The organism is Agromyces bracchium (genome assembly GCF_009709675.1).
GTDB classification, from domain to species: Bacteria; Actinomycetota; Actinomycetes; order Actinomycetales; family Microbacteriaceae; genus Agromyces; species Agromyces bracchium.
In genome coordinates, this window is record NZ_WMLB01000023.1 from 339,383 (window position 1) to 383,585 (window position 44,203).

Below are 44,203 nucleotides of genomic sequence, written 5' to 3' on the forward strand. Positions count from 1 at the left end.
ATCCGCTCCAGTTCCTCGATCACCGTGGGCGGCGTCTCGGCGTCGGCGACCACGACCAGCTCGACGTTCTCGTACGTCGATCCCTCGATCACGCCGCGCGCCGCCTCGACCACCAGGACGCGGTCGACGCCGCCGATCTCGGCCGCGCTCCCGCGCGTCGGGATCACGACGGACACGAGCGGATCGCCGACGACCTCGAAGCGGACGCGGCGCAGGAACGGCTCGACGTCCTCGACGCGCGCCTCGATCCCGCGCTCCCGGAGCTCGTGCTCGACGACACCGCGTTGAGCGTCGGAGGTGCCCGCGAAGTCGTCGTGGTGCAGGTCCTCGATCGCGAGCATCGCGGGCAGCAGGGAGATCTCCGCGCCGATGCGATCGAGGCGGAGGACCACGTCGAGGACCTGGCTGCGCCGGGCGTCGGGGCGGAAGCCGCCGATCCGGCGGAGCGCGTCGGCCCGCACGGCGACGACGGGGCCGAGGTAGTCGTTGCCGAGCAGGCGGACGGGCGAGGCCATCGGGCGCAGCAGCGGCGCCCCGGTCTCGGTGGTCGAGTCGCCGTACACGGCGGACAGTCGCGGGTACCGGTCGAAGTAGGCGGCGAGGTGCGCGAAGGCATCCGGCAGGACTCGACCGGCGCGGACGAACACGATGAACTCGGCATCCGTGTTCGCGAGGCGTTCGGACAGCGACACGGGGTCGGCGTCGATGACCTCGACCCCGGCGCCGCGGGCCTCGGAGGCCGGCTGCTCCGCGGACTCGGCCTCTGCCGCGCGCACGACCAGCCGCACCTGCGACGGTGCGACGCCGGCCGCGAGGACGGCATCGATCGCGCGGCGCGGCTCGTCCGGGGCGAGGCCCGCCCCGTCGATCCAGGCCTCGAATCGGCCGCGGCCGGGATCGTCGGGCGTGCTCATCCGAGGATCCGCCGCTTCACGACCTTGGCCGCACGGATCGGCAGCGTGACCAGTCGGCCGGCCCGCCAGGTCATCGAGGACCGCATCGCCGCGAGGTTGCGCTCGACGGCGATCGTCTCGGACGGGCCGAGGACGTTCGCCGACTTCAGTTCGGTGACCTGCTGCTCGAGGCCGATCACGCGGTCCAGCAGCTCGAGGTGCTGCTCGATCGCCCGCTCCTCGGGGGTGAGTCCGATTCCGGGCCTCCCCTCGGACCAATTGACTCCACGGACCTCGCTCACGCTCGATGACTTCCTTTCGACGGCGGGACGTAAGCTAGCCTAATGCCCCGTTCGCGACCACCCCGAGCGCCGCTGGCGACGACCATCGCTCCGTCCGCCACCATCCCAGCACCTCGCGTGATCGCCGTCGTCCCGACCTACCACCCCGACGACGAGGTCGTCCGGAACATGCGTTCGCTCTCCTCGCAGGTCGATGAGCTCGTGGTCGTCGACGACGGCACCGGGCCCGGCGCCGACCGTGTCCTCGGGCTCCTCTCGACGGAGCTCGAGAACACCCGGATCATCCGGCTCGAGCGCAACTCGGGCATCGCCCGGGCCCTGAACGCCGGCGTCCGCGCGGCACTCGAGGACGGCGCGGACTTCATCGTCAACACCGACCAGGACACCGACCTGCCGGCGGGATACGTCGCATCGTGCCTCGAGACGTTCGCGCGCGCGAACCGCGTGACCCGGGTCGGCATCGTCTGCACGGATCGCGTGAACGGCCAGCCCTCGATCCCGACGTGGTACTCGCCGGAGGGCCTCGGCCTCGTCCCGGAGGCGATCCAGTCGGGCTTCGTCATCTCGCGCGAGTGCCTGGAGACGTCGGGCCTGTTCGACGAGCGCCTCGTGATCGACTGCGTCGACACCGAGTTCTGCCTGCGCGTCCGCGATCACGGATTCCGCATCGCCGTCGCCGAGGACACCGACATCGCCCACGCGCTCGGCGAGATGGTTCCGTTCCGTCCGTTCGGCCTGACGCTGCCGCACCGCGACGGCGGGCACCTGTACCAGTACCACTCGCCGTTCCGGCAGTACTACATCATCCGGAACAACATCGACCTCGTCTTCCGGAACGTCATCCGCCGCCGGCGATGGACCCTCGCGGTGGTCAAGCGCCAGATCGGCCCGACGTTCGACGCGATCGTGAGCGGCCCGAAGCGGACGAAGCACCTCGTGGCGACGGTCGTCGGCGGGGTCCACGGCCTGCTGCGCATCCGCGGACCGATTCCCCCGGGACTGCTCCGGTACCTCCGGAGCTGAGCACGCGCCGCCTGTGGGCGGTCACGGCGACGTCCGAGCGGAGCACGGCTAGTCTTGGCCCGTCGCACGCCGGTTCCCCCGGCGAGATCCCGAACATCGCGAAGGAGAGACCGACGTGGCCACGACCCTCCGGCTGATCGTCGACCAGATCGTCGCACCGGTGCCCGGCGCCGTGGGGCGGTACACGCGCGACCTCGGCCGTGCGCTCATCGACGCGACCCCGCCCGGCTGCGAGGTCGAGGGCATCGTCTCGTCGTCGCTGCCCGACGACTACGCGCGCATCGACGCCGAACTGCCGGGCCTGTCGGGCCTGTACAAGTCCTCGCTCGCGCGGCGCGAGCTCGCAGCGGCGTGGCAGTTCGGCCTGACCACGTCTCCCGGCGGCGGCATGATCCACGGGACGAGCCTCTTCGCGCCCTTGCGCAAGCACGACGCGGATGCCGGCGACCAGACCGTCGTCACCGTCCACGACGTGCTCGCCTGGACCCATCCGGAGGCGCTGAGTTCCGCGTCCGTCGCCTGGCAGAAGGGGATGCTGAAGCGCGCTCGCAAGCACGCCGACGCCGTCGTCGTCACGACCCACGCCCTCGCGGACCGCCTCTCGATGATCGCCGACTTCGGCGATCGGGTGCGCGTGGTCGGCACCGCCCCCCGCGCCGGGCTCGCCGTCGGGTCCGACGCCGAGGAGCGCGCCGCGAGGCTCGGCCTCCCCGACGCCTACCTCGCCGTCGCCGGCACGCTCGAGCCGCGCAAGGGCCTCGTCGACGTCCTCACCGCACTGGGGCGCCGCGGCGTGCCCGAGATCCCGATCGTCGTGATCGGACCCGAGAGCTGGGGCGACCAGCACCTCGCGCAGACCGCCGACGAGCTCGGCGTCGACGTGCGACGCATCCACCGCCTCGACGACCTCTCGCCCGAAGACCTCGCGGTGGTCATCGCCGGCGCGACCGCGTACCTCGCCCCGGCGCACGACGACGACTCGGGCACCGAGCTCATCGAGGCGTTCTCGCTCGGCGCCCCGGTCATCCACTCCGACACGCCGGCGTACCTCGAGGTGTCGGCCGGGGCCGGCCTCGTCGTGCCGGTCGGGGTCGGCGACGGCTTCGCCGACCGCCTCGCCTCCGCGATCACCCGCGTCGTCGAGGACCGCGATTCGGCGTACCGGCTCGCGGTGTCCGGGCACGACCGATCCCGCGCGTACGACTGGCGCGACGCGGCCGAGCGGGTCTGGCACCTCCACGCCGACCTCTGAGGCGGTGGGTCGCGCCGGGGCCGCCGGTCGGCGGCGGCCTCAGCCCTCCTCGGGCTCCGTGGTCGGCGGGACGAGGGCCGACTGGATCATCTGCCGGATCATCTCGTAGTCGGGATCGAGCGGATCCACGCCGTTGTCCGGGATGAGCGGGACATCCACGATCGGGAGCTCCCTGGTCTTGCCCGCCAGGTCGACGAAGTACCCGAGCATCGACTGCGGGACGTCCGTCTTGACGACCTGGGAACCCGCCGCGGCGACCTCCTGGAACTTCGAGAGCACGTTCGCGGCGTTGAACTGCGCGAGCACGGCCTCCTGGATCTGCAGTTGCCTCGCCATCCGGTCGTAGTCGCTCGTGCCGTGCCGCGAGCGGGCGTACCACAGCGCATGGTAGCCGTCGAGGTGCTGCTCGCCCGCCGGGATCCACTCGGCGACCGTCGTGAAGGTCTCGTCCGCGTGGATCGGCACGTCGTGCGGGACGTTCACCGTGACGCCGCCGAGCGCGTCGATGAGCTGCTGGAAGCCGGCCATGTCGATGAGCACGTAGTACTGGATCGTGAGGCCCGTGATGCCCTCGGCGGCATCGCGCATCGCCTCGATGCCCGGTTCGCTGCCCTCGGCGACGGCATTCGGATAGAGCTCGGGGCTCTTCAGCTCGACCTCGGTGTAGATCGAGTTGAGCTGGCACACGTCGACGTCGCAGACGCCGTTCGCCCCGTACCCGTCCGGGTAGGTGGCTCGCAGCGGCGAGGACTCGTCGAACGGCACGTTCGCGAGGTCGCGCGGGAGCCCGATCGTCACCGCCTGGCCGGTCTCGGCGTCCACGCTCACGACGCGGATGCTGTCGGGCCGCAGGCCCTCACGGTCGGGCCCGGCGTCGCCGCCGAGCAGGAGGATGTTGTACCGGCCGTCGACGGGCGGCTCGCTCGGTCCGGCCACGAAGACCGACGACAGGAAGCCGCTCGCGGTGGTGGCCACGTACGCGCCGTAGGCGGCGCCGCCGGAGACCAGCACCATCGCCGCGATCGCGAGCGCCGCGATCCCGCCGCGCGCAGCCGGGACGGTCTTCACCAGGCGGACGAGGCGGAGCGTGTCGAACGTGAGCACGACCCAGAGCACGGCGTAGAAGACGGCCGCGATCGCGACGATCCACAGGACGATGCTGTTCGACGCGAGCGTGTAGAGGACGGCGGGCGCGACGAGCCACGTGACGAACGCGGCGACCACGAGCAGCCACAGCGTCAGCGTCGCCCCCAGGCCGATGCGGGCGAGCCGGTGGTTGCCGGCGAGCGACTGCGCCGACCCCGGGATCAGGATGTTGAGTCCGACGAGCCACCACCCGCGCCGCGTCATGATCGGGCGCGAGCCGGTGTCCGGGTATCGGATCGGGCTGTCGGCGAGGGTCATCGGCTCGACTTCAACCGTTCGTTCTTCTCCTCGACGAGCGCCGCGAGCGAGGCGGCGTACCCGGCGAGCGCGTCGCGCAGCGCGTCGTCGGCGGTCGCGAGGATCTTGACCGCGATGAGGCCCGCATTCTTCGCGCCGCCGATCGAGACGGTGGCGACGGGCACGCCCGCGGGCATCTGCACGATCGACAGCAGGGAGTCGAGCCCGTCGAGGCGTGCGAGGGGAACCGGAACGCCGACCACGGGCAGCGTGGTCACCGAGGCGAGCATGCCCGGCAGGTGCGCGGCGCCGCCTGCGCCCGCGATGATGACGCGGATGCCGCGGCCGGCGGCCTCCTTGCCGTACGCGATCATCTTCTCGGGCGTACGGTGCGCCGAGACCACCTCGACCTCGTGCGGGACGCCGAACTCGTCGAGCAGCTCCGACGCGTCCTTCATCACGGACCAGTCGGAGTCGGAGCCCATGACGACGCCGACGAGCGGGGTGGAGGGGTTGCCTGCGATCACCCGATCGATATTAGGGCCGCCGGCTGCGAGTTCCCCGCAGCGGCGCTCCGCCGGACGCGACCCGGCGCGACTCAGTCCTGCAGCGCCGCGGCCGCCGCGCGAGCCTCGTAGACCGCGTCGTCGAGGTCGTCGCCGATCGCGGTGACGTGCCCGACCTTGCGGCCGGGTCGCGGGTCCTTGCCGTAGTTGTGGATCTTCACGGTCGGATGCGACGCGAGCGCCTCGGCGTAGCGGTCGGCGAGCGTGCCCTCGGCGGGCCCGCCGAGGAGGTTCACCATGACGGCCCACTCCGCGTGGCATCCGGTGCCGCCGAGCGGCAGGTCGAGCACGGCGCGAAGGTGCTGCTCGAACTGGCCGGTGGTCGCGCCGTCCATGCTCCAGTGGCCCGAGTTGTGGGGGCGCATGGCGAGCTCGTTGACGAGCACGCGGTCGTCGGTGGTCTCGAACATCTCCACGGCGAGGACGCCGGTGACGCCGAGGCCCTCGGCGATCGCGACGGCGACGTCGGCCGCGACGTCGGCCAGCCGGCCGGCGGAGTGCGGCGCGGGTGCGATGACCTCGCTGCAGACGCCGCCGACCTGGACGGTCTCGACGAGCGGCCAGGCGACGACCTCGCCCGACGGGCGGCGGGCGACGAGCTGGGCCAACTCCCGGCGGAAGTCGACGAGTTCCTCGACGAGGAGTGCGCCGGCGCGGCCGTCCTCCGCGATCGCAGCGAACCACTCGGCGACCTCGGCGGCGCTGCGCACGACGCGCACGCCCTTGCCGTCGTAGCCGCCGCGCGGGGTCTTCACGACCGCCGAGCCGCCGTGCTCGGCGATGAAGCCGTCGAGCTCCTCGGGCGTCGACACGCGCGCCCAGTCGGGTACGGGCAGGCCCAGTTCGGAGAGGCGCTCGCGCATCAGCAGCTTGTCCTGCGCGTAACGCAGCGCGTCGGGTCCGGGGTGCACCGGGATCCCCGCGTCGACGAGCGCGCGGAGCACGTCCTGGGGGACGTGCTCGTGGTCGAACGTGACGACGTCGACCTCGCGGGCGAACGGGAGCACCGCGTCGACGTCGGTGTAGTCGCCGACGCGATCGGCCGCGAGCCCGGCGGCCATGCCCTCGGCCTCCGCGAGCACCCGCAGCTCGACGCCGAGCTCGATCGCCGCGGGGATCATCATCCGGGCCAGCTGCCCTGCGCCGATCACTCCGACTCGCACGTGACGCACCATCCGTTCCCGCGGCGCCGATCGCCGCGACATCCCAGTCTAGGGCGAGGCGGTCGGTAGGATCGGGGGATGTCCGAGACCCTGCGCACCCTTGCATCGCGGGCGTGGCACGGGTTCCTGGCCTACCTCCTGAAGTTCGGCGTCGTCGGGCTCATCGGCCTCGTGATCGACGTCGCGCTCTTCAACGCACTGCGGGTGGGGCTGCTCGGCACCGACACGTGGGCGCAGTCGGCGATCGGCGCCAAGACGATCTCGACGAGCGTCGCCATCGTGTTCAACTGGCTCGGCAACCGCTACTGGACCTTCCGGCGGCACCGCCGGCGGCACGTGCTGCGCGAGTTCGCGGAGTACCTCGTCGTCTCCCTCGGCGGCATGGCGATCTCGCTCATCTGCCTGTGGATCAGCCACCACCTGCTCGGCTTCACGAGCCTGCTCGCCGACAACATCTCGTCGAACGTGATCGGGCTCGGGCTCGGCACGGCGTTCCGGTTCGTGCTCTACCGCTACTGGGTCTACGGGCACCACCGGAGCGACGGGCTGTCGAACCTCGCCCGCGTCGAGGAGGCTCAGCGGGCGCTCTTCGAGCAGCCGCCCCTCGAGGAGGCGCCGCTCGAGCGATCGGAGCCGCCGACGACGACGACCACGGGTCGCGACTCGGCCGCGGCGACGACGGATGCCCCCGGCGCGAGCGCCGCCGAGCCGGTTCAGTCGGCGGAGCCGAGGAACCACGGCGGGTAGACCGCCACCCGCGTCTTCGCGCCGACCGCGTTGAGGGCGGCGCGCACGCGGTCGCGCACGCGGTCGTTGGAGACCGCGATGAGCGCGATCCGCTCGAGCGGCACGCTGCCGCGGACGAGCACCTCGCCCGTGCGGAGCCCCTCGCCGTCGTCGGCGAGGGTGAGCCGCACGATCGCGCGGGAGACCGCCGGCCAGTCGGCCGCGAGCTCGGCGCCGCCGACGGCGGCATCGGTCGCGCTGACCACGACCTCGCCGTCGGTGTCACGTCGGGCACCGGCCGCCGCCGCGACGGACGAGACCAGGATGACGTGGTCGGCCGCCGCCCGATCGACGGCCCCCGCGGCGAGCCGCGGATCGGGGGTGCCCGTGCGGATCGCATCCCACACGTGCGCGTCGGTGCTGAGGAGGAAGGGCACGTACTCGGCCACGGTGGCGTCGGCGCCGGGCACGCTCGCGCTGCGTCGGTACTGGCGTGCGGCGGGGGCGGCGAGGTCGACCGCAGGCGTCGCCGGCGGATCGCCCGCATCCGCGAGGAGCGCGCCGGCGCCGAGGATCCGGCCGAGGTTCTCGACGTGGGTCACGTGGTAGATGCGCGTACCGCCCACGTCGATCGGCGCAGACGAGGCGGTGCTCGACGATCGCGACGAGCGGGCGGATGCCCCGGGCGCGGCGCCGCCGGCGACGGAGCGCTCAGGTGCGGCGCTCCGACCGGTGGTCGTGCGCGTCGCACGCGCCGGCTTGGGCTTCGCCGCGGGCTCGGGCGGGGGCGAGCAGATCGCGCAGAGACCCTCGTCGAATCCGTGGATGCATTCCTCGCCCAAGTGGTCTCGCCCTTCCGTGCCCGACGGCCCGACCGACGTGCGCGGGCCGCGGACTAGAGTACGCGCTCCACCATCGTTCGGGGTCCACGGGGAGGGCTCGGTCAGGTCGGCGGAGCGCTCAGCGACCGCCCCACGGGAGCGAGTCGGCCGTTGCGAACGCCGCCGGCCGGGCCGCGGGCCCGACCGCGGGACCGCCGAGCGCGTGCGCCTCGGCCATGAGCTCGTGCAGCGCGGCCTGCACGGCGAGCGGCGCCGGGACGTCGCGGAGCACCACGGCCACTTCGTGTCCGGTCTCGAGCCGCACGTCGCCCGAGCCCGCCATCCGCTGCATCCACGACCGTGCGACCTGGACGTCGTAGCCGGTGCGGTGCCAGAGCTCGCGGCGGACCCGGACGAACAGACCGCGCCGCACGATGACGCGACGCGTCGTGATCGTCGTGCGCGAGCTCAGCCATCCGAGGTACGGCAGCAGGCTGCCGAGCACCACGATGAGCGCACCGCCGACGATCGCCGCGAGGCGGGGCCATCCGTCCTCGAGCCACGGCACCGCGTAGGCCGTCACCCCCGCGACGGCGATGAGCAGCAGCGCGGGGAGCACGAGGATGCGGCCGTGTCGCCGCACCCGCGCCACCACGTGCTCCGCGCCGTCGGGCGCGGGGACCTCGGCCGTCTGCCCCATAGGCCCATTAATACCTCAGGTGCGTGACGTCCCCCGCGGCGACAGCCTGCTCGTCGCCGTTCTCGTCATCGCGGACCACGAGCCGGCCGTCGGGGTCGATGCGCTCGGCGTGGCCCACCAGTTCGCTCCCGCCGGGGAGTTCGACCCGCACGTGCTGCCCGAGCGTGCCGCACAGCGCGGTCACGCGATCGGCGACACCGCTCGAGACCGGGTCGCCGCCGGCGTCGGCGAAGTCGGCGGTGAGCCCGAGCAGCCGCTCGAGGTAGTCGGCGAGCACGGCGTCGGCGTCGGGCCGGACGCCCGTGGCCAGCTGGAGCGACGTCGACGTCAGCGTCGGGAGATCGTGCTCGTCGAGCGTGAGGTTGAGCCCCGCGCCGATGACCACGGCATCGTCGGCGACGAGCTCCGAGAGGATGCCGCACACCTTGAACCCCGACACGAGCACGTCGTTCGGCCACTTCAGCCAGGCCTCGACGCCGCCGGTGCCGTCCTCCTCGCCGCCGCGGTCGACGGATGCCGCCGCGAGCGCGCCGCGGACCGCCTCGGTCATCGCCGCACCCGCGATCAGCGGGAGCCAGCCGAGCGCGTCGGGCGGGAGCGGCGCCCCGCGGAGCTCGCTCTGACGGATGAGGACGGAGATCGCGAGGGTCTTCCCCGTGGGCGCGAGCCAGGTCCGCCCGAGCCGCCCGCGGCCGTGCGTCTGGTCGTCGGTCACGACGGTCGCGCCGTGGCGCCAGCCCGCGGCATCCGCACCGGTGACGCCCTCGCGGACGACGTCGTTCGTCGAGCCGGTCGAATCGAGCCATTCGAATCGCGGCACCGCGCGTCGCGACCGCTCCCAGTCCATGCGACCTCCCCTGCCCTCGAGGTTCAGGGTAGTGTCCGAGGGCGCCGCGTCGGTGGCGATCACCACCACGCACCGACGGCTTTTTGTGGGAATCCCTCAACGAACCGGCCCGGATGGGCGCCGGTAGAGTGAACGGCGTGACCGAATCGACGAACGACGGCCCCGACCTCTCCACCACCGCGGGCAAGCTCGCCGACCTCAAGCAGCGCTATCACGAGGCCGTGACGGCCTCGGGCGAGGCGGCCATCGAGAAGCAGCACGCCAAGGGCAAGATGACCGCGCGCGAGCGCATCGACGAGCTCCTCGACCCGGGCTCGTTCGTCGAGCTCGACGAGTTCGTGCGGCACCGCACGCACGCGTTCGGCATGGAGGCCAAGCGCCCCTACGGCGACGCCGTCGTCACCGGCCTCGGCACGATCCACGGTCGCCCGGTCGCCGTGTACTCGCAGGACTTCACGATCTTCGGCGGCTCGCTCGGCGAAGTCGCCGGCGAGAAGATCATCAAGGTCATGGAGCACGCGCTGAAGACGGGCGTGCCGATCATCGGCATCCTCGACTCCGGCGGCGCCCGCATCCAGGAGGGCGTCGTCGCCCTCGGCAAGTACGGCGAGATCTTCCGCCGCAACACCGCCGCCTCCGGCGTCATCCCGCAGATCTCCATCGTGTGCGGACCGGCCGCGGGCGGTGCCGTGTACTCCCCCGCCCTCACCGACTTCGTCATCATGGTCGACAAGACCAGCCAGATGTTCGTCACCGGCCCCGACGTCATCAAGACGGTCACCGGCGAGGACGTCGGGATGGAGGAGCTCGGCGGCGCACTGACGCACAACACGATCTCGGGCGTCGCGCACTACCTCGCGAGCGACGAGTCCGACGCGCTCGACTACGCCCGCACGCTCGTGTCGTTCCTGCCCGACAACAACATGTCGGAGGCGCCGGTCTACGAGTCCGAGGTCGAGCTCGAGATCACCGACGACGACCGGAAGCTCAACGCGATCATCCCCGACTCGCCGAACCAGCCGTACGACATGCACTCGATCATCGAGGGCATCGTCGACCACGGAGACTTCCTCGAGGTGCAGCCGCTGTTCGCGCCGAACATCGTCGTCGGCTTCGCCCGCGTCGAGGGCCGCTCGGTCGGCATCATCGCGAACCAGCCGAGCCAGATGGCGGGCACGCTGAACATCGCCGCCGGCGAGAAGGCGTCGCGGTTCGTGCGCTTCTGCGACGCGTTCTCCATCCCGATCCTGACGCTCGTCGACGTGCCCGGCTACCTGCCCGGCACCGACCAGGAGTGGACGGGCGTCATCCGGCGCGGCGCGAAGCTGCTCTACGCCTACGCCGAGGCGACCGTCCCCCTCGTCACGGTCATCACCCGCAAGGCCTACGGCGGCGCGTACATCGTCATGGGCTCCAAGCAGCTCGGCGCCGACATCAACCTCGCCTGGCCGACCGCCGAGATCGCGGTCATGGGCGGACAGGGCGCCGTGAACATCCTGTACCGCGGCGAGATCAAGCGTGCGGAAGAGGCCGGCGAGGACGTCGCGGCCGTGCGCACCAAGCTCGCCAACGAGTACACCTACAACGTGGCCTCCCCCTTCCTCGCCGCGGAGCGCGGCGAGCTCGACGGCGTGATCGAGCCCGCTGCGACTCGCGTGTCGGTCACGAAGGCGCTGCGCGCGCTCCGCACCAAGCGGGCGAGCCTGCCGCCGAAGAAGCACGGCAACATCCCGCTCTAGGAGGCACGATGACCAGCGCATCCCCCGAGGGCGACGCCGATTCCCTCGATCTCCGGTTCCTCACGCGCGAGGTGACGGCCGAGGAGTCCGCCGCCGTGACCGCGGTGCTCGCCGCGACCGTCCGCGACGCGCAGGGCGACCACGAGCCGACCCCGCGCAACGACTGGTCGCATCCGCGCAACGCGCTGCGGCCGCGCATCGAGGTCGGTCCGGGCCGCTGGGCGGCGTCGGCACGCTGACCGCCGTCCGCTTCGAGCGCCTTCCGACGTCCCCCACATGCGCGTGCGGATGCCTCCGGCACCCGCGAGTCCCGTCCCCTCGTGTCCCCCATGTCCCCCGAAATGCTGACTTCGCACGGCGCGCCGGATCCGTACGATGGGGGGTACGCACTCCATCGGAGTCGTATCCGTCACCGGCTGGGTAACCGGTGGCGCTCTGGGGGCGAGTCAGGGCGATATTCGGGTTGTCGCCGTGACTCGGGCTTGCTGGGGGGTCGGTAGGGGCCGACCCCCCGCTTCCATGTCCGGAGCCCTCCGCTCGCCGCGACGGCGGGCCGGTCCCGTCATCGCGGGGTGCGGCCCGATGACTCAGCCGGCACGCGGGATCTCCAGCCACAGCTCGACTTCGGCGTCCTCGGACTCGACCGTCTCGCCGTTCCCACCGCTCAGCCCGACGACCGTGACGGCTACCGGCGAACCCTCCGCTGCCGTGCGGGCGATGATCCGCTCGGCCCGGGTCCGCTCGACCACGTCGGCCAACTGCGACAGGATCCGGTCGCGCTCGGCCTCGTCGAGCTCGTCGATCCCGCCCTCGTCGAGGAGCGTCACGGTGGCGCCTCGATCACGCGCGTGCCGCACCGCCGCACGAACGGCGTCGGTCAGCAGCATCCGCCCGCGGATCTCGTCGCGGATCGCCGCCTCGAGCGTTCGGCACTCCGCGCGTTCGACATCGCTCAGCGCGTGGCCCCCGTCGGCGATGCGGCGGAGCATGGGCGAGGCGAGGCGCTGCGTCTGCGCGAGTCGCATGCGACCCTCGAAGAGGTGTGCGTCCTGTGCCGCCTGCCAGGCGGCCGCCTCGCGTTCGGCCTGCGCGTAGCGCCTCGTCGCACGGGCGGCGCTGGCGAGCGCGGCGGAGAGCATGTGGGCGATGCCGACCCAGACGAGGCTGCCGATCACGCCGAGCTGCCCGAGCGCGAGGGGACCGGCCCACAGCACGGTCTGCACCGCGAGCACGATGACGCCCGCCCACGCGACCACCAGTTGGCGCCGTGCCGCCGCGATCGTCATCAGGGTCCCGACCGCCGCGACGTACCAGGTCGCGTAGCCGTTGTCGCGCGACGGATCGAGCTGGCTGGTGACGAGGACGGGGAGCACGATGCCGACCGCGAGGTCGAGCGCGGCGAGCCAGTCCGGCATCCGCGCCCGCCGCGCGGGCCACAGGCTGAGGACGGTGGCGACCGCATAGAGCACGAGCGCCACGATGATCGGCCACGGCGAGGCCGCGACCTCCGTCGACAGGGACGAGACGCCCAACACGATGTGATAGCCCGAGAACATCGCCGCGAGCGCCATGAGCAGCCACCGGGGCACGGAGATCATGCGCCGCTCCCCTGCACGCCCGCGGGCCAGGCGAGCGTCACCGTCGTCCCCTCACCCGGCACGGAGTCGATCCTCGCCGACCCGCCCTCGTTCGCCATCCGCTCCTCGATCGAGACCCGGAGCCCGAGCCGGCTGGGCGGCACCGCGGCCGGGTCGAAGCCCGAGCCGTTGTCGATGACGCGGATGACGCATCCGCCCGCCCCGACCCCGCGGACCTCGAGCTCCCGACGAACCCTCCCGATCGGGCCGTCGGCGTGCTGCACGCTGTTCACCATCGCCTGCATCGCGGCCGACGAGAGCGCGTCGATCGCCTCGACCGGCAGCTCGACGCCGTCGGCGCCGTCGACGCGCACGATGAACGGGGCGGAGAAGCCGGCGACGCCGGATCGGAGGCGGCGGGTGAGCACCGTGAGGGCGACGCGGTCGTCCACGCCGGGGACCTCGACCGCGGCCTCGTCGAGCCGGCGCACGGCGTCTCCGGCCATGCGCGCCGCGAGGGCGCGCTCGGCCGGCGAGCGGGCGGCCGCCGCGGAGAGCAGCGTCGTCAGCACGCTGTCGTGCACGAGGGCGTCGACCTTCACGCGCTCGATCTCCGTCGCGTGCCGTCGTGCCACCGCGTCGTAGCGTTCCAGCGCGGCCTCCTGCGCGGCGTCCACCGCGATCGCGGCCTGCCGGAGCATGGTGATGATCACGAGCACCACGATGCCGAGGATCACGGCGTACATGGTGTCCAGCACCGCGAGCAGCGCACCGGCGCCGCCGCCGGACGGGCTCAGCCGCACGACGCCGTAGATCGCGGGAACCGCGCTCGTGTACGCGGCGGCCGGCGCGACCGGGAGCGCGATCACGGCCGCGGTCGTCGCGACCGTGCACAGGTAGTACAGCCACGGCGTCTGCCCGGCCATACCGGCCGTGTCGACCACGAGGAACGGCCACGCCAGGAGCGCGATGACGTAGATCGCCGCGAACGCGAGCGCGGCCGCCCGTACCGCGACCCGCGTGAACGTCGCCGCCGCGAGCGCGGCGATCGCGCCGTACACGACCGCCATCATCGCGACGCCCCCGCCGTCCGCCATGAGCGTCGCCTGGTCGATGGCCGTCGGCACGGTCTGCGCGCCGAACACGAGCCCGAACGCCCCCAGCGCGCGACCCGCGACGGTCTCGACCTGGGCGCGGCTCACCGCCGCACGGCGCGGGACGAGCCGGCTCGCCCGCCAGTCAGCGGCGGGCTTCCCCGGCCTCGGCATCGAGCCCGGGCAGGATGCCGTCCTCGACCGCGCGGCGCAGCAGGTCGACCTTCGTCGGAGCGGGCCGGCCGACCTCGACGTACTTCGCACGGATGCGGTCGAGGTACTCGCGGGCCGTCGAGTGCGCGATGCCGAGCTGCTGGGCGACGAGCTTCAGCGGCAGTCCGGAGGCGTACAGGTGCAGCACGTCGCGCTCCCGGCGCCCGAGCTGCGCCTTCGCGAAGTCGCGGTCGGCCTCGATCGCGCTCGCCCACTCGACGTTGTTGAGCGCGTCGCCGCGCGCGACCGTCGCGATCGCCGCGATCACCGAGGCCGTCGGCGAGGACTTCGGGATGACCCCGGCCGCGCCCGCCGCGAGCGCCTCGCGCACGGCTGCGACCCGGTCGGCGATGCTGTGCACGAGCACCTGGCTCCCCGTCGCGAGCACCGCCCGCACGTTGTCGGTCACGTTCGAGCCGTCGCCCAGCGAGAGATCGAGCAGCACGACCCGCGGCGGATCCACGGCGGGGTCGGCGAACGCGGCGAGCAGCGTCGGGACATCGGCGGTGTCGGCGACGACCTCGTAGCCCGCCTCCCGGCACGCCGCACGGAGCCCGAGCCGGACCGCCTCGTGGTCGTCGACGATCGCCACCGTCGTCGTGGCCGTCGCCTCCGCCTCGCCCGTCTCCGTCGTCACGCGCACTCCCCCGTCACGCCGTCCTCCTGTCGTGCCGGCCCCGCGCGGAGCCCGGCCACGCGATTCCCGCCGTCCTCACACGATAGCGGCGAACCGGGCGACCGCCTCGACGTGATGGGTGTTCGGGAACAGGTCGAACGCCTCGAGGGTCTCGAGCTCGTACCCGTGCGCCCGGAAGGTCGCGACGTCGCGCGCCAGCGCGACGGGGTCGCACGCGACGTAGACGACCTGCGCCGGCCGCAGCTCGGCGAGCCGGTCGACGACCGTCCGCCCCGCGCCGGCGCGCGGCGGGTCGAGCACCACGGTGGCGCCGCGGAGACCTCGCGTCGCGCCATCCGTCGCCCCGGCGAGCCGGTCGAGGTACCGGTCGACGCGCTCGGGGACGGCGCGCGCGCCGACCCAGTCGGCGAGGTTCGCACCCGCGTGCTCGGTCGCGCGCGCGTCGGCCTCGACGGTCGTGATGCGCGTCGACGGGCCGAACCGGTCGCCGACCGCGGCGGCGAGCAGGCCCACGCCGCCGTAGAGGTCCTGGTTCTCGGCGTCGGGGTCGAAGCGATCGGCGTCGATCGCCGCCTGCACGGCGAGCGTGAGAGTCGATGCCGCGCCGCGGTGCACCTGCCAGAACCCGCCGCGGTCGAGGGTGAAGCTGCGGTCGCCGACGCGCTCGACGACGGTGGGCGGATGCTCCGGGCGGCGGTCACGCGCGGCGTGCACCACGAGTTCGGCTCGCCCGCCGGACGGTGCGACGAGGTCGATCGAGGACGCCTCGGCCGCCGCTCCCGCGCGGCGGGCGCCTCCGGCCAGCGGGGCGATCTCCTCGAGCTCCGCGACGGCGAGCGGCAGCGACGCGACCGGGACGACCCGGTGGCTGCGTGCCGCATACGGACCGACGACGCCCTCGGCGTCGACGTGCAGGCGCACGCGCGTGCGCCATCCGGTCCCCTCCTCGACGTCGACGCCGGGCGCCAGCGCGGGATCGACCGCACGCACCTCGACGTCCCGTTCGACACCTCCCATGCGGGCGAGGGCGTCGCGGAGCACCTCGGCCTTCAGCTCGCGCTGGCGCCGCATGGCGATGTGGCCGAACTCGGCCCCGCCGGCGCGATCCTCCGGAGCCCGGTCGACCGACGCCTCGGCCCAGACGTGCTCGCGGCGGTCGGGCGAGGCGCCCAGCACCTCGAGCGTCTCGGCGCGCCAGAATCGGTCGCGCGCGGCATCCGTCACCTGCGCCCGCACGCGTTCGCCCGGGATCGCGTCGGCGACGAAGACCACGCGGCCGTCGTGGCGGGCCACCGCGACGCCGCCGTGGGCGATGCGCTCGACGTCGAGCTCGAGCACGGGACCGGGCTCGGCCGGACGCTGCGGCGCGGGACGCCGCCGACCCTCGGGAGCCGGGCGGCGCGACGGACGACGACGGGAGGTGGCCATCATCCGAGCATCCCACACCGAGCCGAATGCGGGCCGGGAGCGGCACCGCACCGGCAGGATGGACGCATGCGCCTCTACCTCGCGTCGACCTCGCCCGCCCGCCGTCAGCTGCTGCGCCAGGCCGGCATCGAGCCGCTGCTCGTGGCGCCGGGAGTGGACGAGGAGGCGGCGGTCGCCGAGCACGAGGCGGCGCACGGCCCGCTCGACCCGGAGCGGCTCGTGCAGCTGCTCGCGCAGCGCAAGGCCGAGGCTATCGTCGGGCGCGACGTCGACGGTGCGCCGATCGACGGCCTGATCCTCGGCGGCGACTCGGCGTTCCTCGTCGACGGCGTGCTGCATGGCAAGCCGCACCGCCCGGAGGTCGCCCGCGAGCGGTGGACGGGCCAGAACGGGCGCTCCGGCGTGCTCTGGTCGGGTCACTGGGTCATCGACCACCGCGGCGGTTCGGTGCAGGCGGCCGTCGGGCGAGCCGCCTCGGCCGTCGTGGAGTTCGCCGAGCTCGACGACGACGAGATCGACGCGTACATCGCGACCGGCGAGCCGCTGGCCGTCGCCGGCGCCTTCACCGTCGACAGCCTCGGCGGGCCGTTCATCCGCTCCGTCTCCGGCGACCCGTCGACCGTGGTGGGGCTCTCACTGTCGACGATGCGCGACCTCGTGCGCGAACTCGGCGTGGCCTGGATCGACCTCTGGGACCTCGGCGGGTGACCCGTCGGCGCCTGGGCCGGCCGGCCTCACATCCCACCGCGCCATCCGTTCGTTGTCGGTCACCGAAACACCTGCAGGGCTTTTTTGTGTGCACCGCCCAAAGGCGGCTGGGAATCCGCCAATAGGCTTGGTCATCATGCGTCGCATCACCAAGGTCCTCATCGCCAACCGCGGCGAGATCGCCGTCCGCGTCATCCGCGCCGCCCGCGACTCCGGGCTCGCCTCAGTCGCCGTCTACGCCGACCAGGACCGCGACGCGCGCCACGTCAAGCTCGCCGACGAGGCCTACGCCCTCGACGGTTCGACGAGCGCCGAGACGTACCTGGTGATCGACAAGCTGCTCTCGGTCGCCCGCCGCTCGGGCGCCGACGCCGTGCACCCCGGCTACGGCTTCCTCGCCGAGAACCCCGACTTCGCGCGCGCCGTCATCGACGCCGGACTCATCTGGATCGGACCCTCGCCCGAGGCCATCGAGCGCCTCGGCGACAAGGTCTCGGCCCGCCACGTGGCCGAGAAGGTCGGCGCGCCGCTCGCGCCCGGCACCCTGAACCCCGTGGCGGATGCCGCGGAGGTGCTCGAGTTCGTCGACGAGCACGGCCTGCCCGTGGCCATCAAGGCCGCGTTCGGCGGCGGCGGGCGCGGACTCAAGGTCGCGCGCGAGCGCGACGAGGTGGCGGAGCTCTTCGAGTCGGCGACCCGCGAGGCCGTCGCCGCGTTCGGCCGCGGCGAGTGCTTCGTCGAGAAGTACCTCGACAAGCCGCGCCACGTCGAGACGCAGTGCCTCGCCGACGAGCACGGCAACGTCGTCGTCGTCTCGACGCGCGACTGCTCGCTGCAGCGCCGCCACCAGAAGCTCGTGGAGGAGGCGCCGGCGCCGTTCCTGACCGAGGAGCAGAACCGCCTGCTCTACGAGTCGTCGAAGGCGATCCTGCGCGAGGTCGGCTACGTCGGTGCGGGCACGTGCGAGTTCCTCATCGGCCAGGACGGCACCGTCTCGTTCCTCGAGGTGAACACGCGCCTCCAGGTCGAGCACCCCGTGTCCGAGGAGGTCACGGGCCTCGACCTCGTGCGCGAGCAGTTCCGGCTCGCCGAGGGCGGCACCCTCGACTACCCCGACCCCGTCACGACCGGTCACTCGTTCGAGTTCCGCATCAACGGCGAGGACCCGGGCCGGAACTTCCTCCCCGCGCCGGGCCCGATCCACCAGCTCCGCTTCCCCGGCGGCCCCGGGGTGCGCGTCGACTCCGGCGTGACCAGCGGCGACGAGATCTCGGGCGCGTTCGACTCGCTGCTCGCCAAGCTCATCGTCACGGGCGCGACCCGCACGGACGCGCTCGAGCGGGCCCGCCGCGCGCTCGACGAGTTCGACGTGGCCGGCCTGCCGACCGTGCTGCCCTTCCACCGCGACATCGTCCGCAACACGGCCTTCGCGCCCGACGGCGACGAGCCGTTCTCGGTGTACACGCGCTGGATCGAGACGGAGTACGACAACCGGCTCGAGCCGTGGACCGGCGAGCTCGCCGAGACCAAGGGCCCCGGCGCCCGCACGGCGCTCGTGGTCGAGGTCGACGGGCGACGCATCGAGGTGTCCCTCCCGAAGCGCCTCGCGGGCGCACCGTCGACGAACGGAACCCGCGGGCCGGCTCCGCGCCGACGGGCCGCCCACCACTCGGTCGACACGTCGACCGGCGACGCCGTGACCGCCCCGATGCAGGCCACGGTCGTCAAGGTCGCCGTCGCCGAGGGCGACAAGGTCGTCAAGGGCGACCTCGTGCTCGTGCTCGAGGCGATGAAGATGGAGCAGCCCATCGTCGCGCACAAGGACGGCATCGTCGGCCTCGTGAACGCCGAGCCGGGCTCCACCGTCTCGAGCGGCCACCTGCTCCTGTCGATCGCCGACGTGTAGGGACCGCTGCTTTTCTCAGGAGTTCTTCGGCGAGGCGCCTGATTCATCGGCGTTTCTTCCTGAGAACCGCGCAATTGCGCCCCATCGGTCCTGAGAACGGTGCCGTGCCGGGCAGATGCGGATGCCGCGCGCGCACGCCATGTGACCGTGGGCCGCGGGTCATCCCAGCGCAGCGAGCGCCCGCACGACCCGCATCGCGGCGGCCTTCGGGTCCGCGAGCACGTCGCTCGCGGCCAGCCGCAGGGTCGGGATGCCGCGACGCAGCAGCTCCTCATCGCGCCGACGGTCGCGGATGAACGCTTCGCGATCGCCGTGATACGCGAAGCCGTCGGTCTCGACGGCGAGCCGCCCAGCGACCAGGAAGTCGATGAAGCCGACGCCGTCGAACGGCACCTGCTGGAGGAAAGGCACCCCGAGCTCGCGCAGCTCGATCGCGAGCAGCGTCTCGACACCTGATCCGTCGCGGCCCCCGATCACGATCGGACCGACTCGATCCGGTGCGGCGTCCTCGAGGAATCGCCGGGCTGCCTCCACCCCGAGGAACCCGAGCGTCACGGCCGATTCGAAGGCGGCGGCGACCTCGGGCCGTGGCCGACAGTGGGCGAGGTCGGCGAGAGCTCGCTCGACCGGAACCCGCCAGGCGTCCTCGCCGTCCCGAGCACCGACCGCGATGTCGGTCCAGTGGAGGCGAACCTCGCTGAGGTGGCGATCCGAGGTGAGCGGCTCCTCGCTCGGCACCAGGGCCCGGTTCGTGCGGAGCCGGGCCGCGTTGACCGGCAGCGCCACATGCACCTCCGGTGTCGAAGCGGCCCAGATCCCGTAGCTGGCTGCGGCGCTCACGCACCCCAGCCGGCCGCCGACTCGCACCGCGGTGACGGCGGCAGCGGATGCCTCGGGGCCTGCGTAGTGCGCCCGACGTACGCGCGCGAGCTCACCGGCACGTACGGCCCGGGAGACGTCGACGCCGCGGACACCCGCCCCGAGAATCGCCGCGCGCGTGGCGATACCTCCGAAGGATGAGACCACTGCTGCCGGGGAGGGAGTCACGGAGATCGAGTGTGGCGTCGCCGGGCCGCGTCGGCCCCGCCTGTGCGCGCATTCGCAGACCACGCGTGCGGGCGGTGCGGCTGTGGAGGACGACCACCCGTGAGACGCCTCGCCCGAGGCATCCGCTCGCCAGAGCCGCCACGCGATCGCACGCCCGCCCGCGTCTCGGCCGGAACCCTACGCGCCGGTTCCACCCTTCTCAGGAACGCGGAGCGCCCTACATGCCGTTCTCAGGAAGACACGCCGTCGAAACTCGCGACACGCCGAATAACTCCTGAGAAAAGAAGCCAGCCGGCCGCCGGGTCAGCGGACGACGTGCATCGCGCGCGCGGCGTCGGTGAGCGAGCCGGTCAGCGACGGGTAGACCGGGAACGCCTCGGCGAACTGGTCGACCGTGAGCCGGTGCTCGACCGCGAGCGCGAGCGGGAAGATCAGCTCCGACGCCTTCGGCGCCACGATCACGCCGCCGATGATCGCGCCCGACCCGGCCGAGGCGAACAGCTTCACGAAGCCGTCGCGGATCCCCATCATCTTCGCCCGCGGGTTCGATGCGAGCGGGAGCTTGTAGACCGTCCCGGGCACGACGCCCTCGTCGATCTCCTTCTCGGTCCAGCCGACCGTGGCGATCTCGGGCTGAGTGAAGATGTTGGACGTGATGTTGCGGTTCTCGGGCGGGTTCACGATGTCGCCCATCGCATGGAAGACGGCCGTGCGGCCCTGCATCGAGGCGACGGAGGCCAGCGGCAGGAAGGTCGTGCAGTCGCCCGCGGCGTAGATGTTCGGCATCGACGTGCGGGCGACCCGGTTGACCCGGATGTGGCCCGACTCGGCCAGCTGCACGCCCGCCTCCTCGAGGCCGAGGTCGGCCGTGTTCGGCACGGAGCCGACCGCCATGAGGCAGTGCGAACCGCGCACCTCGCGACCGTCGGAGAGGGTGGCGAGCACCCCGTCGCCGTCGACGACGACCGAGTCGGCGCGCGACTTCGAGAGCACCTTCATGCCGTTGCGCTTGAAGACCTTCTCGATGACGGCGGCCGCGTCGGCGTCCTCGCCGGGCAGCACGTGCTCGCGGCTCGAGATGAGCGTGACCTTCGCGCCGAGCGCACGGTAGGCCGACGCGAACTCGGCCCCGGTGACCCCGGAGCCGACGACGATGAGGTGCTCGGGCACCTGCTTCAGCGCGTAGAGCTCGGTCCACGTCAGGATGCGCTCGCCGTCGGGCACCGCCGACGGGAGCACGCGCGGCGTCGCACCGGTCGAGATGACGAGCGTGTCGGCGTCGATGCGGTCGAAGTCGGTGCCGCCCTTCGCCGTCGCCACGATGATCGCGTTGGGTCCGTCCAAGCGCCCCTCGCCCTGCACGAGGCGCACCCCGGCGTCGAGCAGGTTCGTGCGCATGTCCTCGGACTGCTGCGCGGCGAGGCCGAGCAGGCGCTTGTTCACGGCCTGGAGGTTGATCGCGACCTCGGGCTTCACGGCCTTCGCGTCGCCGCCGCGCGCGAAGAACTGCACGCCGAGGTCGGCGGCCTCCTTCACGGCGTTCGAGGCCTCGGCCGTCGCGATGAGCGACTTCGACGGCACGACGTCGGTGAGCACCGCCGACCCGCCGACGCCGGCGCGCTCGACGAGGGTGACCTCGGCCCCGAGCTGCGCGGCGGCGAGGGCGGCTTCGTACCCGCCGGGGCCACCTCCGAGTACGGCGATCCTCTGGGTGCGCTCGAAGGTGGTGTGCATGGCCCCCATTCTCGCGTACGCGCGGGCGGGCGCGCGAACGCGGGCGGGCGGGCGGATGGCGCGCGCAGACGAGCACGTGCGCGCGCATGCCGTGCCGCGGCATCCGGCCCTTGCGTACGATGAGGGGATGCAGCAGCAGAATCCGCTCGACGACCCCGCCGCCGATCCGTTCGACGTCGCACGCGAGGCGGCCGCCCGCATCGCGGAGCTCACGGGCGTCGAGCACCATGACCTGGCGCTCACGCTCGGCTCGGGCTGGGGCGCCGCCGCCGAGAAGATCGGCGAGACGACGCACACGATCCCCGCGAACGAGGTGCCGGGCTTCTCGAAGCCCGCGCTCGAGGGCCACGTCGGCACCCTTCGCTCCGTCGCGCTGCCCGACGGCCGGCGCGCGCTGGTGATCGGCGCACGCACGCACTACTACGAGGGCCACGGCGTGCGCCGGGTCGTCCACTCGGTACGCACCGCGGCGGCGACGGGCGCGAAGACCATGATCCTCACCAACGGCGCCGGCGGCATCAGGGAGCACTGGACGCCGGGCAGCCCCGTGCTGATCAGCGACCACATCAACCTCACGGCCGACTCGCCGCTCGAGGGCGCGACCTTCGTCGACCTCACCGACCTGTACTCCGCGCGGTTGCGCGCCGTCGCGAAGGGCATCGACCCGTCGCTCGACGAGGGCGTCTACGTGCAGTTCCGCGGTCCGCACTACGAGACGCCGGCCGAGGTGCAGATGGCGAAGGCCATCGGCGGGCACATCGTCGGCATGTCGACCGCGCTCGAGGCGATCGCGGCACGTCAGGCCGGCATGGAGATCCTCGGCATGTCGCTCATCACGAACCTCGCGGCGGGCATCCAGACCACGCCGCTCAGCCACGAGGAGGTCATCGAGGCCGGCCGCAACGCCGAGGCCAGGATCTCCGACCTGCTCGCGAAGGTCGTCGCGGCGATCTAGCCGGCGGCGCGACCCGCGAGGTCGTGGAATCGAACACCGGAACGTCCTGCGCCGGGCCGCCGCCCGCCGCAATCGAGAGAGAAGGCAACGGATGCCAGAGCTCACCGACGCCGACCGCATCGCCCGCGCCGAGGCGTGGATCGCACAGGATCCCGACCCCGAGACGCGCGAGGAGCTCGCCGCGATCGTCGCGCGCGTGCGCGAGGGGGATGCCGCGGCATCCGCCGACCTGGCCGACCGCTTCGACGCCCGGCTCGCCTTCGGCACCGCCGGCCTGCGCGGTGAGATCGCCGCGGGCCCGAACCGGATGAACCGCGTGCTCGTGTCGCAGGGCGCCGCGGGCCTCGCCGCCCACCTGATCGAACGGGCGACGGATGCCGCGGCCCCGAGCGTCGTCGTCGGCTACGACGGCCGCCGCAACTCCGAGGCGTTCGCGCGCGACGTCGCCGAGGTCATGGCGGGTGCGGGCGTGCGCGCCATCCTCCTCCCCCGCCTGATGCCGACGCCCGTGCTGGCGTTCGCCGTCCGGCACCTCGACACGAGCGCCGGCGTGATGATCACCGCGTCGCACAACCCGCCGAACGACAACGGCATGAAGGTGTACCTCGGCGGAGCCGACCAGGGCTCGCAGATCGTCGCTCCGGCCGACGCCGAGATCGCCGCGCAGATCGACCGGATCGCCGCGTCGACGACCGTGCCCGAGCTCCCGCGCGGTGCGTTCGAGACGGCGGACGAGTCCGTCGTCGACGCGTACGTGGCCGCGACGGCGGCCGTGGCATCCGCCCCCGCCGCACAGCCGCGTGTCGTCTACACGGCCATGCACGGCGTCGGATGGGAGACGATGCGCCGCGTGATCGAGGCGGCGGGCTTCGACGCGCCCTCGCTCGTCGCGGAGCAGATCGAGCCCGACGGACGGTTCCCGACCGTCTCGTTCCCGAACCCCGAGGAGCCGGGAGCGATGGACCTGTCGTTCGCGGCGGCGCGCGCCGCGCGCGCCGACCTCGTCATCGCGAACGACCCCGACGCCGACCGGCTGGCGGTCGCCATCCCCGACGCCTCCGATCCCGAGGGGTACCGGCGCCTGACCGGCAACGAGGTCGGGCTCCTCCTCGGCTGGCAGGTCGCCGAGCAGGTCGCGGCGGCGGGCGGCGAGGCGGGGGCGACGGATGCCGCGAGCGCACGCGGCACGCTCGCGTGCTCGATCGTCTCCTCCCCCGGCCTCGAGGCCGTGGCGCGAGCCCACGGCCTCGACTTCCGCGCGACGCTCACGGGATTCAAGTGGATCTCGCGGGCGCCCGAGCTCAGGTTCGGCTTCGAGGAGGCCCTCGGGTACCTCGTGAATCCCGAGACGGTCCGCGACAAGGACGGCATCTCGGCGGCGATCGCCTTCCTCTCCCTCGCGGCACGGCTCGCGGCCGAGGGTCGCACGATCGCCGATCACCTCGACGACTTCGCCATGCGGTTCGGGTGCTTCGACTCGACGCAGGTCTCGATCCGCGTGACCGACCTCTCCCGCATCGCCGAGGTCATGGCGCGACTGCGCGCCGAGCCGCCGGTCGAGGTCGGGGGCATCCGCGTCGAGCGCATCGACGACCTCGCGGCCGGTGTCGACGGGTATCCGCCGTCCGACGTGCTCCGCCTCGTCCTCGAGGGCGATGCGCGCGTGATGGTGCGCCCGAGCGGAACCGAGCCGAAGCTCAAGGTCTACATCGACGCGGCCGCGAGCGAGGGCACGCTCGCGGAGCGCCGCGCCGCCGCATCCGACGCGGTGGGCCGGCTCGAGGCGGGGATGCGCGCGCTCGTCGCCTGATTCGGGCGCCAGCCGGGTTCGCGTCGCGCGACCGGCTCGCCGCGCGCGGCGCTCGCGCCACTCGTCGGCGTGCGCGCGTCAGCCGAGCGATGCGTCGAGCTTGCGCCCGATCTCCTCGACGTCGAAGTAGTTCTCCACCTCGATGATCTCCGCCCAGGTCCGGCCGAGCGCCTCGCGGACGCGGTCGGCGAGCTCCGTCGAGGTGAGCACCACCTGGGCGTCGGCCGCCGCCTCGCGGACGCCCGCGAGGTCGCTCGCCGTCACGTCGGCCGTGAGGCCGAGCCGGTCGAGCGCTCGCTCGGCATTGCCCTTCAGGATGGCCGAGGTGCCGACGCCGACGCCGCAGACCGCGACGATCCTCATGACGGCGCCCCCGCGGCATCCGTCGCCGGGCGCCCCTCGCCCGCGACCCGCAGGACGCGTCGCACCTCGGCGGGGGTCGCGGCGTCGGCGATCCGGTCGGTGGCGTCGCGTTCGTTGAACACGTTCGCCAGGTCGGCGACGCTGGCGACGTGCTCCTCGGCGCTCGAGACCGCGAGGCCCAGGACGACCCGGACGGGATCGTTGTGCGGATGGCCGAACGCGACCGGCTCCGCGAGGGTCACGACCGACAGGCCGCTCCGGCGCACGTCGGGACCGGGACGCGCGTGCGCGAGCGCGAGCCCGGGAGCGATCACGATGTACGCGCCGAACTCCTCCAGTACGTCGATCATCCGGTCGGCGTACCCCGGCATCGTCGCTCCGGACCGGGCGAGCGCGTGCCCGGCGGCGCGGACGGCGTCTCGCCAGTCGGCGACCTCGGCGCGCAGCACGATCGCGTCGTCGGGGAGCGGTGGGAGGGTCATCGATGTCCGTTCGGCGGGTGGATCTGGTGGAGCGGGTTCGGTGCGAACCGCAGGGAGGTCGGCGGGCTCGATCGGTCTCGCGTGCGGCGAGGGCGCGGTTCCGGGCCGGCCCGGGATCAGGCTTCGTCGAAGCCGTCCTGGATCTGCTCGACGAGGTCTTCTCGGTCGTCGAGCGGGAGGAAGGCCGCCGCGGCGGCGTTGAGCTGGAACACCTCGAAGTCGTCGAGGTCGTAGCCGAACGCGTCGGAGAGCAATGCGAGCTCGCGCGTGAGCGACGTGCCCGACTGCAGCCGGTTGTCGGTGTTGACGGTGACTCGGAACCCGAGCTGGTAGAGCAGGTCGAAGGGGTGGTCGACCAGCTCATCGCCCCACGCCGCGATGGCGCCCGTCTGCAGGTTCGAGGACGGGCTCGTCTCGAGGGCGATCTCGCGGTCGCGCACCCACTGGGCGACCGGACCGAGCGAGACGTAGGTGTTCTCGTCGTCCTGGCGCTCGATCGTGAGGTCCTCGGCGAGTCGCACGCCGTGGCCGAGGCGGAGTGCCCGGCCGTCGAGCAGCGCGCTCCGGATCGAGTCGAGCCCGTCGGCCTCGCCCGCGTGCACGGTCACGGGCATGAAGCTGGTCGCGAGGAAGTCGAACGCGGTGCGGTGGCGGCTCGGCGGGAAACCGGCCTCGGCGCCCGCGATGTCGAAGCCCACGACGCCGCGGTCGCGGTGGCGCACCGCGAGTTCGGCGATCTCGAGTCCGCGGTCGGCGTGCCGCATCGCGGTGATGAGCTGGCCGACCCGGATGCGCGCGCCCTGCCGCCGCACGTCGTCGACGCCCTCGTCGAGGCCCGCCTGCACGGCCTCGACGGCCTCATCGAGCGAGAGCCCGCGACCCAGGTGCTGCTCGGGAGCCCAGCGGATCTCACCGTAGATCACGCCGTCCTCGGCGAGGTCGTTGACGAATTCGCGCGCGACGCGTGCGAGCCCGTCGCGGGTCTGCATGACCGCGGTGGTCACGTCGAACGTCTTGAGGTACTCCACGAGCGAACCCGAGTCGGACTGGTCGGCGAACCATCGGCCGAGCTCGTCGGCCGCGGTCGCGGGGAGCTCGAACCCGATCTCGTCGGCGAGCTCGATGACGGTCTGCGGCCGCAGGCCGCCGTCGAGGTGATCGTGCAGCGAGATCTTCGGCAGCGACCGGATGTCGGTGCCGTCCCCCTCGATCCGGTATTCGGTCGCGTGCGTGTCCACCCCACCACGATAGCGGCGCGGCCCCTCGCCGAGGCAGGGAAATCCCTGCGTACGACGGCGTGCGACGCAACGGACGTGCGCGGCGACCCGGCTAGCGTCCGATGCGCTCCGCGATGAGCGGACCGCCGTCCTGGACGGCCGAACCGGCGTCGCCGATCTCCCAGGCGCCCTCGACGGCCTCGAGCGCACGGGCGAATCGGGCGGGCTCATCGGCGTGCAGGGTGAACAGCGGCTGTCCGGCGCGCACGACGTCTCCCGGCTTCGCGTGCAGGTCGATGCCCGCCGCGTGCTGCACCGGGTCCTCCTTGCGGGCGCGGCCGGCGCCGAGTCGCCATGCGCCGATGCCGAACGGCAGCGCCTCCTGGCGGACGAGCACGCCGTCGCGGTCGGCGATGACGACGTGCTGCTCCTTCGCGACCGGAAGCGGGGCGTCGGGGTCGCCGCCCTGCGCACGGATCGACGCGCGCCACGTGTCCATGGCCCGACCGTCATCGAGGGCGGCCTCGACGTCGGCGTCGGCGACGCCGGCGAGCTCGAGCATCTCGCGGGCGAGGGCGACGGTGAGTTCGCGGATGTCGGCGGGGCCGCCGCCGGCGAGCACCTCGACGGATTCGCGGACCTCGTTCGCGTTGCCGATCGTGAGCCCGAGCGGGACGTTCATGTTGGTCAGCAACGCCGAGGTCGCGACGCCCGCGTCCTCGCCGAGCTCGACCATCGTGCGGGCCAGCTCGCGCGAGCGCTCGATGTCCTGGAGGAACGCACCCGAGCCGAACTTGACGTCGAGGACGAGTGCGCCCGTCCCCTCGGCGATCTTCTTCGACATGATGGACGACGCGATGAGCGGGATCGCCTCCACCGTCCCGGTGATGTCGCGCAGCGCATAGAGCTTCTTGTCGGCCGGAGCGAGTCCCGCCCCCGCCGCGCAGATCACGCCGCCCACGTCGCGCAGCTGCGCGAACATCTCCTCGTTGGACAGCTCGGCGCGCCAGCCGGGGATCGACTCGAGCTTGTCGAGCGTGCCGCCGGTGTGGCCCAGGCCGCGACCGGAGAGCTGGGGCACGGCGACACCGAACGATGCGACGAGCGGCATCAGCGGGAGCGTGATCTTGTCGCCGACCCCGCCCGTCGAGTGCTTGTCGGTCGTGGGCTTGCCGAGCGCCGAGAAGTCCATCCGCTCGCCGGATGCGATCATCGCCATGGTCATGTCGCGGATCTCGCGACGCGTCATCCCGTTCAGGAAGATCGCCATGGTCATCGCCGACATCTGCTCGTCGGCCACGTACCCGCGGGTGTACGCGTCGACCAGCCAGCCGATCTGGTCGGTGGTCAGCTCGCCTCGATCGCGCTTGGTGCGGATCAGGTCGACGGCGTCGAAGGCCTCGACGGCGCTCATGCGGTCTCCCCCCGGTACTCGGCGAGCTGACGCGGACCGAACGCATCGGGCAGCACCTCGTCGATGTTCTTCAGGCCCGAGACGGTCTCGAGGACCATGCCCTCCGCCGAGTGCTCGTACAGCAGCTGGCGGCAGCGTCCGCATGGCATGAGGACGTTGCCGTGACCGTCCACGCAGGTGAATGCGACGAGCTTGCCGCCGCCCGACATGACGAGGGCGGAGACGAGCGAGCACTCGGCGCATAGGGTCACGCCGTACGAGGCGTTCTCGACGTTGCATCCGCTCACGACGCGGCCGTCGTCGGCGATCGCCGCGGCGCCCACGGGGAACTGGGAGTACGGGACGTACGCCTTCGCCATCGCCTCGCGGGCGATCTCGCGAAGGTGGCCCCAGTCGATCGACTGGTGGTCGGTCATGAGGTGGCTCCTCGATCAGGCTTTGATGTAGGGCTTGCCGGCTGCGGCGGGCCCGCGGACCTTGCCGACGAATCCGGCGACGGCGAGGATCGTGACGACGTAGGGCAGCATGAGCATGAACTCGCTCGGGACCGGGGATCCGATCACGGAGAGCGTGTTCTGCAGGTTCGAGGCGAAGCCGAACAGCAGGGCTGCGAGGGTCGCCCGGATCGGGTCCCACTGGCCGAAGATCACGGCGGCGAGGGCGATGAAGCCCGCGCCCGCGGTCATCTCCTTGTTGAACGCGCCGACCGCGCCGAGGGTGAAGAACGCGCCGCCGAAGCCGGCGATCGCGCCGGCGAGGGAGACGTTCCAGAACCGGGTGCGCGCGACGTTGATGCCCACGGTGTCGGCCGCGGTGGGGTGCTCGCCGACCGAGCGGAGGCGGAGCCCCCACCGGGTGTGGAACAGCCCGATGTAGACGGCCGCGATGATGACGTACATCGCGTACACGATGAGGGTCTGGCGGAAGAACATCGGCCCGATCAGCGGGATCTCGGACAGGATCGGGATCGGGATGCGCTGCAGCCGCGGCGGCGAGTTCAGCAGGGCCGCGTTCGGGGCGAGGACCTGGGAGAACAGGAAGCTGGTCAGTCCGATCACGAGCACGTTCAGCACGACGCCGACGATGACCTGGTCGACGAAGTACTTGATCGAGAACGCGGCGAGCACGAACGCGACGAGCACGCCCGAGATGGCGGCGGCGAACAGGCCCACGATCGGGCCGAGCCACTGCTGCCCGATCACGGACGCGACCACGGCGGAGGTGAACGCGCCGGCCAGGAGCTGGCCCTCGATGGCGATGTTGATCACGCCGACCCGCTCCGAGATGACACCGCACAGGGCGCCGAAGATCAGCGGCACGGACAGGCTGAGCGCGCCGGCGAGCAGGCCCGGCAGCGGGATCACCGGGGTGCGGGCGCCCGCGGCGGCCCAGGTGAGGAACGCGATCAGTCCGATCACGGCGAAGATCACGACCACCCAGAGCGGCACGCGCCGCTTGGCGCGCACGAGCGCCGCCGCGGCGACCGTGATCGCGGTGAGCAGAGCGATGCAGGTCCAGGTCGTGACCGGCCCGTTGAGGGTGACCTCGGGGATCTGGATGAGGTCGTTGCCGGCCGAGAGCCGGAACGTCGCGTCGCCGGAGTGCCGGGTCGTGAGGAAGAGCACCGCGAGCAGGGCGGTGATCACCGCGAACGAGATCGGCGCCTTCCAACTGAGCACGGTGGTGCTGTCGAGCGCCTGCTCCGTGGGAGTCGCGGTGGCGTGGTGCTGGCTGGGAGCGGTCACTTCGCCGCCACCTCCTCCGTGCGTGCGGTTCGGTTTCGCTTCTTCGGCTTCGACCCCGGTTGCGGCAACCGGAAGATCGCGCGCACCAGCGGCGGGGCCGCGATGAAGAGCACGATCAGGGACTGGACGACGAGGACGATGTCGATGGGCACGCCCTCGGCGGCCTGCATCGAGAAGCCGCCGGCCTTGAACGCGCCGAACAGGATGCCGGCCGCGAGGATGCCCCACGGGTTCGACCCGCCGAGCAGCGCGACCGTGATCGCGTCGAACCCGATGCCGGCGTCGATGCCGGAGGAGAACCCGGTCGTGACGGTGCCGAGCACCTGGTCGACCCCGGCCAGGCCCACCAGGGCGCCGGAGATCAGCATGCCGTACACGTACATGCGGTTGACGTTGATGCCGGCGACCCTGGCGGCCTTCGGGTTCAGGCCCACGGCGCGGAACTGGAAGCCCAGGCTCGAACGGTCGAGGATCCACCACACCAGGACCACGCACGCGATCGAGAGGATGAACCCGAAGTGCAGGTTGAACTGCGGTCCGAGCAGGTCGAAGAAGATCGCCGTGTCCTTCATCGGCGGGGTCTTCGGGTTGTTCGTGCCCGGCGCCTGCAGCAGTCCCTGGGTGCGCAGCATCCACGACACCAGGTAGAGGGCGACGTAGTTCAGCATGATCGTCACGATGACCTCGTGCGCGCCGGTGCGAGCCTTCAGCAGGCCCGCGATCCCCGCCCACAGCGCGCCCGCGACGATGCCCGCGATCGTCGCGACGATCATGTGCACCGGGAACGGCAGGTCGAACGAGAAGGCCACCCAGCCGGCGGCGGATGCCGCGAGCAGCATCTGTCCGCGACCACCGATGTTGAACATGCCGACCCGGAACGCGAGGCCCACGCCGAGGCCCGCGGCGATCAGGGGCGTCGCGAAGTTCAGCGTCTCGGTCAACGGCCGGATGCCGGACACGAAGTCGGGCCGGCGGAAGTTGTACACCGCGCCCTGGAACAGCGCCGAGTACGCGCCGGCGACCGAGTCCCAGATCGCGACGAACGTGTCGCCCGGGCGGGCGAAGAAGTAGCCGGACGCCGCCTGCACCCGCTCGTCGGTGAAGGCGATCATGATCGCACCGACGGCGAGGGCCAGCAGGACCGCCAGCACCGAGATGATCGCGTTGCCGGTCGCGATCTCGCGCAGCGCCTGCTGCCAGCGCGAGGGTTCCTCCGGCTCGGGCTCCTTCTCGATCACCGGCTCGTCGGGCGGCACCTGCGCGCCGGTCTCGAGCGCGACGTCGGGATCGTTGCGGTCGCTCATGCGGCGGCTCCTTCGGGAGTGGGGGCGTCACCGGACGCCGCCGGACGCTCACCGGCCATCATCAGGCCGAGGACTTCTCGAGGCGTGTCGCCGGGCACGATACCCACGACCTTGCCCCGGTACATGACCATGATCCGGTCGGCGAGGGCGGTGACCTCGTCGAGCTCGGTCGAGACCACGACGACGGGCACGCCCGCATCACGGGTCTCGATGATGCGCTTGTGGATGAACTCGATCGAGCCCACGTCGACGCCACGCGTCGGCTGCGCGGCGACCAGCAGGTTCAGGTCGCGGCTGAGCTCACGGGCCAGGACCACCTTCTGCTGGTTGCCGCCAGAGAGACGCCCCGCCTTCGTGTCGATGCCGGGCGTGCGGACGTCGAACTCCGCCACCTTCTCCTTCGCGAACTCGGCGAGGAAGCCGCGCTGCACGTTGCCGGCCTTCACGAACGGCTCGCCGTCGGCGCGGTCGAGCATCAGGTTCTCGGCGACGGAGAACTCGCCCACCAGGCCGTCCTCGGTGCGGTCCTCGGGGACGAAGCCCACGCCCGCGTCGAGGATCCGGCGCACCGAGTTGCGCGTCAGGTCCTGCCCGTCGAGCCGGACGGTGCCCTGCACGCGGGACTGGAGCCCCACGAGGGCCTCGGTGAGCTCGGTCTGCCCGTTGCCCTGGACGCCCGCGACGGCGAGCACCTCGCCACGACGCACCGAGAAGCTCACGTCGTTGACCACGAGCTGCCCGACCGGGTCGACCACCGTGAGGTGCTCGACCTGCAGGGCCTCCTCGCCCAGGTCCGGCTCCTCCTTCTGCACCGTCAGCTCCACCGCACGGCCCACCATCAACGAGGCGAGCTCCGCGTTCGTCGCGGTCGGCTCTGCCTCGCCGACGACCTTGCCGAGGCGCACCACGGTGATCCGGTCGGCGACCTCGCGGACCTCGCGGAGCTTGTGCGTGATGAACACGATCGACGCGCCGGTCTCCTTCAGCTGCCGCATGATCGCCATCAGCTCGTCGGTCTCCTGCGGCGTCAGCACCGCGGTCGGCTCGTCGAAGACCAGCACCCGCGCATCGCGTGAGAGCGCCTTGATGATCTCCACGCGCTGCTGCACCCCAACGGGGAGGTCGTCGACCAGCGCATCGGGATCCACGTCGAACCCGAACCGGTCGCTGATCTCGCGCACCTTCGCCCGTGCCGCCGCGAGGTCGAGCAGCCCGGCCGTCCGGGTCTGCTCGTGGCCCAGCATCACGTTCTCGGCGACGGTGAACACCGGGATCAGCATGAAGTGCTGGTGCACCATGCCGATGCCGGCCCGCATCGCGTCGCCGGGGCCCTCGAAGTGCTGGAGCTGGTCGTCGAGGAGGATCTCGCCCTCATCGGCCCGGTACAGCCCGTACAGCACGTTCATCAGCGTCGACTTGCCCGCCCCGTTCTCGCCGAGGAGGCAGTGGATCTCCCCCGCCTCGACAGTGAGGTCGATGTGGTCGTTCGCCACCAGGGAACCGAACTTCTTCGTGATTCCTCGGAGTTCGAGTTTCATGCCACCGATCCTAATGATCGCGCCGGGTTTCGCAGCGGTCGTGCGCCGAAGTGCGCCGATGAGCGTCCCGAACTGCTCAGATGTTGGCGGACGTGCTCAGCAGCGCCCGGAAAAGCCGGAAGGGAGGCCGGTGCGGCACCGGCCTCCCTCCGCGAACGGCTCGGCTCAGCCGGCCAGGTAGGACTCGACGGTGATGTCGCCGTCGATGATCATCTGCTGCAGCTCCTCGAGCTTCGACGACAGGTCGGCCGGAACCGCGTCCTCGAAGTCGTGGAACGGCGCGAGGCCGACGCCCTCGTTCTCGAGCGTGCCGATGAACGGCGCCGGGTCGAACTCGCCGTTGCCGGCCGCGATGATCGCGTCCTCGACACCGACGTCGATGCCCTTGCGGATCGAGGTGAGGAGGAGGTCGCCGACCGACGGGTCGGTCTCGTACACGTCCGCGTCGACACCGAGCAGCATGATCTCACGGCCGGAGTCGCGGATCGCCGCAGCACCCGACTGGTAGATCGGGCCGCCGACGGGCAGCAGCACGTCGATGTTCTGGTCGATGAGGCCCTGGGCGACCTGGCGAGCGGTGTCGTTCGCCTCGAAGCCACCGGTGAAGGAGCCGTCCTGTGCCTCGCGGTCCCAGCCGAGCACCTGGACGTCGGCGCCGTTCTCCTCGTTGTAGTACTCGACGCCCTGCGCGAAGCCGTCCATGAAGATCGACACGGTCGGGATGTTGATGCCGCCGTACGTGCCGACCGCGCCGGTCTCGGACATGCCGGCCGAGAGGTAGCCCGCGAGGAACGCGGCCTGGGCGGTGTCGAAGATGATCGGCTTGATGTTCTCGGCGTCGGTGGTGCCGTCGAAGTCCTGGTCGACGGTGTCGTCGATCGAGACGTACTCGAGGTCGGGGTTGGCGGTCGCCGACTCGAGCGCCGCGGGAGCGAGCAGGAAGCCGACCGTCACGATGGTGTTGCAGCCCTGGTCGACGAGGCTCTGCAGGTTGGACGCGTAGTCGGTCTCGGCGGCGGACTCGACGAGGGTCGGCTCGACGCCGAGTTCCTCGGAGGCGGCCTCGAGGCCCTCGCGGCCGAGCTGGTTGAACGACTTGTCGTCGAAGCCACCGGCGTCGGAGACCATGCAGGGAAGGAAGTCGAGCGTCTCGCCGCCGCCGGCGTCGGTCTCCTCGGGAGCCGACGCGCAGCCTGCGAGGAGCGCGACCGCGCCGATGGTCGCGAGGCCGCCGACCGCGGCCTTCTTGAACGTGAACGTCACAGTGTCCTCCAAAAGACAGTGCACCCCGAACGATCGCGGGGACCGTGAGGTCACGTTACCCAATGTTTCGACCGGCGCCATCGGCCCTGCGACCCGGATCGGGCAAAGGTTATGAACCCGCGACATTCTGCTCATATGAGCAACCACGAGGCTCCCGCGAGCATGGGACGTTCATGGTGCGGACGGCGACTCCACGACCAGCTCCCCCGCGATGATCGCCTGGCGCAGCCCCTCGATCTCGCCCTGCAGGCCGGGATCGACGAGCGACTCCAGGTCGTGGTACGGAGCGATCTCGACGCCGCCGTTCTCCAGCGTGCCGACGTAGGGCTCGTTCGAGAACGTGCCGTCCTGGACGGCTCCGACGATCTCGACCATCGCCTGCTGCGTGTTCTTCAGCACGCTCGTGAGGACGACGGGCCGGAACTCCGCCGGCAGCGTCTCGTACCCGTCGCTGTCCACCCAGATGACCGAGGTCGAGCCGTGCTCGATCGCCGCAGCGGCCGCGCCCTCGCCGACCTGGCCCGCGACCGGGAGGATCACGTCGGCGCGCTGGTCGATGAAGCCCTCGGCGAGCACCTTTCCCTTGTTGATGTCCTCGAAGTCGCCCGTGAACGAGCCGTCCTGTTCCTGCTTGTTCCAGCCGAGCGCTCGAACCTGCGTCCCGTGGACCTCGTTGTACCGGTCGACCCCGTCGACGAAGCCGTCCATGAACAGGGTCACCGGAGGCTGGTTCCCGCCCCCGAACGTCGCGACGACGCCCGTCTTCGAGACGCCCGCCGCGAGGTAGCCGGCGAGGTAGGACGCCTGCGCGGTGTCGAAGACGACCGGCTTGACGTTCTCCGCGTCGACGCTCTCGTCCACGATCGCGAACGACACGTCGGGGTTGGCTTCGGACTCGGCGAGCGTCGCCTCGGCGAGCTCCCAGCCGACGGTGACCACGAGCGCGCACCCGGAGTCGACCGCCTGGCGGACGTTCGGCGCCAGGTCCGTCTCGCTCGTGGACACGAGCGCCTCGGCCTCCACGCCGAGCTCGTCCTCGGCCTGCTGCAGCCCCTCCCAGCTCGACTGGTTGAAGGAGCGGTCCTCGAGGCCGCCGGAGTTCGTGACCATGCGCACGCACCCCGCGGCGTCATCGCCGCCGCCGCCCTCGGGCGCCGGGGCGCAGCCGGCGAGCAGAGCGGATGCCGCGACCAGCGCGGTCCCGAACGTGACGACCCGTCGCAGCGACATCCGCCCGACCACCTTCCCGTGCCTACAGCACGTCGCTCGATCCGCCGAGACGCAGTGCGTCCACGACGGCCTTGACCCGCTGCGCGTGCTCGCTCGTCGTCACGAGCAGTGCGTCGGGCGTGTCCACGACGACGATATCCTTCACGCCGATCAGGCTGATGACCCGGTCGGCGCGGCTGACGACGATGCCGCTCGACGCGTCGGAGAGGACCCGGGCGTGCTCCCCGAGGATCGCGAGCTCCCCGGAGCGCCCGGCGGTGTTGAGCTTGGCGAGCGAGGCGAAGTCGCCGACGTCGTCCCACTGGAAGTGGGCGCGCACGACCGCGAGGCGACCGCGGGCGGCGGCCGGCTCGGCCACCGAGTAGTCGATCGCGATCTTGGCGAGCGTCGGCCAGATGCGGTCGACCGCCGGGCCCCGCGTCTCCGGGTCGTCCCACGCCTCGGCCAGCTCGACGAGGCCCGCGTGGAGCTCGGGCTCGGTGCGCGCGAGCTCCTCGAGCAGGCGGTCGGCTCGTGCGATGAACATGCCCGCGTTCCAGAGGTGGCGTCCGCCCTCGAGGTACGTGCGCGCGGTCTCGAGGTCGGGCTTCTCGACGAAGCTCGACACCGCCGTGACCTCGCTCGTCCCGGGGATTTCGAGCGGATCGCCGCACTCGATGTACCCGAACCCGACGGCGGGTTCGGTCGGGGTGATGCCGATGGTCGCGATGTAGCCCGCATCGGCGGCGGCGACCGCCGCCGTCACCGCGTCGCGGAAGAGCGCGGATCCGGAGATGACGTGGTCGGCCGCGAACGAGCCGATGATCACGCCCGGCTCGCGTCGTTCGAGGATCGCGGCGGCGAGGCCGATCGCCGCGGTGGAGTCGCGGGGCTCGCTCTCGAGCACGATGTTCTCGTCGGAGAGCTCGGGCAGCTGCGCCTCGACCGCTGCGCGGTGGGCTCGGCCCGTGACGATCATGATGCGCTGCTCGCCCGACAGCGGAACCAGCCGGTCCCACGTGTCGCGCAGCAGGGTCTGCCCCGACCCCGTGAGGTCGTGCAGGAACTTCGGCGCGTCGGCGCGCGAGAGCGGCCAGAGCCGTGACCCCACGCCGCCGGCGGGGATGACGCTGTAGAAGCGGTCGAGTGGAGCCTGTCGCATCCGATCAGGATAGCCGCGGGCCACCCCGGACAACCGTCGGCGCTTCCCTCGCCACGGCGGCGAACCGGAGCACGTCCGCGAGCGCACTAGACTCGGACCCGGGCCATCGGTCCCGTCATGCCCGCAGTCGGGCGACGCACACCGCCACCAGGAGGGACGTCCATGTCAGCAACGACGACACGGACCCCGATCGCACCCGAGACGCCGGCGAAGCAGAAGCCGGGCGGCACGCTCTATCGCGGCCGCGAGGGCATGTGGTCGTGGGTGCTGCACCGCATCACCGGGGTGGCGATCTTCTTCTTCCTCCTCGTGCACATCCTCGACACGGCACTCGTGCGCGTGAGCCCCGAGGCGTACAACGCCGTCATCGGCACGTACCAGACGCCGATCATGGGCCTCGGCGAGGTGGCACTCGTCGGCGCGATCGTGTTCCACGCGTTCAACGGCCTGCGCGTCATCCTCGTCGACTTCTGGTCGTGGGCGACCCGCAACCAGAAGGTCCTCTTCTACATCGTGATCGCGCTCTGGGTGATCACGATGCTCGGGTTCGTGCCTCGGCACCTCATGAACGTCTTCAGCCACTAGGAGCGCCGAGATGACCGTCATCGAATCCCCGCGCACCCCCGCTCGCCGCGCGCCGAGGCGCGGCGTCAACCTCGAGAAGTGGGGCTGGATCTACATGCGCGCGTCGGGCGTCGTGCTCGTCGTGCTCGTCTTCGGCCACCTCTTCGTCAACCTCATGGTCGGCGAGGGCGTGAAGGCCATCGACTTCGGCTTCGTCGGCGGCAAGTGGGCCGACCCGTTCTGGCAGTGGTGGGACGTGCTGATGCTCTGGCTCGCGCTCATCCACGGCGCGAACGGCATGCGGACCATCGTCAGCGACTACACGAACCCCGGCACCGTGCAGCGGATCCTGAAGGGCGCGCTGCTCCTCTCCACGATCGTGCTGCTCGTGCTCGGCACGCTCGTGGTCTTCACCTTCGACCCGTGCCCCGCAGGCTCGCCCGCCGAGCTGCTCCCCTCGTTCTGCCCCGCCGCATAGGAGACACGTGACCAGCGAGAACCACGTCGAGACGACGGTCGTCGACGGCGTCCACTACCACCAGTACGACATCGTCATCGTCGGCGCCGGCGGCGCGGGCATGCGGGCGGCGATCGAGGCCGGCCCCGGCGCGAAGACGGCCGTCATCTCGAAGCTCTACCCCACTCGGTCCCACACGGGCGCGGCGCAGGGCGGCATGGCCGCGGCGCTCGCGAACGTCGAGGAGGACAGCTGGGAGTGGCACACCTTCGACACGATCAAGGGCGGCGACTACCTGGTCGACCAGGACGCCGCCGAGATCCTCGCGAAGGAGGCCATCGACGCGGTCATCGACCTCGAGAACATGGGCCTGCCCTTCAACCGGACGCCCGACGGCAAGATCGACCAGCGCCGGTTCGGCGGACACACGCGCGACCACGGCAAGGCGCCCGTCCGTCGCGCGTGCTACGCGGCCGACCGCACCGGCCACATGATCCTGCAGACGCTGTTCCAGAACTGCGTCAAGCTCGGCATCGAGTTCTACAACGAGTACTACGCGCTCGACCTCGTCATGACCGAGGTCGATGCCGGCGATGGGACGACCAGCCAGAAGCCCTCGGGCGTCGTCGCCTACGAGCTCGCCACGGGCGAGCTCCACGTCTTCCAGGCGAAGGCCGTCATCTTCGCGACCGGCGGCTTCGGCAAGATCTACAAGACGACCTCGAATGCGCACACGCTGACCGGCGACGGCGTCGGCATCATCTGGCGCAAGGGCCTGCCGCTGGAGGACATGGAGTTCTTCCAGTTCCACCCGACCGGCCTCGCGGGCCTCGGCATCCTCCTCACCGAGGGCGCGCGCGGTGAGGGCGCCATCCTCCGCAACGCCTCGGGCGAGCGGTTCATGGAGCGCTACGCGCCGACCATCAAGGACCTGGCGCCCCGCGACATCGTCGCGCGCTGCATGGTCCAGGAGGTCGCGGAGGGGCGCGGCGCCGGCCCCGACAAGGACTACGTGCTGCTCGACTGCACGCACCTCGGCGCCGAGGTCCTCGAGACCAAGCTCCCCGACATCACGGAGTTCGCGCGCACGTACCTCGGCGTCGACCCGGTGTACGAGCCCGTGCCCGTCATGCCGACCGCGCACTACGCGATGGGCGGCATCCCCACGAACGTGAACGCCGAGGTGCTGAGCGACAACACGACGGTCGTGCCCGGCCTCTACGCCGCGGGCGAGTGCGCCTGCGTCTCGGTGCACGGCTCGAACCGCCTCGGCACGAACTCGCTGCTCGATATCAACGTCTTCGGCAAGCGCGCCGGCCGCAACGCGGTCGAGTACGTCAACTCGGGCGTCGACTTCACCCCGCTTCCGGATGACCCGGCAGCCGGCGTGCGGGGCATGCTCGAGGTGCTCCGCGACTCGAACGGCACCGAGCGGATCGCCGCGATCCGCAAGGAGCTCCAGGACGAGATGGACAAGGGCGCGCAGGTGTTCCGCACGAGCGAGTCCCTCGACCACGTCGCCGAGGTGATCGCGGGCCTCCGCGACCGCTACCGGAACATCGCCGTGCAAGACAAGGGGAAGCGGTTCAACACCGACCTGCTCGAAGCCGTCGAGCTCGGCTTCCTCCTCGACCTCGCCGAGGTCGTCGTGGCCTCCGCCCGCAACCGCGAGGAGAGCCGCGGCGGCCACATGCGCGACGACTTCCCGAACCGCGACGACGAGAAGTTCATGCAGCACACGATGGCCTACCTGTCGGGCGACGCCCACTCGTCGGTCGCCTCCGATCACATCCGGCTCGACTGGAAGCCGGTGACGATCACCCGATACCAGCCGATGGAGAGGAAGTACTGACGTGACGACCGCCACGCTCCAGACGACGTCGACGGATGCCGCGACGACGTCGTTCACCGTCACCTTCCTGATCCGCCGCTTCGACCCCGAGGTCGACGCCGAGCCGCGCTGGCAGGACTTCGACGTCGAGATGTACGCGACCGACCGCGTGCTCGACGCGCTGCACAAGATCAAGTGGGAGCAGGACGGCTCGCTGACCTTCCGCCGTTCGTGCGCGCACGGCATCTGCGGCTCCGACGCCATGCGCATCAACGGCCGCAACCGCCTGGCGTGCAAGACGCTCATCAAGGACCTCGACATCACGAAGCCGATCTACGTCGAGGCGATCAAGGGCCTTCCCCTCGAGAAGGACCTCGTCGTCGACATGGAGCCGTTCTTCGCGAGCTACCGCGAGGTGCAGCCGTTCCTCCAGGCGAGCTCCGCTCCGAGCGCGGGCAAGGAACGCGTGCAGTCGGTCGCCGAGCGTGCGCGCTTCGACGACACCACGAAGTGCATCCTCTGCGCGGCGTGCACCTCGTCATGCCCCGTGTTCTGGACCGACGGCCAGTACTTCGGCCCGGCCGCGATCGTGAACGCGCACCGCTTCATCTTCGACTCGCGCGACGAGGAGGCGAAGGTCCGCCTCGACATCCTGAACGACAAGGAGGGCGTGTGGCGCTGCCGCACGACCTTCAACTGCACCGACGCGTGCCCCCGCGGCATCGAGGTGACCAAGGCGATCGCCGAGGTCAAGCAGGCGATCCTGCGCGGCACGCCCTGACCGAGGGCGTCCGCGACGCGGAGGGGCCGGTGCGCGACGCACCGGCCCCTCCGCCGTTTCCGGTCGAGTGGCGCTCGGCGACCTGGTCCGGGCGGGACCCCGACGCGGTCGCCGACGCGAAGGGCGGCGACGCGCCATCCGCTCGCTAGGGTGAGCGTGTGAGCGATCGCGATCGGGGGCGCGGCAGGGCGGTGGCGCGCGCCGACGGTGCGCCCGCGAACGGCGCGCCGGGGAACGGTGCCCCGGCGAACGGCACTCCCTCGAGCGCCGCGCCGGCGCGGGCGAGCGACGGACCGGTGCTCGCGACGCCGGGCGAGCCCGTTCCGACCACGACCGCGCGCGTGCGCGAGCGGTTCGAGGCCGCGAGCGCGCCGTTGCGCGAACGGCTCGACGAGCCGATCACGCGGATGGAGCGGCTCACGCAGCGCACGATGGCGCTCTTCCCCGTACGCGTGTGGCGGCACTTCCTCGCGCGCAACGGCTTCCTGCTCACCGCGGGCATGAGCTACCAGTCGCTGTTCGCCGTGTTCGCGGCGGTCTACATCGTCTTCGCCGTCGCGGGCATCTGGCTGCTGGGCGACACCGAGACGCTGAACGCGCTGCTGCTGCTCATCAACACCTACGCCCCGGGCCTCGTCGGGCCCGACGGCGTCATCAGCACGGAGGACCTGCAGGCTGCGGCGACCGCCAGCACCAGCCTCTTCGGCTGGACGGGCGCCGTCGCGCTCGGCGGCCTGATCTGGACGGCCATCGGCTGGGTGACCTACGCGCGCATGGCCGTGCGCAGCATCTTCCTCCTGCCGAAGGACGACCGGGCGTACCTGTACCTGAAGGCGCGCGACTTCGCCGCCGCGTTCATGTTCGGCGTCGCCATCCTCGTCGCCGCGGTCCTCTCCATCGTGGCGACGGGGTTCCTCGACTGGATGTTCGGCCTGCTGGGCATCGACCTCACCACGGAGTCGCCGGTGGTGCGGGTGGGGCTGCAGTTCGGGGCGATCATCGTCGTGTTCATCATCGACACCCTCGCGCTCGCCGTGATGTTCCGCTTCCTCTCGGGCGCGGAGATGCCGTGGCGCCGCATGTGGACCGGCTCGCTGCTCGGCTCCGCCGCGCTCAGCGTGCTGCAGATGCTCGGCGGATGGGTGCTCTCGTGGGCCGGCAGCAACCCCCTGCTCGCGACGTTCACGGTGATCGTGGCGCTCCTGCTCTGGTTCCGCATCGCGAGCATCATCATCCTCGTCGCGGCGGCGTGGATCGCCGTCGAGGCGGCCGACCGGAACGAGTCGCTGCGACGCGTCACCGCGGCGCAGCTCGAGGCCGAGCGGCGCCAACGCGAGTACGAGGCGCTCCGGACCGCCGCGACGATCCGCGTCCGCGAGGCTCGGGTGGCCGCCGCTGCGGCGCGGTGGTACGAACGGGTACCTGCGAGCCGCCGGCTGGCGAAGACCCGACGGGATCTCGACGAGCTCGAGGCATCCGCCCCGCCGCCCCCGCCGACGAAGCCGCACCCGTGGCTGAGCGGGAACGGCCGTGGGGGTGGCAGCGCCTAGGATCGTAGGCATGCCCTCCGCCTCCCCGCTCCGGATCGTCAGCGCCAACGTGAACGGGGTCAGGGCGGCGTTCCGACGCGGCATGGGCGACTGGCTCGCCGCACGCGACGTCGACATCCTCGCCATGCAGGAGGTGCGGGCGTCGACCGACGACCTCGCGGCGCTCCTCGGCGATGAGTGGAGCATCCTGCACGATCCCGCGACCGCCAAGGGTCGCGCCGGCGTCGCGATCGCGAGCCGCGCGGGTGCGCACATCCACCGCGTCGAGCTCGGGGCGGAGGACCACGACACCGCCGGTCGCTGGCTCGAGGCCGACTACGAGGTGAACGACCGCATCGTGACCGTGGTCAGCTGCTACGTGCCGTCGGGCGAGGCCGAGACGCCGAAGCAGGTCGACAAGTACCGCTTCCTCGACGCGATGAGCGAGCGGATGTCGCAGCTCGCGTCGCACGAGCTGGCCGTGGTCGTGGGCGACCTGAACGTCGGGCACCGCACGCTCGACATCAAGAACTGGAAGGGCAACGTCAAGCGCGCCGGGTTCCTCCCCGAGGAGCGCGAGTACTTCGACCGCTTCATGGGCGCCGAGGGCGCCGAGGGCTACAACGCGGGCGCCGGCTTCGGCTGGGTCGACCTCGGACGACGTGCAGCGGGCGAGGTGCCCGGCCCGTACACGTGGTGGTCGTGGCGCGGCAAGGCGTTCGACAACGACAGCGGATGGCGCATCGACTACCAGCTCGCGACCCCGGCGCTCGCCGACGCGATGGTCTCGTACGCCGTCGACCGGGCCGACGCCTACGACGAGCGATGGTCCGACCACGCTCCCGTCGTCGTCGACTACGCCATCTGAGACCGAAGGACCCCTGAACCACGATGAACACCGCACGCCCCGTCGTATTCTCCGGCATGCAGCCGTCGGGCGACTCGCTCCACCTCGGCAACTACCTCGGCGCCCTGGTGAACTGGGTCGCCCTGCAGGAGGACCACGACCCGATCTACTGCGTCGTCGACCTGCACGCGATCACCGTGACGCAGGAGCCGGCGACGCTGCGCGAGGCGACGCGCCGCACGGCCGCGCAGTACCTCGCGGCGGGCGTCGACCCGGCGCGCTCGACCCTGTTCGTGCAGTCGCACGTGCCCGCGCACGCCGAGCTCGCCTGGGTGCTCGGCACCCTGACGGGCTTCGGCGAGGCGAGCCGCATGACCCAGTTCAAGGACAAGTCCGCGCGCTACGGCGCCGAGTCGACGACGGTCGGCCTCTTCACCTACCCGGTGCTCATGGCCGCCGACATCCTGCTCTACGGCACGCACCTCGTGCCCGTCGGCGACGACCAGCGCCAGCACCTCGAGCTCACGCGCGACCTCGCCGGGCGCTTCAACTCGCGCTACGGCGACACGTTCGTCGTGCCCGAGGCGATGATCCCGAAGGAGTCGGCCCGCATCTACGACCTGCAGGAGCCCACCTCGAAGATGTCGAAGTCGGCCGCGAGCCCGAACGGCCTGATCAACCTCATGGACGACCCGAAGGTGATCGCCAAACGCATCCGCAGCGCCGTGACCGACACCGAGCGCGAGATCCGCTACGACCCGAAGGCCAAGCCGGGCATCGCGAACCTGCTCGACATCTACGCGACGGTCACGGGCCGCTCGATCCCCGACCTCGAGGCGGAGTACGACGGCAAGGGGTACGGCGACCTCAAGAAGGACCTCGCCGACGTGGTCGTCGAGCGCGTCGCGCCGATCCGCGAACGCACGCTCGAGCTCATGGAGGACCCGGCCGAGCTCGACCGGCTGCTCGCGATCGGCGCCGAGAAGGCGTCGGAGCGCGCAGAGCGCACGCTCTCGACGGTGTACGACCGGGTCGGGTTCCTCCGCAGGGCGTGACGGCGGTGGGGCGCGACGACTCCGCGGGAGCGCGGCCTCTCGATCGCGCGCGGCCGGTCGTGCTGTTCGACCTCGACGACACGCTCATGGCGCACCGCGAGGCGGTCGCCGCGGGCATCGTGCTGCACCTGCGCGAGCGCGGGTACGCGGCCGACGAGGCGGCAGCGCGGGCGCTCTGGCACGAGCTCGAGGAACGGCACTACCACGCGTACCTCGCGGGCGAGCTGAGCTTCGAGGGGCAGCGGCGGGCGCGTGCGGCCGAGTTCGCACTCGCGCACGGCGACCCGCTCGACGACGAATCGGCGGGCGCGTGGTTCGCGACGTACTTCGAGCGGTACCGCGAGTCGTGGGCGCTCCACGACGATGCCATGCCCGCGTTCGAGGAGATCGAGCGGACACTGCCCGGCGTGCGGTTCGGCATCATCACGAACGGCGAACCCGACTTCCAGCGCGCCAAGCTCGTGCGGCTCGGCCTCGAGGTCGGTCATCCGGGCCGGATCGAGCACCTCGTGGCATCCGGCGCCGAAGGCGTCACGAAACCCGATCGGCGCATCTTCGAGGTCGCGCTCGAGCGCTTCGCCGAGGACGGCGCCGTCTCGGGTGCCGCGTTCATCGGCGATCGGCTGCGCACCGACGCCATCGGCGCGGCCGAGGCGGGGCTCATCGGCGTGTGGTTGAACCGCTCGGGCGAGCGCCCCGGCGAGCCCGAGGCGACGGATGCCGCGGCGGCGGGCGTGCTCGAGATCCGCACGCTCGCCGAGCTCGCGCCCCTCCTCGCCGACCGGTTGCGGGTCGAGTAGCACCGGCGGCAGCCGGAGCGTATCGAGACCATGGTGCGAGGGTCTCGATACGCTCGCGGCTCCGCCGCGTGCTACTCGACCACCGGGGTGACGGCTCCGCCGCGTGCGACTCGACCAC

Annotated in this window: 42 protein-coding genes (1 of these 42 only partly in view); 17 read left to right on the forward strand and 25 right to left on the reverse strand. The window is 71.8% G+C overall.

Going from position 1 to position 44,203, the window contains the following annotated elements:
• Window positions 1-914 carry the 5' portion of a glycosyltransferase gene (locus GJ743_RS11055; protein WP_155051957.1) on the reverse strand. 601 nt of this gene lie to the left of the window's left edge, so 914 of the gene's 1,515 nt are visible here — the first part of the coding sequence; the start codon lies at window positions 912-914; its stop codon lies off the left edge, out of view.
• Complete coding sequence (locus GJ743_RS11060; RefSeq protein ID WP_155051958.1) at window positions 911-1,195, reverse strand: hypothetical protein; 285 nt, start codon at window positions 1,193-1,195, stop codon at window positions 911-913. The genes GJ743_RS11055 and GJ743_RS11060 overlap by 4 nt, the downstream gene beginning before the upstream one ends.
• A gap of 117 nt (window positions 1,196-1,312) precedes the next feature.
• Here GJ743_RS11060 and GJ743_RS11065 point away from each other — a divergent pair, with 117 nt between their 5' ends.
• Together GJ743_RS11065 and GJ743_RS11070 are read left to right on the forward strand one after the other, a co-directional pair.
• A complete protein-coding gene (locus GJ743_RS11065) occupies window positions 1,313-2,218 on the forward strand; it encodes a glycosyltransferase (protein WP_196216983.1) in 906 nt (301 codons plus the stop codon).
• A gap of 115 nt (window positions 2,219-2,333) precedes the next feature.
• The gene (locus GJ743_RS11070; protein ID WP_328289075.1) at window positions 2,334-3,470 is read left to right on the forward strand and encodes a glycosyltransferase; all 1,137 of its coding nucleotides are present in this window, start codon (window positions 2,334-2,336) and stop codon (window positions 3,468-3,470) included.
• Between the two features lie 39 nt (window positions 3,471-3,509).
• Here the strand turns inward: GJ743_RS11070 and GJ743_RS11075 are convergent, their stop codons facing one another.
• The 3 genes from GJ743_RS11075 to GJ743_RS11085 form a co-directional block, all read right to left on the reverse strand.
• Window positions 3,510-4,874 carry an LCP family protein gene (locus GJ743_RS11075; protein ID WP_155051960.1) on the reverse strand — a complete coding sequence of 455 codons (1,365 nt, stop codon included), beginning with the start codon at window positions 4,872-4,874 and terminating at the stop codon, window positions 3,510-3,512.
• Window positions 4,871-5,338, reverse strand: a complete 468-nt coding sequence (gene purE, locus GJ743_RS11080; RefSeq protein ID WP_155052040.1) for a 5-(carboxyamino)imidazole ribonucleotide mutase — start codon at window positions 5,336-5,338, stop codon at window positions 4,871-4,873. Before purE ends, GJ743_RS11075 begins: the two co-directional genes overlap by 4 nt.
• Before the next feature lie 113 nt (window positions 5,339-5,451).
• Entirely contained in the window at window positions 5,452-6,594 is a 1,143-nt protein-coding gene (locus GJ743_RS11085) for a 5-(carboxyamino)imidazole ribonucleotide synthase (RefSeq protein WP_155052041.1), read from the reverse strand.
• Window positions 6,595-6,660: 66 nt separating this feature from the next.
• Between GJ743_RS11085 and GJ743_RS11090 the strand changes: the two genes are divergently transcribed.
• Window positions 6,661-7,329: a GtrA family protein gene (locus GJ743_RS11090; RefSeq protein WP_155051961.1), complete on the forward strand. Its 669-nt coding sequence runs from the start codon at window positions 6,661-6,663 to the stop codon at window positions 7,327-7,329.
• Here GJ743_RS11090 and GJ743_RS11095 read toward each other — a convergent pair.
• The 3 genes from GJ743_RS11095 to GJ743_RS11105 all read right to left on the reverse strand — a co-directional run bounded on the left by GJ743_RS11095 (window position 7,296) and on the right by GJ743_RS11105 (window position 9,676).
• The gene (locus GJ743_RS11095; RefSeq protein ID WP_196216984.1) at window positions 7,296-8,150 is read right to left on the reverse strand and encodes a DarT ssDNA thymidine ADP-ribosyltransferase family protein; all 855 of its coding nucleotides are present in this window, start codon (window positions 8,148-8,150) and stop codon (window positions 7,296-7,298) included. The genes GJ743_RS11090 and GJ743_RS11095 overlap by 34 nt on opposite strands.
• Before the next feature lie 118 nt (window positions 8,151-8,268).
• Window positions 8,269-8,829 (reverse strand): PH domain-containing protein, encoded by a 561-nt coding sequence (locus tag GJ743_RS11100; protein WP_155051963.1) that lies wholly within the window; start codon window positions 8,827-8,829, stop codon window positions 8,269-8,271.
• A 7-nt stretch (window positions 8,830-8,836) separates the two neighbouring features.
• The gene (locus GJ743_RS11105) at window positions 8,837-9,676 is read right to left on the reverse strand and encodes a biotin--[acetyl-CoA-carboxylase] ligase (RefSeq protein WP_155051964.1); all 840 of its coding nucleotides are present in this window, start codon (window positions 9,674-9,676) and stop codon (window positions 8,837-8,839) included.
• Between the two features lie 113 nt (window positions 9,677-9,789).
• Here GJ743_RS11105 and GJ743_RS11110 point away from each other — a divergent pair, with 113 nt between their 5' ends.
• Complete coding sequence (locus GJ743_RS11110; protein WP_155051965.1) at window positions 9,790-11,415, forward strand: acyl-CoA carboxylase subunit beta; 1,626 nt, start codon at window positions 9,790-9,792, stop codon at window positions 11,413-11,415.
• A gap of 8 nt (window positions 11,416-11,423) precedes the next feature.
• Window positions 11,424-11,654 (forward strand): acyl-CoA carboxylase epsilon subunit, encoded by a 231-nt coding sequence (locus GJ743_RS11115; protein ID WP_155051966.1) that lies wholly within the window; start codon window positions 11,424-11,426, stop codon window positions 11,652-11,654.
• A gap of 348 nt (window positions 11,655-12,002) precedes the next feature.
• On the opposite strand, the gene GJ743_RS11120 is transcribed toward GJ743_RS11115, so the two are convergent.
• The 4 genes from GJ743_RS11120 to GJ743_RS11135 form a co-directional block, all read right to left on the reverse strand.
• Entirely contained in the window at window positions 12,003-13,013 is a 1,011-nt protein-coding gene (locus GJ743_RS11120; RefSeq protein ID WP_155051967.1) for a hypothetical protein, read from the reverse strand.
• Complete coding sequence (locus tag GJ743_RS11125; RefSeq protein ID WP_155051968.1) at window positions 13,010-14,194, reverse strand: sensor histidine kinase; 1,185 nt, start codon at window positions 14,192-14,194, stop codon at window positions 13,010-13,012. The genes GJ743_RS11120 and GJ743_RS11125 overlap by 4 nt, the downstream gene beginning before the upstream one ends.
• Before the next feature lie 37 nt (window positions 14,195-14,231).
• A complete protein-coding gene (locus GJ743_RS11130) occupies window positions 14,232-14,936 on the reverse strand; it encodes a response regulator transcription factor (protein WP_328289076.1) in 705 nt (234 codons plus the stop codon).
• A 75-nt stretch (window positions 14,937-15,011) separates the two neighbouring features.
• The gene (locus GJ743_RS11135; RefSeq protein ID WP_376861884.1) at window positions 15,012-16,367 is read right to left on the reverse strand and encodes a class I SAM-dependent RNA methyltransferase; all 1,356 of its coding nucleotides are present in this window, start codon (window positions 16,365-16,367) and stop codon (window positions 15,012-15,014) included.
• Window positions 16,368-16,430: 63 nt separating this feature from the next.
• Here GJ743_RS11135 and GJ743_RS11140 point away from each other — a divergent pair, with 63 nt between their 5' ends.
• Both GJ743_RS11140 and GJ743_RS11145 read left to right on the forward strand, forming a co-directional pair.
• Window positions 16,431-17,072, forward strand: a complete 642-nt coding sequence (locus tag GJ743_RS11140) for a Maf family protein (protein ID WP_155051970.1) — start codon at window positions 16,431-16,433, stop codon at window positions 17,070-17,072.
• Window positions 17,073-17,208: 136 nt separating this feature from the next.
• Window positions 17,209-18,978 (forward strand): acetyl/propionyl/methylcrotonyl-CoA carboxylase subunit alpha, encoded by a 1,770-nt coding sequence (locus GJ743_RS11145; RefSeq protein WP_155051971.1) that lies wholly within the window; start codon window positions 17,209-17,211, stop codon window positions 18,976-18,978.
• A gap of 159 nt (window positions 18,979-19,137) precedes the next feature.
• Here the strand turns inward: GJ743_RS11145 and GJ743_RS20195 are convergent, their stop codons facing one another.
• Window positions 19,138-19,818, reverse strand: a complete 681-nt coding sequence (locus tag GJ743_RS20195; protein WP_155051972.1) for a DUF559 domain-containing protein — start codon at window positions 19,816-19,818, stop codon at window positions 19,138-19,140.
• Between the two features lie 510 nt (window positions 19,819-20,328).
• A complete protein-coding gene (locus GJ743_RS11155) occupies window positions 20,329-21,759 on the reverse strand; it encodes an NAD(P)H-quinone dehydrogenase (protein WP_155051973.1) in 1,431 nt (476 codons plus the stop codon).
• A gap of 127 nt (window positions 21,760-21,886) precedes the next feature.
• Between GJ743_RS11155 and GJ743_RS11160 the strand changes: the two genes are divergently transcribed.
• Together GJ743_RS11160 and GJ743_RS11165 are read left to right on the forward strand one after the other, a co-directional pair.
• A complete protein-coding gene (locus tag GJ743_RS11160; RefSeq protein WP_155051974.1) occupies window positions 21,887-22,714 on the forward strand; it encodes a purine-nucleoside phosphorylase in 828 nt (275 codons plus the stop codon).
• 91 nt (window positions 22,715-22,805) lie between these two features.
• Window positions 22,806-24,524, forward strand: coding sequence for a phospho-sugar mutase (locus tag GJ743_RS11165; protein WP_155051975.1), 1,719 nt, complete (start codon window positions 22,806-22,808; stop codon window positions 24,522-24,524).
• A 78-nt stretch (window positions 24,525-24,602) separates the two neighbouring features.
• Here GJ743_RS11165 and GJ743_RS11170 read toward each other — a convergent pair whose 3' ends face one another.
• The 11 genes from GJ743_RS11170 to GJ743_RS11220 form a co-directional block, all read right to left on the reverse strand.
• Window positions 24,603-24,887, reverse strand: a complete 285-nt coding sequence (locus tag GJ743_RS11170; protein ID WP_155051976.1) for a PTS sugar transporter subunit IIB — start codon at window positions 24,885-24,887, stop codon at window positions 24,603-24,605.
• Complete coding sequence (locus GJ743_RS11175; protein WP_155051977.1) at window positions 24,884-25,369, reverse strand: PTS sugar transporter subunit IIA; 486 nt, start codon at window positions 25,367-25,369, stop codon at window positions 24,884-24,886. The genes GJ743_RS11170 and GJ743_RS11175 overlap by 4 nt, the downstream gene beginning before the upstream one ends.
• A gap of 116 nt (window positions 25,370-25,485) precedes the next feature.
• Entirely contained in the window at window positions 25,486-26,607 is a 1,122-nt protein-coding gene (locus GJ743_RS11180) for an adenosine deaminase (RefSeq protein ID WP_328289077.1), read from the reverse strand.
• Between the two features lie 91 nt (window positions 26,608-26,698).
• The gene (locus tag GJ743_RS11185) at window positions 26,699-28,000 is read right to left on the reverse strand and encodes a thymidine phosphorylase (protein ID WP_155051979.1); all 1,302 of its coding nucleotides are present in this window, start codon (window positions 27,998-28,000) and stop codon (window positions 26,699-26,701) included.
• Window positions 27,997-28,416 (reverse strand): cytidine deaminase, encoded by a 420-nt coding sequence (locus tag GJ743_RS11190; protein WP_155051980.1) that lies wholly within the window; start codon window positions 28,414-28,416, stop codon window positions 27,997-27,999. The genes GJ743_RS11185 and GJ743_RS11190 overlap by 4 nt, the downstream gene beginning before the upstream one ends.
• 15 nt (window positions 28,417-28,431) lie before the next feature.
• The gene (locus tag GJ743_RS11195; protein WP_376861887.1) at window positions 28,432-29,745 is read right to left on the reverse strand and encodes an ABC transporter permease; all 1,314 of its coding nucleotides are present in this window, start codon (window positions 29,743-29,745) and stop codon (window positions 28,432-28,434) included.
• Window positions 29,742-31,049: an ABC transporter permease gene (locus GJ743_RS11200; RefSeq protein ID WP_155051981.1), complete on the reverse strand. Its 1,308-nt coding sequence runs from the start codon at window positions 31,047-31,049 to the stop codon at window positions 29,742-29,744. Before GJ743_RS11200 ends, GJ743_RS11195 begins: the two co-directional genes overlap by 4 nt.
• Window positions 31,046-32,587: an ABC transporter ATP-binding protein gene (locus GJ743_RS11205; RefSeq protein ID WP_155051982.1), complete on the reverse strand. Its 1,542-nt coding sequence runs from the start codon at window positions 32,585-32,587 to the stop codon at window positions 31,046-31,048. Before GJ743_RS11205 ends, GJ743_RS11200 begins: the two co-directional genes overlap by 4 nt.
• A 165-nt stretch (window positions 32,588-32,752) precedes the next feature.
• Entirely contained in the window at window positions 32,753-33,850 is a 1,098-nt protein-coding gene (locus GJ743_RS11210) for a BMP family lipoprotein (RefSeq protein WP_328289078.1), read from the reverse strand.
• 171 nt (window positions 33,851-34,021) lie between these two features.
• Window positions 34,022-35,080, reverse strand: a complete 1,059-nt coding sequence (locus GJ743_RS11215) for a BMP family lipoprotein (RefSeq protein ID WP_155051984.1) — start codon at window positions 35,078-35,080, stop codon at window positions 34,022-34,024.
• Between the two features lie 22 nt (window positions 35,081-35,102).
• Window positions 35,103-36,221 (reverse strand): mannose-1-phosphate guanylyltransferase, encoded by a 1,119-nt coding sequence (locus GJ743_RS11220; protein WP_155051985.1) that lies wholly within the window; start codon window positions 36,219-36,221, stop codon window positions 35,103-35,105.
• Between the two features lie 162 nt (window positions 36,222-36,383).
• On the opposite strand from GJ743_RS11220, the gene sdhC reads away from it, so the two are divergent.
• The 8 genes from sdhC (at window position 36,384) to GJ743_RS11260 (ending at window position 44,085) form a co-directional block, all read left to right on the forward strand.
• Entirely contained in the window at window positions 36,384-36,806 is a 423-nt protein-coding gene (gene sdhC / locus GJ743_RS11225; protein ID WP_155051986.1) for a succinate dehydrogenase, cytochrome b556 subunit, read from the forward strand.
• A 10-nt stretch (window positions 36,807-36,816) separates the two neighbouring features.
• Window positions 36,817-37,263 (forward strand): succinate dehydrogenase, encoded by a 447-nt coding sequence (locus GJ743_RS11230; protein WP_155051987.1) that lies wholly within the window; start codon window positions 36,817-36,819, stop codon window positions 37,261-37,263.
• A 7-nt stretch (window positions 37,264-37,270) separates the two neighbouring features.
• Window positions 37,271-39,094, forward strand: coding sequence for a succinate dehydrogenase flavoprotein subunit (gene sdhA, locus GJ743_RS11235; protein ID WP_328289079.1), 1,824 nt, complete (start codon window positions 37,271-37,273; stop codon window positions 39,092-39,094).
• Window position 39,095: 1 nt separating this feature from the next.
• On the forward strand, window positions 39,096-39,854 hold the full coding sequence (locus GJ743_RS11240; RefSeq protein WP_328289080.1) for a succinate dehydrogenase iron-sulfur subunit: 759 nt from the start codon (window positions 39,096-39,098) through the stop codon (window positions 39,852-39,854).
• Between the two features lie 158 nt (window positions 39,855-40,012).
• Window positions 40,013-41,404 (forward strand): YihY/virulence factor BrkB family protein, encoded by a 1,392-nt coding sequence (locus tag GJ743_RS11245; protein WP_155051988.1) that lies wholly within the window; start codon window positions 40,013-40,015, stop codon window positions 41,402-41,404.
• A gap of 10 nt (window positions 41,405-41,414) precedes the next feature.
• Entirely contained in the window at window positions 41,415-42,251 is an 837-nt protein-coding gene (locus GJ743_RS11250; RefSeq protein WP_155051989.1) for an exodeoxyribonuclease III, read from the forward strand.
• A gap of 23 nt (window positions 42,252-42,274) precedes the next feature.
• Window positions 42,275-43,285, forward strand: coding sequence for a tryptophan--tRNA ligase (gene trpS, locus GJ743_RS11255; protein WP_155051990.1), 1,011 nt, complete (start codon window positions 42,275-42,277; stop codon window positions 43,283-43,285).
• 59 nt (window positions 43,286-43,344) lie between these two features.
• On the forward strand, window positions 43,345-44,085 hold the full coding sequence (locus tag GJ743_RS11260; protein ID WP_328289081.1) for an HAD family hydrolase: 741 nt from the start codon (window positions 43,345-43,347) through the stop codon (window positions 44,083-44,085).
• Window positions 44,086-44,203 lie beyond the last annotated feature (118 nt).

Excerpts from the sequence above, each read along its gene's own strand:
- GJ743_RS11075 (WP_155051960.1), bottom strand. The coding sequence starts at position 4,874 with ATGACCCTCGCCGACAGCCCGATCCGATACCCGGACACCGGCTCGCGC.
- purE (WP_155052040.1), bottom strand. The coding sequence starts at position 5,338 with ATGGGCTCCGACTCCGACTGGTCCGTGATGAAGGACGCGTCGGAGCTG.
- GJ743_RS11085 (WP_155052041.1), bottom strand. The coding sequence starts at position 6,594 with ATGGTGCGTCACGTGCGAGTCGGAGTGATCGGCGCAGGGCAGCTGGCC.
- GJ743_RS11090 (WP_155051961.1), top strand. The coding sequence starts at position 6,661 with ATGTCCGAGACCCTGCGCACCCTTGCATCGCGGGCGTGGCACGGGTTC.
- GJ743_RS11100 (WP_155051963.1), bottom strand. The coding sequence starts at position 8,829 with ATGGGGCAGACGGCCGAGGTCCCCGCGCCCGACGGCGCGGAGCACGTG.
- GJ743_RS11105 (WP_155051964.1), bottom strand. The coding sequence starts at position 9,676 with ATGGACTGGGAGCGGTCGCGACGCGCGGTGCCGCGATTCGAATGGCTC.
- GJ743_RS11110 (WP_155051965.1), top strand. The coding sequence starts at position 9,790 with ATGGGCGCCGGTAGAGTGAACGGCGTGACCGAATCGACGAACGACGGC.
- GJ743_RS11115 (WP_155051966.1), top strand. The coding sequence starts at position 11,424 with ATGACCAGCGCATCCCCCGAGGGCGACGCCGATTCCCTCGATCTCCGG.
- GJ743_RS11120 (WP_155051967.1), bottom strand. The coding sequence starts at position 13,013 with ATGATCTCCGTGCCCCGGTGGCTGCTCATGGCGCTCGCGGCGATGTTC.
- GJ743_RS11135 (WP_376861884.1), bottom strand. The coding sequence starts at position 16,367 with ATGATGGCCACCTCCCGTCGTCGTCCGTCGCGCCGCCCGGCTCCCGAG.
- GJ743_RS11140 (WP_155051970.1), top strand. The coding sequence starts at position 16,431 with ATGCGCCTCTACCTCGCGTCGACCTCGCCCGCCCGCCGTCAGCTGCTG.
- GJ743_RS11145 (WP_155051971.1), top strand. The coding sequence starts at position 17,209 with ATGCGTCGCATCACCAAGGTCCTCATCGCCAACCGCGGCGAGATCGCC.
- GJ743_RS11155 (WP_155051973.1), bottom strand. The coding sequence starts at position 21,759 with ATGCACACCACCTTCGAGCGCACCCAGAGGATCGCCGTACTCGGAGGT.
- GJ743_RS11160 (WP_155051974.1), top strand. The coding sequence starts at position 21,887 with ATGCAGCAGCAGAATCCGCTCGACGACCCCGCCGCCGATCCGTTCGAC.
- GJ743_RS11165 (WP_155051975.1), top strand. The coding sequence starts at position 22,806 with ATGCCAGAGCTCACCGACGCCGACCGCATCGCCCGCGCCGAGGCGTGG.
- GJ743_RS11170 (WP_155051976.1), bottom strand. The coding sequence starts at position 24,887 with ATGAGGATCGTCGCGGTCTGCGGCGTCGGCGTCGGCACCTCGGCCATC.
- GJ743_RS11175 (WP_155051977.1), bottom strand. The coding sequence starts at position 25,369 with ATGACCCTCCCACCGCTCCCCGACGACGCGATCGTGCTGCGCGCCGAG.
- GJ743_RS11185 (WP_155051979.1), bottom strand. The coding sequence starts at position 28,000 with ATGAGCGCCGTCGAGGCCTTCGACGCCGTCGACCTGATCCGCACCAAG.
- GJ743_RS11190 (WP_155051980.1), bottom strand. The coding sequence starts at position 28,416 with ATGACCGACCACCAGTCGATCGACTGGGGCCACCTTCGCGAGATCGCC.
- GJ743_RS11200 (WP_155051981.1), bottom strand. The coding sequence starts at position 31,049 with ATGAGCGACCGCAACGATCCCGACGTCGCGCTCGAGACCGGCGCGCAG.
- GJ743_RS11205 (WP_155051982.1), bottom strand. The coding sequence starts at position 32,587 with ATGAAACTCGAACTCCGAGGAATCACGAAGAAGTTCGGTTCCCTGGTG.
- GJ743_RS11215 (WP_155051984.1), bottom strand. The coding sequence starts at position 35,080 with ATGTCGCTGCGACGGGTCGTCACGTTCGGGACCGCGCTGGTCGCGGCA.
- GJ743_RS11220 (WP_155051985.1), bottom strand. The coding sequence starts at position 36,221 with ATGCGACAGGCTCCACTCGACCGCTTCTACAGCGTCATCCCCGCCGGC.
- sdhC (WP_155051986.1), top strand. The coding sequence starts at position 36,384 with ATGTCAGCAACGACGACACGGACCCCGATCGCACCCGAGACGCCGGCG.
- GJ743_RS11230 (WP_155051987.1), top strand. The coding sequence starts at position 36,817 with ATGACCGTCATCGAATCCCCGCGCACCCCCGCTCGCCGCGCGCCGAGG.
- GJ743_RS11250 (WP_155051989.1), top strand. The coding sequence starts at position 41,415 with ATGCCCTCCGCCTCCCCGCTCCGGATCGTCAGCGCCAACGTGAACGGG.
- trpS (WP_155051990.1), top strand. The coding sequence starts at position 42,275 with ATGAACACCGCACGCCCCGTCGTATTCTCCGGCATGCAGCCGTCGGGC.